The organism is Methanoculleus sp. UBA430, assembly GCF_002506585.1.
In the GTDB taxonomy this organism is placed as follows: Archaea; Halobacteriota; Methanomicrobia; order Methanomicrobiales; family Methanoculleaceae; genus Methanoculleus.
This window is the reverse complement of sequence record NZ_DAXW01000009.1, coordinates 409406-467076: the sequence shown is the minus strand read 5'-3', so window position 1 is coordinate 467076 and position 57671 is coordinate 409406. Positions and strand designations below refer to the sequence as shown.

General features: G+C 61.6%; 45 protein-coding genes (1 of these 45 cut by a window edge). 21 read left to right on the top strand and 24 right to left on the bottom strand.

All coding sequences use genetic code 11. The annotated features are described in order from the left end of the window. Window positions 1-990: the 5' portion of an NAD(P)/FAD-dependent oxidoreductase gene (locus tag BRA49_RS08410; protein ID WP_292385131.1), read on the bottom strand. 243 nt of this gene lie to the left of the window's left edge; the window shows 990 of its 1233 coding nt (coding positions 1-990); the start codon lies at window positions 988-990; its stop codon lies off the left edge, out of view. Between the two features lie 114 nt (window positions 991-1104). On the opposite strand from BRA49_RS08410, the gene BRA49_RS08405 reads away from it, so the two are divergent. Beyond that, the gene (locus tag BRA49_RS08405) at window positions 1105-2271 is read left to right on the top strand and encodes a tubulin/FtsZ family protein (RefSeq protein ID WP_292385129.1); all 1167 of its coding nucleotides are present in this window, start codon (window positions 1105-1107) and stop codon (window positions 2269-2271) included. Window positions 2272-2280: 9 nt separating this feature from the next. Beyond that, window positions 2281-3384: a hypothetical protein gene (locus BRA49_RS08400; protein ID WP_292385127.1), complete on the top strand. Its 1104-nt coding sequence runs from the start codon at window positions 2281-2283 to the stop codon at window positions 3382-3384. A 468-nt stretch (window positions 3385-3852) separates the two neighbouring features. Here the strand turns inward: BRA49_RS08400 and BRA49_RS08395 are convergent, their stop codons facing one another. The 3 genes from BRA49_RS08395 to tuf are packed head-to-tail and all read right to left on the bottom strand — an operon-like array spanning window position 3853 to window position 7164. Continuing rightward, entirely contained in the window at window positions 3853-5535 is a 1683-nt protein-coding gene (locus BRA49_RS08395; protein ID WP_292385125.1) for a flippase activity-associated protein Agl23, read from the bottom strand. Window positions 5536-5547: 12 nt separating this feature from the next. Beyond that, window positions 5548-5856, bottom strand: coding sequence for a 30S ribosomal protein S10 (gene rpsJ / locus BRA49_RS08390; RefSeq protein WP_011843573.1), 309 nt, complete (start codon window positions 5854-5856; stop codon window positions 5548-5550). Window positions 5857-5886: 30 nt separating this feature from the next. Next, window positions 5887-7164 carry a translation elongation factor EF-1 subunit alpha gene (gene tuf / locus BRA49_RS08385; protein ID WP_292385123.1) on the bottom strand — a complete coding sequence of 426 codons (1278 nt, stop codon included), beginning with the start codon at window positions 7162-7164 and terminating at the stop codon, window positions 5887-5889. A 177-nt stretch (window positions 7165-7341) separates the two neighbouring features. On the opposite strand from tuf, the gene BRA49_RS08380 reads away from it, so the two are divergent. Beyond that, on the top strand, window positions 7342-7644 hold the full coding sequence (locus tag BRA49_RS08380; RefSeq protein ID WP_292385120.1) for a hypothetical protein: 303 nt from the start codon (window positions 7342-7344) through the stop codon (window positions 7642-7644). Window positions 7645-7767: 123 nt separating this feature from the next. Here the strand turns inward: BRA49_RS08380 and BRA49_RS08375 are convergent, their stop codons facing one another. The 3 genes from BRA49_RS08375 to BRA49_RS08365 all read right to left on the bottom strand — a co-directional run bounded on the left by BRA49_RS08375 (window position 7768) and on the right by BRA49_RS08365 (window position 19337). Next, the gene (locus BRA49_RS08375) at window positions 7768-11100 is read right to left on the bottom strand and encodes a PEGA domain-containing protein (RefSeq protein ID WP_292385118.1); all 3333 of its coding nucleotides are present in this window, start codon (window positions 11098-11100) and stop codon (window positions 7768-7770) included. A 97-nt stretch (window positions 11101-11197) separates the two neighbouring features. After that, window positions 11198-18292: a PQQ-binding-like beta-propeller repeat protein gene (locus tag BRA49_RS08370; RefSeq protein ID WP_292385116.1), complete on the bottom strand. Its 7095-nt coding sequence runs from the start codon at window positions 18290-18292 to the stop codon at window positions 11198-11200. Window positions 18293-18521: 229 nt separating this feature from the next. Next, window positions 18522-19337, bottom strand: a complete 816-nt coding sequence (locus tag BRA49_RS08365) for a nitroreductase (RefSeq protein ID WP_292385114.1) — start codon at window positions 19335-19337, stop codon at window positions 18522-18524. 554 nt (window positions 19338-19891) lie between these two features. Between BRA49_RS08365 and BRA49_RS08360 the strand changes: the two genes are divergently transcribed. The 9 genes from BRA49_RS08360 to BRA49_RS08320 all read left to right on the top strand — a co-directional run bounded on the left by BRA49_RS08360 (window position 19892) and on the right by BRA49_RS08320 (window position 28601). After that, window positions 19892-20890, top strand: coding sequence for an AAA family ATPase (locus BRA49_RS08360; protein ID WP_292385112.1), 999 nt, complete (start codon window positions 19892-19894; stop codon window positions 20888-20890). A gap of 2 nt (window positions 20891-20892) precedes the next feature. Further along, complete coding sequence (locus tag BRA49_RS08355) at window positions 20893-21780, top strand: DUF58 domain-containing protein (protein ID WP_292385110.1); 888 nt, start codon at window positions 20893-20895, stop codon at window positions 21778-21780. After that, window positions 21781-22710: a vWA domain-containing protein gene (locus BRA49_RS08350; protein ID WP_292385108.1), complete on the top strand. Its 930-nt coding sequence runs from the start codon at window positions 21781-21783 to the stop codon at window positions 22708-22710. Further along, on the top strand, window positions 22707-24167 hold the full coding sequence (locus tag BRA49_RS08345; protein WP_292385107.1) for a hypothetical protein: 1461 nt from the start codon (window positions 22707-22709) through the stop codon (window positions 24165-24167). The genes BRA49_RS08350 and BRA49_RS08345 overlap by 4 nt, the downstream gene beginning before the upstream one ends. Window positions 24168-24304: 137 nt before the next feature. Beyond that, complete coding sequence (locus BRA49_RS08340; RefSeq protein ID WP_292385106.1) at window positions 24305-25009, top strand: ABC transporter substrate-binding protein; 705 nt, start codon at window positions 24305-24307, stop codon at window positions 25007-25009. A gap of 2 nt (window positions 25010-25011) precedes the next feature. Further along, entirely contained in the window at window positions 25012-25806 is a 795-nt protein-coding gene (locus BRA49_RS08335; RefSeq protein ID WP_292385105.1) for a hypothetical protein, read from the top strand. Further along, the gene (locus BRA49_RS08330; RefSeq protein ID WP_292385103.1) at window positions 25803-26357 is read left to right on the top strand and encodes an ECF transporter S component; all 555 of its coding nucleotides are present in this window, start codon (window positions 25803-25805) and stop codon (window positions 26355-26357) included. Before BRA49_RS08335 ends, BRA49_RS08330 begins: the two co-directional genes overlap by 4 nt. Beyond that, a complete protein-coding gene (locus BRA49_RS08325) occupies window positions 26347-27789 on the top strand; it encodes an ABC transporter ATP-binding protein (RefSeq protein ID WP_292385102.1) in 1443 nt (480 codons plus the stop codon). The genes BRA49_RS08330 and BRA49_RS08325 overlap by 11 nt, the downstream gene beginning before the upstream one ends. Continuing rightward, window positions 27786-28601 (top strand): energy-coupling factor transporter transmembrane component T family protein, encoded by an 816-nt coding sequence (locus BRA49_RS08320; RefSeq protein ID WP_292385100.1) that lies wholly within the window; start codon window positions 27786-27788, stop codon window positions 28599-28601. Before BRA49_RS08325 ends, BRA49_RS08320 begins: the two co-directional genes overlap by 4 nt. Before the next feature lie 11 nt (window positions 28602-28612). On the opposite strand, the gene BRA49_RS08315 is transcribed toward BRA49_RS08320, so the two are convergent. Genes BRA49_RS08315 through BRA49_RS08305 form a run of 3 tightly spaced genes read right to left on the bottom strand, consistent with a single transcriptional unit; the run spans window position 28613 to window position 30679 of the window. Continuing rightward, on the bottom strand, window positions 28613-29500 hold the full coding sequence (locus tag BRA49_RS08315; protein WP_292385259.1) for a 4Fe-4S binding protein: 888 nt from the start codon (window positions 29498-29500) through the stop codon (window positions 28613-28615). A gap of 37 nt (window positions 29501-29537) precedes the next feature. Next, window positions 29538-30248 (bottom strand): adenosylcobinamide-GDP ribazoletransferase, encoded by a 711-nt coding sequence (gene cobS, locus BRA49_RS08310; RefSeq protein ID WP_292385099.1) that lies wholly within the window; start codon window positions 30246-30248, stop codon window positions 29538-29540. After that, window positions 30245-30679: a phosphatidylglycerophosphatase A gene (locus tag BRA49_RS08305; RefSeq protein ID WP_292385097.1), complete on the bottom strand. Its 435-nt coding sequence runs from the start codon at window positions 30677-30679 to the stop codon at window positions 30245-30247. Before BRA49_RS08305 ends, cobS begins: the two co-directional genes overlap by 4 nt. Before the next feature lie 525 nt (window positions 30680-31204). Between BRA49_RS08305 and cobT the strand changes: the two genes are divergently transcribed. The 5 genes from cobT (at window position 31205) to BRA49_RS08280 (ending at window position 35135) form a co-directional block, all read left to right on the top strand. Then, window positions 31205-32221 (top strand): nicotinate mononucleotide-dependent phosphoribosyltransferase CobT, encoded by a 1017-nt coding sequence (cobT, locus tag BRA49_RS08300; protein ID WP_292385095.1) that lies wholly within the window; start codon window positions 31205-31207, stop codon window positions 32219-32221. 37 nt (window positions 32222-32258) lie between these two features. Beyond that, window positions 32259-32813 carry a GMP synthase subunit A gene (locus BRA49_RS08295; protein ID WP_292385093.1) on the top strand — a complete coding sequence of 185 codons (555 nt, stop codon included), beginning with the start codon at window positions 32259-32261 and terminating at the stop codon, window positions 32811-32813. Then, window positions 32801-33343, top strand: coding sequence for a YkgJ family cysteine cluster protein (locus BRA49_RS08290; protein ID WP_292385092.1), 543 nt, complete (start codon window positions 32801-32803; stop codon window positions 33341-33343). The genes BRA49_RS08295 and BRA49_RS08290 overlap by 13 nt, the downstream gene beginning before the upstream one ends. Next, a complete protein-coding gene (locus BRA49_RS08285) occupies window positions 33336-34532 on the top strand; it encodes a TraB/GumN family protein (protein WP_292385091.1) in 1197 nt (398 codons plus the stop codon). Before BRA49_RS08290 ends, BRA49_RS08285 begins: the two co-directional genes overlap by 8 nt. Window positions 34533-34607: 75 nt before the next feature. After that, complete coding sequence (locus BRA49_RS08280) at window positions 34608-35135, top strand: nitroreductase family protein (protein ID WP_292385090.1); 528 nt, start codon at window positions 34608-34610, stop codon at window positions 35133-35135. 164 nt (window positions 35136-35299) lie between these two features. Here BRA49_RS08280 and BRA49_RS08275 read toward each other — a convergent pair whose 3' ends face one another. Beyond that, a complete protein-coding gene (locus BRA49_RS08275) occupies window positions 35300-35857 on the bottom strand; it encodes a DUF2115 domain-containing protein (protein ID WP_292385089.1) in 558 nt (185 codons plus the stop codon). Window positions 35858-36002: 145 nt separating this feature from the next. Here BRA49_RS08275 and BRA49_RS08270 point away from each other — a divergent pair, with 145 nt between their 5' ends. Together BRA49_RS08270 and BRA49_RS08265 are read left to right on the top strand one after the other, a co-directional pair. Next, complete coding sequence (locus BRA49_RS08270; RefSeq protein ID WP_292385088.1) at window positions 36003-37196, top strand: ammonium transporter; 1194 nt, start codon at window positions 36003-36005, stop codon at window positions 37194-37196. Window positions 37197-37206: 10 nt separating this feature from the next. Further along, entirely contained in the window at window positions 37207-37545 is a 339-nt protein-coding gene (locus BRA49_RS08265) for a P-II family nitrogen regulator (protein WP_292385087.1), read from the top strand. 34 nt (window positions 37546-37579) lie between these two features. Here BRA49_RS08265 and BRA49_RS08260 read toward each other — a convergent pair whose 3' ends face one another. Next, complete coding sequence (locus BRA49_RS08260; RefSeq protein WP_292385085.1) at window positions 37580-38542, bottom strand: TIGR03557 family F420-dependent LLM class oxidoreductase; 963 nt, start codon at window positions 38540-38542, stop codon at window positions 37580-37582. A 154-nt stretch (window positions 38543-38696) separates the two neighbouring features. On the opposite strand from BRA49_RS08260, the gene hxlA reads away from it, so the two are divergent. After that, on the top strand, window positions 38697-39986 hold the full coding sequence (gene hxlA / locus BRA49_RS08255) for a 3-hexulose-6-phosphate synthase (protein ID WP_292385084.1): 1290 nt from the start codon (window positions 38697-38699) through the stop codon (window positions 39984-39986). A gap of 64 nt (window positions 39987-40050) precedes the next feature. On the opposite strand, the gene BRA49_RS08250 is transcribed toward hxlA, so the two are convergent. The 10 genes from BRA49_RS08250 to BRA49_RS08205 all read right to left on the bottom strand — a co-directional run bounded on the left by BRA49_RS08250 (window position 40051) and on the right by BRA49_RS08205 (window position 52366). Next, complete coding sequence (locus BRA49_RS08250) at window positions 40051-40482, bottom strand: ACT domain-containing protein (RefSeq protein WP_292385083.1); 432 nt, start codon at window positions 40480-40482, stop codon at window positions 40051-40053. After that, complete coding sequence (locus BRA49_RS08245; RefSeq protein ID WP_292385081.1) at window positions 40482-41783, bottom strand: phenylacetate--CoA ligase family protein; 1302 nt, start codon at window positions 41781-41783, stop codon at window positions 40482-40484. The genes BRA49_RS08250 and BRA49_RS08245 overlap by 1 nt, the downstream gene beginning before the upstream one ends. After that, the gene (locus BRA49_RS08240) at window positions 41783-43072 is read right to left on the bottom strand and encodes a phenylacetate--CoA ligase family protein (protein WP_292385080.1); all 1290 of its coding nucleotides are present in this window, start codon (window positions 43070-43072) and stop codon (window positions 41783-41785) included. The genes BRA49_RS08245 and BRA49_RS08240 overlap by 1 nt, the downstream gene beginning before the upstream one ends. A 105-nt stretch (window positions 43073-43177) precedes the next feature. Continuing rightward, window positions 43178-44215, bottom strand: coding sequence for a tungstate ABC transporter substrate-binding protein WtpA (gene wtpA / locus BRA49_RS08235; protein WP_292385078.1), 1038 nt, complete (start codon window positions 44213-44215; stop codon window positions 43178-43180). Then, a complete protein-coding gene (locus BRA49_RS08230; RefSeq protein WP_292385075.1) occupies window positions 44212-44787 on the bottom strand; it encodes a molybdopterin-dependent oxidoreductase in 576 nt (191 codons plus the stop codon). The genes wtpA and BRA49_RS08230 overlap by 4 nt, the downstream gene beginning before the upstream one ends. Then, window positions 44784-45641 carry an argininosuccinate synthase gene (locus BRA49_RS08225; RefSeq protein ID WP_292385074.1) on the bottom strand — a complete coding sequence of 286 codons (858 nt, stop codon included), beginning with the start codon at window positions 45639-45641 and terminating at the stop codon, window positions 44784-44786. The genes BRA49_RS08230 and BRA49_RS08225 overlap by 4 nt, the downstream gene beginning before the upstream one ends. A gap of 16 nt (window positions 45642-45657) precedes the next feature. After that, entirely contained in the window at window positions 45658-45936 is a 279-nt protein-coding gene (locus tag BRA49_RS08220) for a hypothetical protein (protein WP_292385073.1), read from the bottom strand. Continuing rightward, window positions 45933-48539: a PEGA domain-containing protein gene (locus BRA49_RS08215; RefSeq protein WP_292385071.1), complete on the bottom strand. Its 2607-nt coding sequence runs from the start codon at window positions 48537-48539 to the stop codon at window positions 45933-45935. Before BRA49_RS08215 ends, BRA49_RS08220 begins: the two co-directional genes overlap by 4 nt. 31 nt (window positions 48540-48570) lie before the next feature. Beyond that, entirely contained in the window at window positions 48571-49659 is a 1089-nt protein-coding gene (locus tag BRA49_RS08210; RefSeq protein ID WP_292385070.1) for a hypothetical protein, read from the bottom strand. 13 nt (window positions 49660-49672) lie between these two features. Beyond that, window positions 49673-52366 carry a hypothetical protein gene (locus BRA49_RS08205; RefSeq protein WP_292385069.1) on the bottom strand — a complete coding sequence of 898 codons (2694 nt, stop codon included), beginning with the start codon at window positions 52364-52366 and terminating at the stop codon, window positions 49673-49675. A gap of 281 nt (window positions 52367-52647) precedes the next feature. Here BRA49_RS08205 and cas1 point away from each other — a divergent pair, with 281 nt between their 5' ends. Further along, window positions 52648-53583, top strand: a complete 936-nt coding sequence (cas1, locus tag BRA49_RS08200) for a CRISPR-associated endonuclease Cas1 (RefSeq protein WP_292385067.1) — start codon at window positions 52648-52650, stop codon at window positions 53581-53583. Here cas1 and BRA49_RS08195 read toward each other — a convergent pair. Further along, a complete protein-coding gene (locus BRA49_RS08195) occupies window positions 53549-53851 on the bottom strand; it encodes an acylphosphatase (RefSeq protein WP_292385066.1) in 303 nt (100 codons plus the stop codon). The genes cas1 and BRA49_RS08195 overlap by 35 nt on opposite strands. Beyond that, window positions 53848-57414, bottom strand: a complete 3567-nt coding sequence (locus BRA49_RS08190; RefSeq protein ID WP_292385064.1) for a hypothetical protein — start codon at window positions 57412-57414, stop codon at window positions 53848-53850. The genes BRA49_RS08195 and BRA49_RS08190 overlap by 4 nt, the downstream gene beginning before the upstream one ends. Between the last annotated feature and the right edge of the window lie 257 nt (window positions 57415-57671).

The following is a 57671-nucleotide window of genomic DNA, read 5'->3' as shown; positions in this document are numbered from 1 at the left end:
GTCCGTGAGCATCGACTGCTCAAAGCCTTCCGGGAGCCGGCCGGCGAAGTAGGATGCAAGGTAGACGATATGTTCGCCGTACCACGAGAGCGGGGCGAAGTTGGTGTGCGAGACCACCGCACCGTACGGGGCCGCATCCTTCATGTTCAGCCAGTATATGCCGTTGGTCACGTCGCGGTCGAGCGCGAGGGTCATACAGGCGGCGCCCTGGTAGGGCACCGGGGCGATATCAAGGCCGGCGAGGTCCGCGGTCACCTGCGGCGGGAGTGTCGATACGACTGCGTCGTAGGCCTCACCTTTGACAAGCCAACCATCACCCTCCCGCCGGATCTCCTTAACAGGGGAGTCGAGCATGATCGAGGCGCCCTGTCCCGTCGCCTCTTCCTCGAGCCGTGCTATGAAGTGCTGGAACCCTCCTTTCAGATAGCCCAGGCGCTCGCCCCCGGCACCCCGGTCCGACCGGATCGCGATACGGGATATGAGCCAGGCTGCAGAGACTTCGTCACGGCGCTCCCCGAATTTGCTTTTCAAGAGCGGCTCGAAGAACGAGGTATAGATGCCGGGGCCGAGGTTGTCGAGGATGAAATCCTTTGCGGTGATCTCGTCGAGCGCTGCCACGTCAAGCCGCCGGGAGCGCAGGGTCAGCAGGCCGAGACGGGCCTTCTCGAGGAGCGTGAGATGGGGATAACGCAGGATCTCGGTCAGGGTGGTGAGCGGGTGGATGACCCCGTCAACGTAGTAGCCGGTAGATCCGTGAAGCCACTCCAGCCGATCGGTCATCTGCAATTTATCGAAGAGGCCGAGCAGGCTGGTATCACCGGCAAAGCAATGGTGATAGTACTCCTCAATCCAGTAATCGCCGATTCGGTACGAACCGAGACAGCCCCCCGGGATGGGCCTTTGCTCAAAGAGATCCACCTGGTGTGTTCCGGCAAGTTCGAGAGCCGAGACCAGACCGGATAGACCTCCCCCCACAACGCAGATCTTCATTACTTACCACAACGTGTGAAAATTATAAGAACACTTTTGGGTTATAAAGTATACAACGTCTTTATACATAAACGTCGATATTATTGATTAGGCAATATGAGGGTGTGAAGCTGAATGAGGGTCTTCTTCATAGGATTCGGACAGGCTGGGGGCAAAATCGTTGATATGTTCATTGAACAGGATAAACGGATGCAGACCCAGAATTTCAGGGGCATCGCGGTAAACACGGCACGCACCGACCTGATGGGGCTTAAAAATATTGAATTAAAGGACCGGCTCCTGATCGGGCAGACGGTGGTCAAAGGCCACGGTGTCGGGACCGATAACGTAACCGGTGCACGAGTGACTGCCGATGAGATTGACGCGATCATCAACGCCATCGACTCGAGGGGGACGCACGATGTCGATGCATTTGTCATCATCGCCGGTCTTGGCGGCGGGACCGGCTCCGGTGGCTCGCCGGTCCTGGCCCGGCACTTGAAGCGCATCTACCGGGAACCGGTCTACGCGATTGGCATCCTGCCAGCCCCTGAGGAAGGCCGTCTCTATTCGTATAATGCAGCCCGTTCCCTGAGCACCCTGGTGAATGAGGCGGACAACACTTTCATTTTTGACAACAGCGCCTGGAAGAATGAGGGCGAGAGCGTCAAAGATGCCTACAACCGGTTGAACGACGAGATTGTCCGGAGGTTCGGCGTGCTCTTCCGCGCAGGCGAGGTCGGCAAGGCGGGCGTCGGTGAGATGGTCGTGGACTCGAGCGAGGTCATCAACACCCTGCGCGGCGGCGGCATCAGCACCGTTGGATACGCCATCAGCGAGAAGGTCAGCCCTCGCACGAAGCAGTCGCAGGGGTTCCTCTCCGGCCTGATGCGGAAGAAGGAGAAGACCGAGGAGGTGCTGACCGGGGAGGACAAGTCGGCAAAGATCATCGCCCTCGTCAGGCGTGCCATGCTCGGGCGCCTCACCCTGCCGTGCGACTACTCGACGGCGGAGCGGGGGCTTGTTCTCCTTGCGGGCCCCCCGGATGAGATGGACAGGAAGGGCGTAGAAAAGTCGAAGAGCTGGGTGGAGGAGAACATCGCCGGGGTCGAGGTGCGTGGTGGGGATTACCCGGTGCAGAGCGATTATATCGCCGCGGTGGTGGTCCTTGCGACGATAGGGAACGCTCCCCGGATAACCGACCTCCTCGAGATCGCAAAGGCGACGAAGGAAGATGTCCTGAAATCAAAGGAAAAGCGTTCAACCATGTTTGATGACGGCATAGAGCCACTGTTTGAGTGAGGAGACGCAATGAAAGCAAACATCAGATGGATCATGTTCCTGCTGGCACTGGTCTGTGTCGTGCAGGTGGCATCGGCGGCGGCAGGTTTCGATATCAAGACAGAGACTATCAACCCGGCGAGCGGCGCTCTTGAGCCCGGCCAGCAGGTGACCGCGCGTTACGTGTTCACCTATGAGATGGCCACAACCGGTACTGGTACCGGGGGTACCGATGAGACGTTCGAGTTCAGCACCGGCCTATCGAATCCTTCCTGGGACTTCAAGATCTACCGTGACGGCGTTGCCATCTATACCACCAAGAGGGCCGGGTACTATCCGGTCCTGACGGAGTATGAGGTCAACTACGGTGAAGACGATACTCAACTGGACGTCCAGTTGCGCGGCAGCGTGCCCTCGGGGGCGGCCGGAAAGATCGAGGTCATCAAGATCCAGCACATGCAGGGTGACACCGTGAGGGACACGCACTCGGTAACCCGCGATGTAGTGAGCAAGGCGCAGGTTGAGGGTTCGCTCTCTGCTCAGCAGAATAACCTCAAGGCCCTGAAGGCCGACATCGATGACAAAGCCTCAAAGGGTGTGGACGTCTCTGCCGCACAGGCCAAGTACAACGTTGCGAGCCAGGCGCTCACCAGCGCTGCGTCTGCAAGTCCGTCGCAGGCATCAAGTTACATCACCACAGCCACGAAGAATATGGACGAGGCGAAGTCGCTCCTCGATAAGGCATGGGCCGAGAAGGAAGTCGCCACTACCGCCGCGACGATCGAGTCCCTCGATGGGATGATCACCTACTTCGTCGAGAACCGTTCCATGGGCGCCGACCCGCAGGTGGTCGCCATCATGACCAAGCGCGAGAGCGCCGTCCAGTTCTACTCCCAGGCGCAGGACAACCTGAACGCCGCAAACTACCCGCTGGCGCGCTCGAAGGCGGCTGACAGCCAGAATAAGGCGAATGAAGCGCTGACCGATGCAAACAATCTTCGGGAGAAGATCGGTGAAGGGTTTAACCTCGGTGGAAACCTCCTGGTCTACATCGGTGCCGGGATTGTCATCGTCCTGATCGTCGTGGGTGTTGTTCTCTACCGTAAAAAGTCTGGCTGGGACGAACTCGGATAACCCGGTCAACTCTCTTTTCGCACCCGGATTTTTTTGCCCGGATCCTGCTCCCTGTATCTGACCTCTCCGGGATTCCGAGGGCGGTCAATCTCCCGGGTCCCTCTACGCCGGTTTCTTCTTCGTCCTGGCTATATCTATGACTCCAGGGGTTTCCGTGCGGTTCAGCAGGTCGGGATATCTGCAAATTGAAACGCCTCCTTCTGAGAGGGACAGCACCCTGTCTTCGTGGGTAGCGACAGTATGGAATAGCGCCGTCTTCTCACACGAACTGTGACGGGGCCGGAGGGCACGCGCACGTCCGGGATTCGACGCAGGCGGGTGTGAAGCATGGGCGAAGGTGAACGTGGAGTATCAACAGGGTGGGGAACCGAGCCCCGGCGTCGGTATCGGACCGCTACCCGCTCCGGACCGCCGGTACACGTTTTGGTAAAAAACAGTAAATTTTCGGGCCAGCGCCCGGGCGGAGTCTCATGCAGTTGTCGCCGTAGGGACCCTCGAGAAGACCTCGATGTTCCTGCTCCCTACCTTCCCGTCTCGCAGGAAGTAGTACTCGAGCAGCCTGTCTTTGTTCTCGTCGTACGAGAACCAGTAGTTCAGCCGGTAGGTCTCCTTCACGTAGCCGTCGAGGGTCGGGTAGGTGTCGCCGTCATGGGTGATCACGAGATCGAAGTCCCCTCCGTATATCGTCGCCTCGCTCACCTTCTGGCTGTAGTAAGCGAGCTTCGAAGCGTTCTCACCCCGGTAGTACCAGGGCAGTGGCCAGTAGTTGTCAGTTGCGACCGCTACCCTGTCCGAGGCATCGATCTTTGCAAAGACCTCCCGCAGGTCTTCGGAGTTCTGCACCTGTACGATGGGTTCGTTGATGTCTGCGGGGGTGAACGCTACATGGAACATCATGACGACCAGGAAGACGCTTGCCGCGGCGGCGATGACTGCCTTCTTCGTCGTCATCGCATAGACCGCGACGAAGATCATGGGCAGGAGCTGGTGGAGGATCAGCCACGGCACCTTCTCGCCGATATAGGCGTAGGCTGCCATCGTGAGGAGCATCCAGAAGATGGCAAACCGCGCAAACTCTCGCTGCCGATCGATCTGCCGGATCTCTCCCTTGCCCGAGAGGATCTCGCGAAGCCGGTCCTTCCATCCCGGCGCCTGCCGGGCAGGATGGGCTTCAACTGCCGGGGGCTCTTCGTCTCCTTTTTCAGCCCCTTCTATCGCTTCGAGGCTCTCTCTGTGATCTCCCCTCTTCTCTTTCCAGCGGGAGACGGCGCCGGGGATGTCAATGAATTGCAGAACCCCGACGATGGCGAGGATCAGGATCGGCAATTCGTAGAGGATGAAGAGCAGAATGTAGAAATACGGCGGCCCTCCGAGGCGCTGCATCTGGTGCATGGCGGTCCAGTGCTCGATGGCCCGGAGCCACCAGGTCATGATCATCTCCGGGTGGGCGCCGAGCGACGAGTAGAAGGTCGCCATGATCCCGAAGACAATGAGAGCGCCGAGCGCGAGATCCCGTATCCAGTGTCTCGGGAGCTGCACCTTTCTCGTCCAGACCAGGTAGAGGAGGTACACCCCGAAGATCAGGATGACGATCGGCATGTTCTCCATCGTGGATATCCCGAGACCGATCACCGTCCCGGCAAGGAGCGCATACCGCATCTGGTGCCGCTCGAAGTAGTAAAGGAGGGCGACCAGGAGCACCATCGTGAAGAAGATGATGAAGGGATCGTCCCGGAGGAACCGCGAGAAGTAGACCATGTTCGGCGATACGGCAAGGAAGAGCGCCGCTACCAGGGTCTGCTTCTTGTCGAGGTACCCGAGCTTGTAGATCGGATAGAGCAGCGGGACGAGCAAGGTCCCGAGCAGCGCCGGGACGAGCCTTCCTACGAGGTCGGAGTCGCCGAGGAGTGCAAACATCCCGGCCGTGACATAATAGCGCAACGGCCCGTGATACATGGGGTCGTAGAGGTAGGTTCCCTCGGTCAGAATCTTATAGGAGAACCACGCGTGAATAGCCTCGTCGTGGTGAAAGAGTTTTAGGTCCAGGGAGTAAAAACGAAGAATAATTGTGGCCAGAAGTATGAGGAGAAAAAGCCCCTCGAATGAGAGTAGTCGTTCACGGAACTCTGCCGCGAACACGGCGGCCTTCACGCCGCTCTCACCTCAACTCTCCAGCACAATCTCAATGCCGATGTCTTTTGGAACCTGAATACGCATCAACTGGCGCAGTGCACGTTCATCGGCATCGATGTCGATGAGTCTCTTGTGCACCCGCATCTGCCAGCGATCCCAGGTTGCGGTACCTTCGCCGTCAGGGCTCTTCCTGGTGGGCACCACGAGTTTCTTCGTGGGCAGCGGGATCGGACCTGCCAGATTGACGCCGGTACGCTCTGCTATCTCTTTGATCCTATCACAGACCATCTCGATTTTTTCAAAGTCAGTTCCTGAAAGACGTATTCTGGCCTTCTGCATATCTACCACCAAAAAATTATGGGTACCTTCTTATCTCATCTGCTTGGGCGTGATGTTGATGCACACGCCTGCCGCAATGGTGGATCCCATATCACGGACAGCGAACCGTCCGAGCTGCGGGATCTCCTTGACCTTCTCGATGACCATGGCCTGGGTTGGCTTGATCTTGACGATCGCGGCATCGCCGGTCTTGAGGAACGTGGGGTTCTCCTCCTTGACCTGACCGGTGCGGGGGTCGAGTTTCTTCTGGAGTTCCATGAAGGTGCACGCGATCTGGGCGGTGTGGCAGTGGAAGACCGGGGTGTAGCCGACGGTCAAGGCGCTCGGGTGGTGAAGCACGACGACCTGCGCGATGAACTCGTCTGCAACGGTCGGCGGCACGTCGGCGGGACCGCAGACGTCGCCGCGGCGGATGTCGCCCTTGCCGATACCACGGACGTTGAACCCGACGTTGTCGCCAGGAAGCGCCTGCGGGATCTCCTCGTGGTGCATCTCGATGGACTTGACCTCACCCTCTTTGTTCGCGGGCATGAAGCTGACTTTCATTCCCTTCTTCATGATACCGGTCTCGACACGGCCGACGGGCACGGTCCCGATTCCGGAGATGGAGTAGACGTCCTGGATGGGGAGACGCATGGGCAGGGTCGTGGGCTTCTCGGGCTCGGTGAGCGCGTTGAGTGCGGCAAGTACCGTCTGGCCCTTGTACCAGGGGGTGTTCGCGCTGGGCTTGGCGATGTTGTCGCCGACGAACGCGCTCATCGGGATGAAACTGATGGCGTCGGGCTTGTAGCCGACCATCTTGAGCAGCTGGGAGAGTTGTTCCTTGACCTCGTTGTAGCGCTTCTCGTCGTACTTGACGGCATCCATCTTGTTGATGCCGATGATCAGCTGGTTGATGCCGAGCGTACGGGACAGGAAGACGTGCTCCTTGGTCTGCTCCATCACGCCGTCGGGTGCGGCGACGACCAGCAGTGCGGCGTCTGCCTGGGATGCGCCCGTGATCATGTTCTTGACGAAGTCACGGTGTCCGGGGCAGTCCACGACGGTGAAGTAGAACTTGTCGGTGTCGAACCGCTTGTGGGCGATATCGATGGTGATACCACGTTCACGCTCTTCCTTGAGGCTGTCCATGACCCAGGCGAACTCGAACGAGCCCTTACCCTTGGATTCGGCCTCCTTCCTGAACGACTCGATGATGTGGGGCGCTACCGCTCCGGTCTCAAAGAGCAACCGACCGACGGTCGTAGACTTCCCGTGGTCGATGTGTCCGATTACTGCTAAATTCATGTGGGGCTTTTCAACTGCCATAGATTGTATCCTCCACTCAAATAGGTCTGTCAGCTCGAACAGCCTGCTTATGCGAGTAACTTATACGTATGACGTTCTCCATATAAAGTATTTCTATGCGCGTCAATAGCGTGCATTGCGCAAAAACCCCGGGTAATCGACAGAATCTTATTCTCCGGAAATCTACGTTCTTCGTATATGAAGACACTTGAATTTCACCGCGACGATGCAAAGGACCGGGTGACGGTTGCATGCGCAGATCGTGAGGTGTCGATCTACTCTCACTGCAGTTACTGCCGGCACTGCGCGGGTGTCCGGGTGGGCAGACGGACGATCCCGACGCCGCAACGCCAGGCTCTCTCCGGTGTGCGGCAGGGCGGAACCCCGGACGAGAACCTGATGAATGCCGCCCTCATATTCAACACCCTCGTCCGGGACGGTACCGCGATCGAGTGCGAGGATGATAAGGGCGAAGGGTTCTCTTCGATGTACAGGCGCTAAGGTGCCTATTTTTCATGGGAGATGGCCTGCCTGCGGATCTCGGCCGCGCCCTCTCTCAACCGGACCCTCCGGGGTGCTGCCTATTCTATGGATTGCAGAGGGAAAAGAGGGTGCGCGTTCCGTTCAAACTAGGTTGAACGCGCACCCGGTCACTTCATAGGGCTGGATGGTGACATCATCTGCCGTCCGGAACGTGGCGTTCCCGACGACCTTTACCACATACGTCCCGATCGGCATATACCGGAAGGTGTGGGGAGTAACCTCGCCGGTATTCTGGTTGTGGAGGTAGATCTCTCCTCCCGCAGGCTCACTGGTTACGTTCAGGCTGCCGTAGGGGTAGGATCCAAGGCGGAACATAAACTGCTTATCGATCTCGGCGTTGTTATCGTCGGTGAGCAGGATCTCCTCTTCTGCAGGCAGGTACCCGGAGCGAGTGACGGAGATGACGTGCCGTCCGTCTGAGACGTTCCTGATGAGGTAGGGAGTACAGAGACCGGTTCTGAAGCCGTCTATCAGGATCTCGGCTCCCGCCGGGTTCGACTCCACCAGCAGTCCGCAGAAGGCGTAGTCACGGGATGCGATCTTGATCGTTCCTCCATCCTCTGTGACTGTGATCTGGTGGGAGAGGTACCGGTCGCCGTCGCTGATCGTGATAAACGAGTTCGCTCCAGCCACTGCGACGGTCTTGGGCAGCCGGAATACCGGCCCCCTGCCGTTGAGAGTCAACCCTTTGCCCGAGTAATCATCCGAAGAGAGCGAGACCTTCCGAACGATGGCCTGCTCATGTGCGTCAATCTGAACGGGTGTGATGCAGTCCCTCTCCACCCAGATCGTCTTTGTCGGGGTGTTGAACGCCTGGCCTTCCTTGACCACCTTCACCGTATGGCTCCCTTCCCGGATGCCCTGGACAATATGAGGTGTCGTGTATTTCGTCTTCTTGCCGTCGATGGTGATCGCGGCCCCCGAAGGCCGGGACATGACGTATATCCCGCCGTTCCGGTCGTATCCGGGCTCTATCTGCAGTTCATCGAACTTCAGGCGGTTGGCGGCCCGGACGCCGTCATGGTTGAGATCTGCGAATACCGCCGTGTCGTCCGGGATCGTGATACCTGTTTCATATGAAGTAAACTGCTCCAGTTCCAGCCGGAGAGTGTGGTTTCCCGGATCTGCGGGACTGATGGTGGCCGGGGTGACCTTTCCGAGGTACACGCCGTCGAGGATTATCCGCGCGCCGGCGGGGTTTGAACCGATAGTGAGGGTTGCCGGTAGCGGTGTGGCCACCCCGTAGACCCCGAACGTTTCAGGGTATGCCGTCACCGTTCCATTTGTGAGGTCGATCGCAGTGTTGACCTGCCGCCAGATCGATCCAGCGGCATCGTAGCGGTACCATGTCGCATTCCCGGTCGTCTGGAGGCGTGCCGCCATGGAGAATGGGATTGCCGCCGTAGCATCCTCGGGGGTGATGCGGTACACCTGCTCCATTGCCATACCCGGGACCGGGAGGAGATCCTGCACCGCCCGGATCGTAACCGATGTTACTGCGGCACCCGTGGCGTTGGTTACCCGGTTCCCTGCCGGGAATGTTAGCACCAGGTTCCTGTCTCCTGTGGAGTAGTGCAGCTCTTCCTCCAGCGCCCCCGTGGCGGAGTACGGCAGCACAAACGACCCGATCTCCTCTTCCGGAGTCGTCCGGGCGTCGGAGGAGATCTCTATGCCCGACGATGACTCCTCCCCTCCATACTGGATGACCAGGATAGCATTTCGGTTCTGGAGGTGGTCGCCAGCGACGCCGACCGGGTAACTCTGCACCTTCACGACGTTCTCCAATTCCTTGATGAAGGGATGGACGTTCAGGGCCGCGGTCCAGACCCCGGTCGGTCCTTCCTGCAGGGGGTTGAGCCAGTCCCAGGTGTTCAGCACCACCCGGTTTCCTATGCCGCCCTGGTTGGGTTCGGCCGTGCTCACGATGTAGAGCCGGGCTGCCGATGCCCGATCGCGTTCGAAGGTCCCGTCAAACTTGATGCTGGTGGCAGCATCCTCTTCGGTCGTCCCCTCCCAGAGGTCTGCGAGGACGTCATCGCACCCTTCCCCGATCCAGTAGTCGATCCGGGGTTGGGCGGGGTCGCCGACAACAAGCACCAGGAGGGCGGCAGGTACACGGCAGGTGACCTTCGACTCTCCATTTGCATACATCGTCAGTGTGTGTTCGCCGGCGGTGAGCATCTCCGGCGGGACCGCCAGGGTGAACGTCCCGGCCATCGGCGCCGAGCCGGTCCCCTGCCGGTCCCAGGATACGGCCGCGGGCGTGACCGGCTTGCCGTCAAACTTGAACGCCGGCTCGATCTCGGTTCCGGCGCCCGTCTTCATCTCTGTTGCGTTGCACACGTAGACGTACAGGAGGCCGCGGTCGATCCTGGCACCTTCGGGAACGGCGACTGGAATCCGTATGGTCGACGATGAGCCGGTGATCAGGGGTTCTGCCGGCCCGGATGCGGTGAAGGCGTGGAGGGTGCCGTTGATGGATCCGGTGGTTGATGCGTTCAGCGTGCTGCCCGTGATACCGGAGGTACCGGATGATCCGGCGCTTCCGCCGCTGCTACTACCGCCTCCGCTCCCGGACCCGCCCGTATCGCCGCCTTTCTTGGTGCCCTGGACCGAGTAGCCGCTTATACCCGTTTCCGAGAAGCCGGTGAGGTCGTTCGACCACGAGATCCCCCTGCCCTGGTTGGACTGGTTGCACCAGCCGTATGCGTTGAAGGCCGCAAACGTATCCAGGTTCTCGAAGGAGTACTCGATCTTTGCGCACCCGCCGTCGGTCAGCCCGTCAAGGAAACTGTTCGGGCCGATCGCGCCGACGCCGAGGTCGACGAACATGATGTGGAACCGGTCTTCCGGGTTGTTTTTGCTCATGTCCTGGCCGTAATAGATCGGGTAGTTCTCCTTGCATGGTTTCCAGATCTGCGGCGCGTAGATGAAGTCTTCCCTGGTGAAGACTCGGTCGGTGAAGTCTTCGCTGTACGTGATCTCCTCCATGGTCGGAGGCTGGTTCAGTACCGGGGTCGGCGTCCACTGGTAGCCGCTTGCCCTGACATGGACCTTGAAGTCGTCGGGAACCTCTCCCTGCACCGCTACCATGAGGATGAGGTCGTCAAAGAACCCTCGTCCTCCCGTGTCGGAGAAGTAGAATGTGCCCGATTGGGTGCTGGTCTCCGTCACTTGCCCGTAGGGCTCGGACGGATCGGTCGTAATGTGGAGGGCGTTGAGTCCTCCGCCGTCGAACTTGATGTACTTCTCCCCGCCGTTTGCCATCGTGATGTCGATGTGCTTGTAGTCGGGGAGGGTGATCCCTCCAAAGTCGGCTGCCGCGGCAGGTGCGGCGATGAGCGCGACGAGGAGAGCGAAGACGATGATCGTCTCCCGCCACCCTGCCTGGCGCATGTGTGGGTTGTTTTTCATCACAACTGTCTCCTGTGGTCCCGGCCTTCCCGGCCGGGTTCATGTGGTCTGTCTATGCTCGATTCTTGCCGGTGAAGTGCCGGAGAAAAAAGGGTGTTCAGGTTCTCCTCACGAAGAGGAGGAACCCGAAGGCCAGAATCGCCGCCCAGACCGGGAGCGGGGACGCCTGCGGCGTGGGGGCGCTTCCGGCCGTCTGAGCCGCTGCTTCTGCCTGGGCCGGTGATCCCGTTGCGGTGGGCTGCGGGGTCACGTCGCCGGTCGCGCCGGGGGCCTCCCCGGTCGCCGCGATCGCAAAGAGGCCAAACCCGTTGGTGTCGGCGGAGAAGATGGCGTTGCCATTCTCCTCACCGAGCGCCTCGACCGGGACTGCCTGCCACGCGCCGTCGGCGTACCGGAACAAGGTCACCTGCTCTGCCGTGTGGCCCTGCGCTGTGAGCCAGGTGGCCGGGACGGCGAACCGGATCTTAACACCGCTGAAGTCATCAGCCGACGCCCGGTAGAGGGTCGTCTGGACATACTGGTAGACCGTGCCCGCTGGAGGTTCGGCTGCCTGCGGGAGCGAGCCTTTGGCGACGGTCACCATGAGGTCCTTGACCTCGGCGTTCGCGGTGAGGGTGACCGCCGAGATTGCCGTCGCGTCCATCGAGAGGGTGGTGCTCTCGCCGGGCTTGAGGTTGCTTGCCGCACCGACCGCGGTCGCGGTGCCGCTACTGCCTCCGGATGAGGAAGAGGCCTGGGTGGGCTGGGATGCTGCCGTGGCTGCGGCCAGCCCGAAGATCGAGAGGCCGTTCGGCGAGACTGCCTCAAAGACTATGTTCCCGTCGGCATCGGTGCCGACGAGCGTCGTCGCGAGCACTTCCTTGGTGCCGTCCTCGGCGGACCGGATGATCCGGATTGCGTCAACGCCGCCGTGGGCGGTGACCCAGGCGGGGCTGACCGCCATCCGGATGGTGGCGCCGGCGATGTCCTGGCCGTTCTCGAGGTTCGTCCTCACGATGTTCAGCGTGTAGGCGACGTCGCCGAGGTTCAGTCCGTCCGCAGTTGCGGCGAGCTGGAAGGCGCTCTGCGCGTCGGCGGAGACGTTCTGCGAGACGGTCGTCGTGAGGCCGGCTCCCTGCGGGATGCCGGTCAGGTTCGCCGAGACGGAGGCGCTGACCGTGCCGACCGAACCGAGCTCGGTGACGACCGGGTTCGTGTCGAGCCTGATGTTCGCGATCGTCCCGTTCACGGTGCCGCTCTCATTGGTGGGAGCGCCCTCGGTCTCGATGGTGAGGGTAAAGTTGCCCTCAGCGATCCGAATGGTGTTTCCGGCGACGGTTGCGTTGGCCGCGGTGGTGTTGATGCTGACCTGCGGCCTGCCGTCGTTGCCCGTGGTCACGTTGCAGCCGGGGATGTCCAGCGGGGTGTTCTGGGTCTGGTCGCCCTGCGGCGGGGTCACGGTGACGGTGGCGGTGCCCGTCGCGTTGCTGTACGCGGCGGTGACGGTCGTCGTGCCGACCTTGCGGGCGGTGAAGAGGCCGGTCTCGCTCAGGCTACCCACCGACGTGTTCGACGAGCTCCAGGCGAACGAGACGTCCGGGACCTCGGTGCCCTGGGCATCGTAGGCGACCGCGGAGAACTGCTGCGTCTCGCCGTTGGTCAGGTTCGCCGAGGCGGGCTCGACCGCGATCGAGGCGATGCCGGGCGTGATCGCGGAGGCGTTAACTCTCATCTCGATCTGGTCGAGGTAGAATCCGACGCCCTGGTTGGAGTATCCGGCCGGGTTACTGTAAAGTGTCTCTACCGCAAAGGTGTGACTCCTGGCCTCGTAGCCGGAAATGTCGACGGCGTAGGTTATCCACCTGTTCATGTTTGTAGCCACTGCTACCTCTTCACCGTCGATGAACGCTTTGATCCAGCAGCCTGCAGTCTTGACTCCATATAGTTGGAACCGCATCTGCGCAGCACCTTCGGGGAAGGTAAGAACCTTCTCGGCAGATGCATTGGCGGTTATCTTCGGGGTGCCGATACTGTACGACCCCTCGTAGACGACATCGTCCCGGAGCCCTGCGTTTGAGAGGGTCCAGCCGTCGGTCGACTCGCAGGAGTCGATCCAGACCGTCTCGAGAACGGTCCTGTTCACGAATACGTCGGCCGTGTCCCGAAGGGTGTAGCACTGTCCCGTGATCGTTGTGTTTCCGGCGTACACTGCGGTGAACAGGCCGCCGCCCGTGATGGGGCCGACCTTCTCGTCGCTGCTGCTCCACGCGAACCCGGCACCCGTCATGACGCGGCCGTTCTGGTCGTAGACCGTGCCGGTGAACTGCTGCTGGGTCTCACCGATCATGACGACTGAAGACGGACTGACCTCCATCGTCGTCGGGATCGGAATGCTGTCGTAAGGCTCGCCGAAGTAGGCTCCGGCCGGCAGGACGAGGGGGTAGTTGTCCACATTATTAGTGTACAAGGCGATACCCGCATCGCCGATGCCGTTATCGTTCATATCGTCGATGGGGTACGAGGCTCCCCAGTAGTTGCCGATCGGCCCGGTATACGTAACACCGTTGTAGGTGTAAGTCACCGGATCGGGAGAACTCCAGGTGTTCGCCTGCCCGGAGGGGTAATCCAAAGTGTTCGAATTATTTACGACGGTATTTGCGAACAGCGTGTTGGACGGACCGGACTGCATACGGATTCCATAGGTATTGCCCGTGACGATGTTGTGGTCAAAACGGCTGTTCTCGACGCCGTCCAGGAATAACCCATAATTGTTACTCGCGATGACGTTTCCGGTAACGGTAATGTTACTGGGTGCCGAACTCTGGACTGTTGTTTGTATAGCGAGCCCCTGCGCGCTGTCCCTGCAGGTATTGTTGCTGATGACGCTGTCGCATATCGATGCACACATCAAAGCAATAGAGAGCGTTGTACTGCCGTTGATGACGTTGCCGTCAACGAGTATGTTGTTCGCACCTTGGACATAGATACCTGTTTTAGAAACGGCGATGATGTTGTCGGTTAAAGTGCACCCTGAGTAATAACGACAGTTTATGCCGCTTGTGCCACTGATGCCGAATCCGGATACCGTCGAGTTATCGGCCAAAACTGTGACGCCGTATGTCGATGTTGGGGCGATCTTTGTCTTCTCCGGTCCGTTCTCCGACCTGAGAGTCAGGGGCTTCGTGACGGTGACGGACTCGCTGTACATCCCGTCCCCGACGACGATCGTGTCGCCGTCGAACGCGGCGTCCACGGCCGCCTGGATAGAGGTGAAGTTCGCTCCGCCCGAATCATCGACGGACCAGGTCCGGGGCGACTGCGGGAGCACGGTCACGGGCGCCGTGGCATTGGCGGCGCCGATGGCCGCGGTGACGTTCGCGCGGCCGTAGGTGAGCGAGGTGAAGTAGCCGGTCTCGTTCACCGTGCCGACCGAGGTGTCGGAACAGGTCCAGGTGAAGACGAGGCCATCGATGGTGGTGTTGTACTGGTTGACGGCCGTTGCGTTGAACTGGAGCCCCTCGCCCACCGTCAGGGAGGCGGGCGACGGCAGGATCGTGATCGCCGTCAGCATCGCCGGGTTCAGCACCGTGACGGTTGCGTTCCCGCTCACCGTCCCGTTGGCGGCGGTGACGGTCGTCGTGCCCGCAATAAGGGCGCTGAAGTTGCCGGTCTCGTCGACCGTGCCGACGGTTGTGTTCGAACTGGTCCAGGTGCAGAGGACTCCGTCCATCGGTTCGCTGTACTGGTCGAGGGGAGTGGCGGCGAACGTCCAGTTGTCACCGACGAATACGCTTTTTTCGGCCGGAGAGACTGTTATCGCTTTCACGACCGGCACCGGCGGGATGACGGTGATATTCGCCGTCCCGGTCGTGCTGCCGTAGGTGGCGGAGAGGTTCGTCGTACCCGCCTCAAGGGCAGTGAAGAAGCCGGTGGCGTTCACCGTGCCGACGGTCTCGTTCGAACTCGACCAATCGAGGACGAGGTTCGCGAGCACGGTTCCCGAGGTATCCGTGGCCAGGGCGAGGAACTGCTGCACGAGGCCGCGGGAGAGTTCGATATCTGCCGGATCGATCGTAATGGACGAGATCGCCGGAGCATCGGTCGAGCCGATGGCATGCACCTGGGTGCCGCTCGACCCGATGTAGATGGTGCCGTCCGCACCGATGGAGGGCGCGTCGAAGAAGCGCGGGCTGACCGGGTTGAGGAACTTCCACTTCAGGGTGCCGTCGGATCGGATCGCGTAGAGATACCGGTCGTTCCGGTCGCTCGAGGCGATATAGACGGTGCCTGCGGCATCGATTGCCGGGGCCGTCGTGAGGGTGCCGGTGGTGGTATAGAACCACTTTAGGGTGCCGTCGGGATTGACGGCGTTGATCGTTTTACTGGCTGAACCCGCATAGATCGTGCCGTCGGGCCCGATTGCCGGGGTCGTAACGGCGCCGCCGGTGGCGTAGGACCACTTCGGGGTGCCGTCGGGATTGATTGCATAGAGGCTGCCGTCGGCGGAGCCGGTATAGATCGTGCCGTCGGCACCGATCGCCGGGGCCGTGTTGACCGCACCGCCGGTGGTGTAGGACCACTTCAGGCTGCCGTCGGGGTTGATGGCATAGAGGTTCGTGTCGGCCGAACCGACGTAGATCGTGCCGTCGGCGCCGATTGCCGGGGCCGAGCTGACCGCGCCGCCGGTGGCGTACGACCATTTCTCGGTGCCGTCGGGGTTGACGGCGTAGAGTTTCATGTCGCCGGAGCCGGCATAGATTGTGCCGTCGGCACCGATCGCCGGGGCCGAGGAGACGGCACTGCCGGTCGTGAACGTCCACTTCAGGGTGCCGTCCGGATTCACGGCGTAGATCTTCGCGTCCTTGTTGCCGAAGTAGACAGTGCCCTCGTTGTCGATCGCCGCCGCCGTGTAGATCTGGTTAGGCACGGTGTAGGACCACTTCAGCGTGCCGTTCGAATTAATGGCATAGAACACCCTGTTTCTCGAACCGGCGTAGACCGTGCCGTCGGCGCCGAGGACCGGCTGGACGTAGAAGGCACTGCTGGCCTTGTGCGACCAGAGTTGCACCGGGAACTCGGGGCCCGTGTACGGGCTCAGCCCGGTGTGCCGCAGGTCATGCCCGTACATCGGCCATGCCGAGCCGGCAGGAGTGTCGGCATCTGTGCCGATGACCGAGTAGCCGCTCATCGCCTTGTCGGAGGTGAGGGCGTTCCCCCAGGCGATCATGTCGTCGCCATTGTTCGAGTTCTTGCAGTAGGCGTAGACGTTGAAGGCCGCGAACGACTCCAGGTTCTCGAAGGCGTAGGTGATCCTGACCGCACCCCGGTTCTCAAGGGTTTCGTTCGGCCGGAGGACGCCTGCATTGAGATCGATGAACATGATCCGGAAGGTGTTCTCCGTGTTGGTCATGTCCTGGCCTGCGTAGATGGGGTAGTCAGCCTCGTTGCCGGTCGGCTTCCAGATCTGGGGGCCGTAGATGAAGTCTTCCTTCGTAAAGACCTCGTCGAGAGAACTGGCCTGGTAGATCACGTTGTCGAGAGACGGGGGCTGGTTGCTTGCCGGGTTCGGCGTCCAGGTGTACCCGTCCGCCGTGATACGGAGCCTGAAGTCGTCGGGGATCGTCCCGTTGACGGCGACCATCAGGATGATCTCGTCCTCGTAACCCTTCCCGCCGGAGTCGGTGGCATAGAATGTGCCGGTCTGGCTATCGGTCACCGTCACCTGGCCAAAGTTCACGGCCGGGTCAGTGGAGATGTGAAGGGCATTGAGACCGCGGCCGATCCCCTCGAACCTGATGTTGTAGGTGTTGTTGTCGAATGCGTTGTACTTCGCGCCGAGGTCGTTTGCAACCTTCACGAAGATGTTGTTGTACCCGGGCAGAACGGACGGCCCGGCCGGTTCGGTAACGGTGATGTAGCCGGTCTTGACCTCGCTGTCCGATCCGCCTGCATTGGCAACCGTCAGGTTCACCGAGTAGGTGCCGGCCGCGGTGTAGGTGTGGGTCGGGTTCTGTTCGGTAGAATCGACGACGCCGTCGTTCTCAAAGTCCCAGGCCCAGGAGGCGACCGTGCCCGTGGAGACGTCGGTGAAGAGGACGTCGAGTGGGGCTTCCCCGCTGGTGACGTTAGCCGTGAAGTCCGCGGTGGGGGCGTCAGGGAGCGGCTGGCCTATGACGGCGTATCCGGACGACCCGCTGGCGCTCAGGCGGTTGGTCCAGCGGATACCCTGGCCCTGGTTCGAGGAGACCGTGTAGGCGTAGGCATCGAAAGCTGCGAATGTCGGCAGGTTCTCGAAGGAGTACTCGACCTTGATCGCCCCATTGTCGGTGACGGACTGTCCCGCGAAACTCGGCTGGCTGAGTGCGTTCGCACCGAGGATGCCTGCATTCAGGTCGATGAACAGGATTGAGAAGGTGTTAGTGGTATCCGTCATGTCCTGCCCGTCGAAGATCGGGTAGTTCGTTGCGGCGCAGGGCCTCCAGATCTGCGGCTCGTAGAGGAAGTCGTCCTTGGTGAACGTCTCGTTCAGGGCTTCCGGAACGTAGGTGACGTCATCGAACGTCGGGTAGGTGCCCGTGAGCACCGGCGTCCACTGGTAGCCGCTCGCCTTGATGGTGACCCGGAAACTGTCGGGAATCGTGCCGTTGACGGCGAGCATCAGGATGCCGTCGTCGTCCCAGCCGCGGCCGCCGGTGTCGGTGAGGTAGAAGACGCCCGCCTGGTCGCTGCTGAACGTGACCTGGCCCGAAGATTCAGCCGGATCGGTCGTAATGTGAAGAGCGTTCATGCCCTGGGTGCCGCTCTGGCCCGGGCTGAAGAAGTGATAGGTGTTGTTGCCGTAGTCGTTGAACCGGGCGTTCCCGCCATTGGAGATCTGCAGCAGCACATTGCTGTTCGACGGTATCACCGTGCCGGCGCCGAGGTTGGCGATGTCCTCATCGATGTAGACATACTCCGGCAACTGTTCGGTTGGTTCCGGTGTCACCTCTTCCGCGACCGTTTCGGTCGGCGTTGGTTCGGGTGTGCCGTTCTCCTCTGCACCGATGCTCGGCGGTATCTCGTCGGGAACCCCGGCGGTCGGTTCGGTCGTGTTCGACGGCAGGTCGGTGCCCCCCAGCGCCACCGCCGGTACGGCGATGAGCGCGAAGAGCAGCAGCAGGACGGCTATCCGCCCCTGCCATGGGCTGTCTTGAATACGTTTATCCCCTGTCATAATATCTTCCTTTTAAAGCAAGGATTCTCGAAGAAGTTCCTGCGGAACCGGCACCAGAGGTGCCCGCATCGGCATAACCGATCTCTGAGAATGAGTAAAATCTCAACGGTGCAGTATAAGACTGTTGCCAAATCGGGATAATTTAATCAAATTCAGTTAACATTTTTTAGCCATTATTATATCTATCGCATGGGGATTGCTCGAAAAAAGGTTAGGTCTGGTGGATCAATTAGATCTTCACCGTGTAGCCGCTGCTGCCTGTGCCGGAGACCGCGTTGGTCCAGGAGATCCCCTGCTCCTGGTTCGAGTCCAGGCACCACGCATAGGCATCGAAGGCGCCGAACCCGGTGAAGTTGCCGATCTCGTAGTCTACCTGCGCCATGCCGCAACCTTCAAGGGTGCTGTTGAGTCCGAGCACGCCCACGTTCAGGTCGATGAACATGATCTGGAAGGTGTTCTCCGTGTCAGCCATATTCTGGCCGTAGAAGATCGGGTAATTCGAGACGTTGCATGGTTTATAGATCTGCGGGCCGTAGGCGAAGTCATCCTGCCAGAAGGTCTCTTGCAGTGCCCCTGCCTGGTAAGCGTATGAGGTCGGCGCCGAGTCGGTGGCTTCCCACTGATAGCCGCTTGCGTTGATTTCGATCGAGAAGTCGCTGCTCAGGGTGGCGTTGGTCGCGAACATCAGGATGATATCGTCGTCGTAGCCCCGACCGCCCGTGTCGGATACATAGAACGACCCGGTGGCGGAGGTCGAGTCTGTCACCTGTCCGTTGGGGGAGCCTGTGTTCGTCGTGATGTGAAGGGCGTTGAGGCCGCCGCCGTCGAACTTCATGTAGTAGGTGTTGTTCGGACCGCCATACTCAGTGCTGTCGAGGTTATACTTCACCCCGGCGTCGTTTGCCACCGAGGCAAAACTGTGCCAGTTCGGCAATACGGCCAACGCCGATACGGGCATCACGCAGAGCACCATCATCACGACGAGACCTGCAGCGATCAGGCGTGAGGCTCTCCTCGCGGAACGTGTTGTTTCTACTGTTTTCATACTTTCACCTCTAAGTCCTGCCGCAAACTCGGGGTTTGCGACTTTCTAAGATTCGTTGATTACCTCTTGCGGATAATCAACTACGGGCTCTTAATCACATCCTGATAAATAAATATTGTTATTTAATAGTGGGGTTAATCATAGTATATTGACTTATTTTCCTCATATTGTCGGACCGTGTAGCCCGGAACTCCCCGTATTCCTTCCGCAGTCTTTCCGGAACTCGTCGCACCTGATGAAGTCTCACTTTGCCTGCCCTGTTTTGGTTGTAACGTAGGGCCGAAATGAGCTTTGTAGGTATGCTTCACACACCCGAGATGTACCCGGATCGGGTGTCATCGCGCCATCTGGTACTTGCCGATAAATACGCCTGTCACCGTCGGAAAACTTGTGACGTCCTCAAAACTGGTAGACCTCGAAGTGAATATTTTTGGGGTACGGCCGCAGGAGCCCTCCTGTATTCGGAGCGGGTGTCGTTAACCTACCTTAATTAACTCGCCCCCAACTGACAACCGTCAAATAGCCTCCCCGCCCACATTTTTCCAGGAAACAGCATGGCAGGCACGGATACGGAGATTTCAGCGCTCAACAGCCGGGCACGGGAGCACGCAGCCGCTCTCGATGCGGTTCGCTCCGGCATGGAGACAGTGATCATCGGACAGCAGGCGGTTATCGACCAGGTGCTCGCGGCGGTGCTTGCCGGCGGCCACGCCCTCCTCGAAGGGGTCCCGGGGATAGCAAAGACGCTCACGATCAGCACCCTCGCGCACTGCCTCGACTGCACCTTCGCCCGGATTCAGTTCACCCCTGACCTCCTTCCTGCCGATATCACCGGGACCCGGATCTACGACCGGCATACGGCCGCGTTCCGGACGATCCAGGGGCCGATCTTCCACCAGATCATCCTTGCCGATGAGATCAACCGTGCTCCCCCGAAGGTGCAGTCCGCTCTCCTCGAAGCGATGCAGGAGCGGCAGGTCACCATCCAGGGCGAGACCTACCCGTTGCCGCGCCCGTTCTTCGTCCTCGCCACTCAGAACCCACTCGAATCCGAGGGCACCTATCCGCTTCCCGAGGCGCAACTCGACCGGTTCATGCTCAAAATCCAGATGGACTACCCGACCCTCGACGAGGAGGTCGCCATCCTCGACCGGTTCACGGCGGGGGACCAGCCCGGCTCCCCGGTGCCGGTGCTCGACGCCGCCGGTCTCGCCGCCCTCCGGTCGTTCGTGCGGTCGGTCTACGCCGATCCGGGCGTCAAACGCTATGCTGCGCAACTGGTCGACGCTACCCGGCACCCGGCGGAGTACGGCCTCGATCTCGGCCCCATGATCGCTTCGGGGGCATCCCCGCGGGCATCGCTCGCCCTGCTCCTCTGCGGCAAGGCGCACGCGGTGCTCGCCGGGCGGGGCTACGTCGTCCCCGACGACATCCGGGCCCTGGCCCCCGCTGTCCTCAGACACCGGGTCCTCCTTACCTTCGAGGCGGAGGCAGACGATCTCACCTCAGAAGAGATCGTCCGGAAGATTCTGGCGGTTGTGGAGGTGCCCTGACGGTGAGCGACGCCGGGGAGCGGGCGGATCTCATCAGGCAGATCCGGCGGATCGAGTTAAAGACCGCCGCACTGGCCGACGGCTCCTGCCTCGGCTCCAGGCGATCGCCGCTCAAGGGGAGCGGGATGGCGCTTGCAAACCTCCGCGAGTACCTCCCCGGCGACGACGCCCGGGCGATCGACTGGAAGGCCTCAGCGCGGATGGACCGGCTCGTCGTCAGGGAGTTCGAGGAGGAACGGAGCCGGACCTACTACCTCGTCCTGGACCGGTCGGGGTCGGCAACGTTCGGGTCCTCGATCAGCAAGGACCGCCGGATCCTCGAGGTTGCCGCGAGCCTCATCTTTGCCGCCCACCGGCAGAACGGGCGGGTGGGCCTCTGCATCGTCACCGACCGCGTCGAGATGTTCATCCCGGCCCGGCCGGGCAAAAGCCAGGTAATCAGGCTCGTGCAGGCCCTCGTCTCCCACCGGCCGGAGGGAAGAGGCACCGATCTTGCCGCCGCGTTCCGGTATCTCTGCACGAGGGTCCGGCGCAGGTCTTCGGTCATCGTCCTCTCCGACTTCGACGACCCGGAGTTTGCCCGGGACCTCTCGCTCCTGCGGCGGCGGCACGAAGCGACTGCCGTCAGGGTCACCGATCCCGCGGAGGACTCTCTCCCGGACGTCGGACAGGTCTTCCTCGAAGACCCGGAGACCGGCGAGCAGGTGCTCGTGGATACGTCGGACCCTGCCTTCCGCAGCGCCTACGCCGATGCCCTGGCCGCAGCGGACCGGCGGATCGAGGGCGATCTGCTCTCGTGCCGGGTCCCCGGGATCCGCATATCCACCGATGAGCCCTACGACCTGCCCCTGCGCCGCTTCTACGCGCACCCGCGTTACCGGGGTGATTAGATGACCGGGTTTGCAGAGCCGCTCTGGCTCATTGGCCTCGCCGCGATCCCGGTCCTCTGCCTTCTCTACCGGCGTGCGGTCAGGGAACGGTCCTACGCGGCACTCACCTTCTCCCGGGTCGCGGTCGCCGCAAAGATCCGGAGCTCCGGCAGGCTCCCGCGTCCGCACGCCCTCTTCGCCCTTGCCCTCCTCGCCCTCGCCCTCATCCTGGTCGGCCTTGCCGACCCGCACATCCCGCTCGAGGGGACGGACGAGGGCGTCAGCGTGGTGCTGGTGCTCGATACCTCCGGGAGCATGCAGGCAACCGACTACCACCCCACCCGCCTCGAGGCCGCCAAGGCCGCCGCGGAGATCCTCCTCTCCCGGCTCAACCCGGACGATTACGCGGGGATCGTCGTCTTCGAGTCCGGGGCGACGAGCGCCGCCTACCTCTCTCCCGACCGCGACCGGGTGATTGAGAGGCTCCACGGGATCCGGGGACGGGACGGCCAGACGGCTCTCGGCGACGGCCTCGCCCTCGGCGTCGACATGGCCGATTCCATCCCCAACCGGCACCGGGTGGTGATCCTCCTCTCCGACGGCGCCGGCAACGCCGGCACCTTCTCCGCAGTGGAGGCTGCCGCGTATGCCCGCGAGCGGAGCGTGCCGGTCTACACCGTGGGGATCGGCTCGGCAACCCCGCCGGCAAGCACCCAGGAATACGCCGCGCTCGACGAGGAGACGCTCCGGGCAATCGCCCGCACGACGGGAGGGGAGTACTATGCGGCGGCCGATGAAGGGACACTTGTAGCGATCTACGCCGGGCTGACCGACGAGATCCCGCGTGAGCCGAAAGATACGAGCATCTGTTTGGTCTTCTTCGCCGGAGCGATCGGGGTTCTCCTGCTGGAGATGTACCTCCGCTACGGCCGGGGGAGGATCCTGCCGTGAGGAGAGTTCTCCTTCTCGCCCTCCTGGTTACCCTCGGCTGCGTGGCGACCGCCGCGGCTGCCGGTATCACCTTCTCGACCGGGCAGTCCGACTACACCGTGCTGGTCGGAGAAGAGGCTCTCTTTCCCATCGCCGTCGAGAACACGCTCGGCACCGATACCACGGGGGTGCTCGTCCGGGACGTGCGGTTCGTCCCGGAGGGCGGCGAGGGGAGCAGTCCGGCGAGAGAATCCCGGTCCCGGGCGATCACCATCTTCCGGGATACGACGGAGATTTCCGCCAGCGTCGGAACGGCGGCGGTACCCGGCACATTCTTCTTCGATATCGCGTTCGAGTACGGGAACGCCCCGCGCACCCGCATCAGTCTCCCGGAGATCCGGGTCCACGTCGTCAGTTCGACTGCAGAAGAGACGGATCAGCAGAACCCGCAGGTGAGCTCCGTCTCGTCGGTCTCGACAGAGGCAGGATCCGGCGGGCCGGAGGGTGGGTCCTCGCCCTCGTCCACGAAACGGCCCGGAGAGATGATGCAGGATATGGGGTCGCTCCGGGAGCAGGCGGCATGGGAGCAGGACCGCATGCAGGCGCTGCGGTCCGCACTGCTTGCCGGGCTTGAGGACGACCCGGTTGTCCGGGAGATCCACGCCGTCCTCACCTCGCACGGGTATACCCGGGCAGCGACGACGGTCAACCCCACGGGTGAAGGCACGGGAACGTTCTCGTTCGAGTACCGCGGAGGCGCCGGGGATGCGATACGTGCCGGGGGTGCGGTGGAGAACGGCTCCGCAACGTATGCGGCGTATGCCTCAGAGAGATCGCTCGTGGTGCCGGGTGCGGTCGTGGCAAACGAGATCTACCGACAGTATGCCGGTGAGCTCGCCGATGCCGGGTTCTTCCCGGTTACGTCTTCAATGAATGCAACGGTGGGCGCCTCCTCTGTCGGCATAGGGTTTATCGACGGCCAGAACCGGACGGCGAGGATCGTCGCCACCCTCTCCGGCGGAGAGGTGCGGGACGTGATGCTCGAGAAGCCGTCCGACTTCGCCTGGCTTGCGGGTGCCGGCGCGCTCTGTATCGTTCTCCTGATCGGCTACCTCGTCCGGCGAGGAGGACCGGGAGTGCCGGCTCCGGCGGTCTCCCCGGTTCCCCCCGACCCCCGTGGCGACGCCCTCCGTCTCCTTGAGGCGGCACGCGAAGAGTTCGGCCGCGGCGACCGGAAAGAGGCGTACGGAACGGCCGGCAGGGCGTTGCGGTCGTACGTCTCATCCGCATACGGGGCCGGCACGGAACTTGCGGACGGTGATGTCCTGCGCGTACTCAAAGAATGCGGCCATGAGATCACGGTCGCCTCTTCCGTCCTTAACCAGTGCGAAGCCGTCTCCTACGCCGGGTCCCCACCTCGGAATGAAGAGTTTCAGGCAGTCTTCCGGACAATTGAGGCCTTTATCCGGCAGAACTAATTTAGCGGCGCTGCCGATGAAAATTAACCGGAAGTCATTATATCTCATGCGGTTAATTGAACAAAGTTGATTGGTGCCGGGTTTCAGCACCTTTTTCATCTCTATTTTCCCAGTCTATTCAGGATAAAAGGCATACCATGACCCTGCTTCTTGCCCTTGACGATACGGACAACCATCAATCCCGGGGGACGGGCAGCCTGGCCCGTGCGGTCGCCGATGCGATCAAGAGACACTACCCCGTATGGGGTGTCACCCGGCACCAGCTCTATGTCCACCCCTCGATCCCGTACACGTCCCACAACAGCTGCGCCGTCATCCACATCGATGCCGACGGCGGTGAGCCGCTCAAGACCGCTCTCTCCATCGCCGAGGAGACGATGCTCGACGACTTCGTGGAGGGGAGCGACCCCGGACTCGCCGGGGCGACCCTCGACCAGGTGGCTCCTGCCCTGATAGCATTCGGCCGCGATGCCCAGCAGATGGTGCTCACCCAGGAACGTGCCCGGACACTGGCAAGGAACCTCGGCATATGGTTAAAAGGCCTTGGCGGCACGGAAGATGGCGTGATTGGCTCGATGGCTGGTCTCGGGCTTGCAGCGACATACAACGACGGCAGATTCCTCCAGAAGGGCACCATCCGCAGCCACACCGGCCCGACACCGGTGCATGTCCTCCTCGGAGCAGGGATCGACGAGATCATGACGCTTGACGGCAGGAGGGTCACCGAAGGGACCATCATCCTCAAAGAAGGCAAAGCTGCCAAAGCCTGCCCCATCAACGGCAGAGCCGTCCTCTTTGTAGACGAGCGGGATGGGGAACTGGTTGCGATAAAAAGGAACTGAATATGGAGTTCGGGAGAAGAGTCGTACTGGCGGTCGTCGTGCTCGCGGCGGTCGTCGCTGCATCGTTCCTGATCGATACGGCCGTCTCGCAGGCCTATGCCCCGGAGGGTGGTTCAGCTGACTCTCTCCTGCAAACCGCAGCCATCGATCGCTACGATCTCCGGTACGGCCCGCAGTCCTGGCGGCCCTATGCCACACCGATCGCGATCGGTCCGGGTGACCTCCCCTCCGGGAGCTGGTACCTCGCCTTCGTCGACCTGGGTGTGGTGCCCGTCGGCGGGAATCCGGCCCTCGCGCGTACCGGTTCGGTCAGGGTCGATTACCGGTTCACGGATCTCGCCGGAACGGCATCGTTGGGTGCCTACGGTCTCCACGTCGGGGACGGCAGGGCATGGACGAACCGGCAGTCCGGCTACGGCACCTCCGGCTACTACGTCTCCGGGACCGCTGCACCCGGCGACTCGCCCCGGTGGGCAACTCCTCTTCCGGAAGGCGACCGGTATGTCGTCGAGGTGGCAGGATCTCCGCGCCCGGTCGACGAGGATGCGGCACGGAATACCCGCACCCTCTGGTTCGAGCGGATCAACTCGGGCCTGGACGGGCTCCATATCACCACCGATCTCGCGGCCCGGAAAGGGCAGGTGACCGAGACCACCGATCTCGACGGCTCGTTCTACGTCACGTATACCGGCGGCAACAGGGTCGGGGGCCTCTTCCTGATGGTCGCCGTCGACCGGCCGCAGCCGGAAACCTTCGGGCTCGCGCTCGAATCAACGTTCGTGGAGGATAATCGATGAAACGCCCTTCTTACTTCAGCCTGTACGAGATCGCCCTGCTCTCGCTCTTCGGAGCTCTCGTCTTCGTCCTGCGGGCGGCGATCGTGGTCCCGATTCACACCCCCGGTAGTTCGGGAGTCTTCTGGGTTCTGCCGCTCGTCGTCGGCGCCGCCCTCGTGCGGAAACCGGGGGCCGGAACGTATGCCGGACTGGTATCCGGACTTCTCGCCTCGTTCTTCGGCATCGAACCGCTCCATGTCTTCGACATCTTCAAGTACACCGCAATGGGGATCACGATCGACCTCGTCTCCATAGCGTTCGGCTACCGTCTCGACAACCCCCTCGTCGGCTTTATCGCCGGCGCTGCGGGGAACGTGGTGAAGATGGTGGTGAACTACGCCGTGCACCTGCTCCTCGGCGTCCAGGGCGTCTTCATCCTCCTCGGCATCGGGTTCTCGTCGGCCACGCATATCATCTTCGGGGGCATCGGGGGTGTCATCGCCGCTCTGATCGTCGGACGGCTCTACAGGGCGGGCGTTGTGCATCAGGACGATGTGCCGGATGAGGGCTGACCCGGCGATCGAGTTCAGGTCGGTCTCGTTCCGGCACCCGGCCTCCCGGTCGGCCCGACCACGGGAGGTGCTCGCCGGGATCGACTGCGTCATCAGAGAGGGCGAGCGCGTGCTGCTGACCGGTCCGAGCGGTTCGGGGAAGACGACATTTCTCCGGTGCTGCAACGGCCTGATCCCGCACGCCCGACCCGGCGTCTTCAAGGGCGACGTCTTTGTCCGGGGACGGAACACGCGTGACTGCACGATCGGCGACCTTGCCACCACCGTCGGTATGGTCTTCCAGAACCCGGACCACCAGATCTTCTCAAACGACGTGGTGAGCGAGATAGCGTTCGGCCCCGAACAGCTCGGCTGGCCCCCATCGCGGATCGACCGGGCGGTCAACGGGATCCTGGAGCAGTTCCGGCTTGACCGGCTCTGCGACCGGCAGACGACCGAACTCTCCTGGGGAGAGCGCCAGCGCCTGGCGATCGCTTCCGTCGTTGTTCTGCACCCTGCAATCCTCATCCTCGACGAGCCGTTCTCCGGGCTCGATGCCGCGAGTGCGGCCGGGCTCCTCGACCTCCTCGATACGTTAAACAGGGAGTCCGGCATGACGATCATCCTCTCCGAACACCGGACAGAGTTCGTTGCGCGGTGGGCATCCCGCCGGATATCCCTTGTCGGCGGGTCAATCATCGAACCTCCCGCACCGGATGCTCTCCCGCGGGATCGTCGTCCCCGCCGGATGGCAGGACCTCCCCGTGCCGGTATCGTCGCCCTGGAGAACGTTACGTTCCGGCACCCGGGCAGAATGGCCCCGGCAATGGACGGCGTCTCCCTCACCATCTACCCCGGCGAGGCGACGGTGCTCGCCGGTCCGAACGGTTCGGGGAAGAGCACATTGTTGAGACTCTTAAACGGCCTTCTGCGGCCGGAGTCCGGGCGGATCGTCGTGGACGGAAGAGAGATCCGGGAGAGCACCGTCGCCGAGATCGCCCGCACCGTCGGCCTGGTCTGCCAGCATGCCGACTACCAGCTCTTCGGGGAGACCATCGCCGAGGAGCTCGCCTTCGCCCCCGCAAACCTCGGCACTCCTCCGGGCGTGATAACGCAGCGGATCGGGCGGGTGCGCGAGGACCTCGGCATCGGGCACCTGGGGCTTACCGCCTCCCCCCTTGCCCTCTCGGTCGGAGAGAAGCAGCGCGTCAGCATCGCGTCCGTCCTGACGATGGATACGCCCGTCCTGGCGCTCGACGAACCGACGCTCGGACTCGATCCCGTCGCCAAGCAGAAGCTGGCCGGGCTCATCGATACGCTCTGCTCCGGGGAAAAGGCGGTCGTCATCGCGACGCACGATGCGGAGTTCTCCGCCGCAGTCGCGGACAGGGTCGTCAGGCTCGAGCGCGGCCGTATCGTGGACGACTGGGTGGTGCAGGAGGAGCGGACATGACCGGCGGGGACGGACGGCACGGCCGGAGGCATGCTCACCGGGCGGTGGGCTACATCCCGGGCGTGTCGTTCCTTCACAGGATGGACCCGAGGACCAAACTCCTGACCGTGCTTGCGGTAAGCATCGCCGCGTTCGCCACCACGTCACCTGTCCGCACTGCATTCCTCTTTGCCTTCGTTGCCGGCCTTGCGGCTGCTGCAGGACTCGTAAGACCGTTTTCTCGGGCGCTCCTCCTTCTCCTGCCGCTCCTCGTCTTCATCGTCGCGGTCGATATCTTCTTTCCTGAGGAGACCTGGGGGCATGTGTACCTTTCGGCTCAGATCGGCCCGCTCTCATCGGTGATAACCTCCGGCGGGCTGCTCTATGCCGCGGCAAAGGGGATCAGGGTCCTTGCCATCGGCGGGATCTCGTTCCTCTTCGTGATGACCACCTCATACACCGATTTCGTCGCCAGCCTTCGCATCAGCCGGCTGCCTCCCCAGATCGCTTTCTCCCTCGGGTACGCGCTGAAGTCGATGACGGCACTCTACGACGACCTCAGGAATATCATGGACGCCCAGCGTTCCCGGGCGCTTGAGTTCGATCGGGGGACGCTCATCAAAAACAGGAGAAAATTGATGGCGCTCGGTGTACCGATGACGGTATCGGTCCTGAACCGGGCCCGGTACGTGACCGAAGCGATGCAGAGCAGGGGATTCGCCTCAGCATCGAGGCCCACCTGCTATCGCCCTCCCCATCCCGGGAGAAACGACCTCCTTCTGCTCGTCGTGCTTATGCTCTCGTTGTCGGGTATAGCGATGGTGCCGATATAGGTGGCTAACTCTTACCGGCCTGCTTCAGCCGCCTCTTCCTTCGGCCCGAACTCTTTCCTGATCCCCTCCGCGAACGTATCAAACCCGATCTGGTCCATCTGGTCGGCGAGATGCCGGTCGCTCCAGGCGTTGCGGTAGACCCAGTAGACGATGCGGTCGATCACCTCGACGACCTCCTCTTCGGTCTCGACGGTGACGAGTTCCCTTCCTGCGGCGGGGGAGGCGCCGCGCCGGCCGCCGACGGTGATCTGGTAGTGATTATACTCCGTCTTCAGGAGGTGATAGGGGCAGGAGTGGACGCATATGCCGCACTGGACGCACTTACTCTCATCAAGAACCGATACCCCGTTCTTCAGAGTTATGGCGCACTGCTTGCAGTACTCCACGCAGGTGCCGCACCCCGTGCAGAGCCCGGGTGTGCGCAGCGGCCGGATCCTGCCGATGATCCCGATGTCGTTTAAGAGCGGGCTGTTGCACATGTGAGTGCAGCCGGATATGGCGATGCGGAGCCGTATCGGGAGTTCCTTCCCGAAGACCCGCTCATCGACCTTCCGGGCGAGATCGATCGTCTCGCAGTTGGCATACTTGCACCGCTCCGTGCCCGGGCAGGCCATGATGTTCACCACTTCGTTATGCTCCGCCCCGATGGGTGTTCCGTTCTTCTCGAGGACTTTTGCGATCTTCGCGAGGTTCTCGGGGTTCACGTGCGGGATCTCCACCGTCTGGCGCATGGTGAGGTGGAGAGAGCTGTCTCCATACTTCTTACTGATCGATGCCAGTTGCCGGACCTGGTCTACAGAGAGGACCCCCGCCGGGATCCGCAACCGTATCGTCGCATAATCTGCGTTCCGCTCGGTGATGACCCCTCCCCGGGAGTAGAGGGCGTAGTCTTGCATCATTCTACAGTAGTAGTTGCCGCCGGGGTTAAAAAGGTGGTTACAGGAGGGCAAGGATGAGGATGACGCCCGCACGGGTGATCTCGTTTGTGGCACCGACGACATCGCCGTTGACGCCGCCAAAGAGGTGCCGGGAGAGGGAGAGCATCAGTGCAACGATAATGACCGTGACCGAGAGTGCGAGTGCGACACTCACTCCGGGAATCGGCAGCAAGAAGAGGGGCAGCGCGAGCAGGGTGGCCGGGACGAGGAACCAGGGCCGTGCAAACCCGTGGAGGTAGGAGTGGATCCCCTCCCGGAACGGTACGCCGAGCGTGGTGAGATAGGACATAGCGACCTTCGCGCAGACCTCGGCGGTGAGGATTGCCGCCGGGAGATATGCAACCGTCTGGAGCCCGGCAAACGCTATGAGCGTGACGACGATCCCTGTCGCGAGGGCGCCGGCCCCGGTGGTCCGGTCGGTCATGGCCGCGACCCTCTTCTCCCGGCTCCCGTGGGCCATGAGCCCGTCGCCGAAGTCCAGCAAGCCGTCGAAGTGGTTGCACCCGGAGAGGACGAGCACCGCTGCGACGGCGACCGCCGCACCCACTACCGGCGATGCTATAAGGGAGACGATGCCGGCCGCTATCCCGCCGATCACGTACCCGGCAAGCGGGTAGAGGTAGGAGCGGCGGGCGAACTGCTCGAACTCGACCGGTCTCCCGAGGGGGAGCGGGGTGCAGAACTGCAGGAGGGCAATGACGGACTTCACATTGACTCACTATAGAGGCGTGACGTGCATCCCGCGATCAGTCCGGCGACGGCATCGTCGAGGAACGGCCCGAGTCTTCCCAGGATTCCCGGCTTCTTCTGGTCATAGCGGGTGAACTCGAACCGTGCGTAGGTCCCCCCGATCACCTCGGCGATGGCCATCCCGATGATCTCGTCGGAGAGCAGGAAGACCGGGTCGTCGGCGATCTCGGAGTTCTTCCGCTTTACGTAAAGTTCGTCCTCGAGCAGGACGGCGGAAAGAAGGAGCGACGATATGTTGGGGTCCTCCAGCGCCTTCCCGATCTTCTCATTCAGTCGATTCGCAGCCTCGTCCGCACTGATCCCGTGCGGTACATACAGTTCCATTGCGGATGCGACGATATCGCTCCTCGTGATACCCTTCTCTTCCAGCCTGCGCTCTACCTCGAACATTGTTCTAGTATTGAGGCTCGCGGGTATTTTGGCTTTGGTATAGCGATGGGCGCTCGCACCGCAGGTGCGAGCGGCCGGAGCTCGAGAAAACGCGAAGCGTTTTCGAGTTGCGATGGGCGGAACGGCCTGAGTTTGAGTACCTGCGGTCCGGAACGGCCTGAGTTTGAGTACCTGCGATGGGCGGAACGGCCGGAGCTTGAGCACCGCCAGGTGCGAGTGACGACACTCCGCAGGACATCCTGCAATACCGGGGTCAGGGGAGCGAAGGTGATATGTGACGTTCAGGCAGCAAAAGGACGTATGTACCTGGTATGTGTGACTGGTGACCCGTTGTCCGGGGAGCAACGTATAGCAGCATATGGTTTGCTCAAGTCTGCACCTGAGCCGTGCGTGGACTATGGATGCGTTGATGATGACCCGTTGCAGTTCTGCACCGCCTTCGCAGTTACCTACAGGCCCCTTTTGCTCTCTGCCATGCCCCCGGACCGCAACCTCTTCCATCCTGCGGCACCAACCTACAACGTAATGTCTCACCCCTTCCTCTCCGAAGATCCGGGTATCCGGCCCCGTCGTCCGATGCTGGCGCTCGTTCTCGGCAATACCATGCTCTCCACCGTCCCCGGCATCTCCGGCGCCGGGCCGACCCCTGAAAAGACCCTGCTCACGCCGGTTCTGGACGCGGAACTCGTCACGACCGGCGCGATCACGAGCATACCGGCCCGGCCGAACACCCCCACCGGGTGCCCGACGCCGGCGTCCATCACCCGGTCCATGATGGAACTGACGGGCCTCGCGCCCGTCCTCATCAACGCCGGGCTTGCCCATACCCCCACGGTCCCCTGTCTGGACGCCTACGGGAGCCCCGGCGGCGATCCGCGGATGGAGGACGCGGTGCCGCAGGCGGCGCTCCTCTTTGAGCGGGGGGAGATGATCGGCAGACTTCTTTCGCAGTACAGCGACCTCCTGATGCTTGGCGAGTGCGTTCCCGGCGGGACGACGACCGCCCTCTGCGTCCTCCGGGCGCTCGGCTACGACGCCTCGGTCAGCAGTGCCTTCATCAAGAACCCGCTGGGCCTGAAGGACGCTGTCTGCAGAGATGTGCTCGCCAGGATAGATGCCACCGGCGCACGAGAGCCCCTGGATATCCTCCGCGCCGCGGGCGACCCCATGATGCCGGTCGCGGCGGGGATCGCGAGCGCGTATTCCGGCGAGATCCTCTTCGCCGGCGGGACCCAGATGCTTGCTGTCGCGGCTACCTTGAAAGCGCTCGGGAAACGGGTGCCGCATCTCGCGACGACTGTGTATGTCAGGGACGATCCCTCCGCCGGGTTCGTCCGGTCGGTCGCCGACGTCGGCACTGTCGCGTACTTCGTCGACCCGAACTTCGCCGAGATCGGACATGTCGGGCTCGCCCGTTACTGTATCGGTGAGGTCAAGGAGGGGATGGGCGCCGGCGGGGCCCTGACGCTTGCCTATCTGATGGGCCACGAACCGGAAGAGATCACCAGAAAAGTCTTCGATTTTGTCAGGAAGTATGCTTGAGGGAAGGACTATACCTTTTTACATCCATCTATAAGCAATGCTTCCACTTTATGTGGTCAACAATCATGGACAGTTCAACCACCTGATCTTGAGGGCACTCCGGGACATGGACATTGAGGCCACGATGATCTCCAATGAGACCTCGCCGGCCGAGGTCTCCCGGGGCTGCCGGGGCATCATCCTCGGCGGCGGCCCGACCCTGGACCGTGCCGGTGCCGCTCCTGCGTACCTCGATCTCGATCTTCCCGTTCTCGGCATCTGTCTTGGGCTGCACATCATGGCGACAGCCCGGGGGGGTGCAGTCCGCCGGGGGGCAAGCGGCGGATTCGGTGCGGTCGAGGTCGATATCCTCGAACGGGACAGCCTGCTTCAGGGCTACCCGGACCGGATGCAGGTCTGGGCGTCGCACGCAGACGAGGTCTCGGTGGTTCCCGCTGGCTTCGTCCGGCTTGCAGAATCGGTAATCTGCGGCGTAGAGGCGATGGCGTCTCCCGATGAACGCCTCTATGGTGTCCAGTGGCACCCGGAGGTCAGCCATACCGTCAACGGACGGGTCATCTTCGAGAACTTTGACCGGATATGTTCGGAGTAGACGACGTTGCGGGCCGGGTCGGGTCCATCGGGTTTTCCTGCCAGCGGTGCGGGGCCTGCTGCCGACGGATCGCGGAGGATTCGAACCTGGTTATCGTGAGCCCTGCTGAGATCCGGGTAATCATGGCGGCTACCGGGATGGCATGGGATGAGGTTGCCGAGCCCTATCCCGACTTCATCGATGCCGGCAATGGCGGCGAGTATACGCTTGCGTGGTGCATCCGGCGCACTGCCGATGCCTGTATCTTTCTTTGCGACGGACGGTGCTCCATCTACGCCCATCGCCCCTGGATCTGCCGTACATATCCGTTTATGCTCGTCGATGACGGACTGCTGGTCTCCGAGTGCCCCGGCCTCGGGAAACCCATCTCTCTCCGCGACGCGCAGGCTCTCGGCGCCGACCTCTGCAGGCGGCAGGCTGCCGAGGCAGCAGAGGAGGCTGGTCTCCGGATAGTTTACGAGCGTTCGACGGTGTCGCCAGGAACGCGCGCAGTTATCGACAGCGAAGGTATGAAGGTGGTCCATGACTGAGATTCGTCTTGTCGGAACCGCCCACGTCTCGCAGAAGAGCGTTGAGGATGTCCGATCAGCTATTGAGGAGTTCGGGCCCGATATCGTCGGCGTCGAACTCGACAGGGGCCGGTATACAGCGCTCACGGAGGAAGTGGCCGAGCCCTCTGTTGCGGATGTCCTGAAAGGCGGAAACTTCGGTCAGCTCCTTGTTCAGTGGGTGCTCACCTACATCCAGCAGCGGATCGGTGCCGAGACCGGCGTGAAACCCGGTACCGAGATGCTGACCGCAATCGATGAGGCCAAAGCGCACCAGAAACCCGTAGCGTTCATCGACCGGGATATCCGGATCACGCTTGCCCGGTTCTGGGGGAATATGGGGATCTGGGAGAAGTTCAAGTTCATCGGGGCTCTGCTCTACTCGCTGGTGAACGTCGAGGGTGAGGAGATCGATGTGGACACGCTCACGAATCAGGACGTGGTGAGTGCCGCGATGGAGGAGTTCCGAAAGTTCTCTCCTCGGGGTGCCCAGGCTTTGATCGACGAACGGGACGCGTACCTTGCTCACCAGGTCCTGATGCTCGGGGGCCGGTACGAGCGGGTGCTCGCGGTCGTCGGTGCCGGGCATATCCGGGGGGTCCAGCGCTACCTTGATGCGCCGGAGACGCTGCCGCCGCTACCGGCCCTGACCGCCGAGTCAAAGGGCCTGCCGTGGGGGAAGATCCTCGGTGCGGCAGTCACCGGCCTCTTCCTCCTCCTCTTCGCCGCGATAGCCTTCTCCGGCGTGGGCCTGGACATCCTGCTCGCCGCCTTTGTCTACTGGATCCTGATCACCGGCGCGTTAAGCGCCGTGTTCACACTGCTCGCAGGCGGGCACCCCCTCTCGGCCGCAACGGCGTTTGCCGTCTCCTGGATGACGTCGCTCAACCCGCTGCTTGCGGCGGGATGGTTCGCCGCCGCCGTCGAGGCAAAGATACGGAAGCCCACCGCCGGAGAACTTCGTCAGATCATCGCGGCGGAGACCTTCTCGGAGATGCGGAAGATCCCTCTCTTCCGGGTGGTGCTGGTCGCTGCTCTTGCCAATGTCGGGTGCACGATTGGGGTCATTGCCTACTTCCTCTTCATCTTTCCCGTTCTCGGGATCGATCCGACGGTGGTCATCACCGACGGTTTCTCGAATATGCTGCAGATGATACAGGGCCTCTTCTAGGGCCGCTCCCCCGATGAGGCATCCCTATCTCCTTTTCCCCAAGGTATTTAGGCCAGGAGTGCCCACCATCGTTGCATGAGTCCGATTGGTGGAACGGTTAACCTCGGTGTCACTGTCATACGGAGCAGGCACAGCGTGCGGAAGTACAAGGACACTCCCATCGAGGAGAAGATCATCAAGGACGCCCTTGACTGCGCGCGCCTTGCCCCGACGGCGAGAAACGAGCAGCCCTGGCTCTTTGGGACCATCCAGAATCGCGAGACGCTGCGGGCAATCGCGGACCTGGCCGAGAACGGCAGGTTCATCGCCGATGCACCCATCTGCTTCGCTGTCTTTGGAAAGAGGGACGCGAAGTACTACCTTGAGGATTGCTGTGCCGCGACGATGCAGCTCCTCCTCGCGCTCCAGGCCTGGGGGATCGGGTCCTGCTGGGTTGCGGGGGAGAAGAAAGATTACGCCGAGGACGTCCGGAAACTCCTCAACGTCCCTGAAGAGTACACGCTCGTCTCTCTTATCCCCGCGGGATACCCCGAAGAGATCAAGATCACGCAGAAGAAGATCCTCGACGAGGTCACATTCTTCGAGCGATACGAGGAAGAGTAGGTGGATAACACCCGAACTATTTTTGTACCGTCGTTTCCCGGCTGAAAATGCAGGGCCCTTCTCTTGACGACGGGGCTCACGCAATATCCGCGGAGTACGGGGCTGCACGGGCTCTGCTGCTGCGTGATGTCTGCAGTGCAGACGGACTCGAGGTCTGATCTCTCCTATACATCGCTCTGTTTTGCCGGGCAGTAGGGGCAGAGCGCGTTCTCGACGTCGTCGGCCTTCTCACGGACGGGGCAGAGGTATTCCCCGTTCCTGACCTCGACCGTAAACCCGCCGGGAAAGGGCGTGCCCACCGGGTGGGCGGGGCGGTCGAGGACAAACATGTTGAAGGCAGCAAGGAGGAAGTAGAGGACCTCGAGGTGCTGCTCCTCCTCGTCCACGGCAAGGCATGTCTCCTCGACCATCTTGCAGAAGTCCTGGAACTCTCCGGGAAGCGGTTCATCCGGTACATCCGCGCCGCCACGGCGCATGGTGGTGATGAGGGCATGCTGCGTCTCAAAGATCATCTCCATCATGCGCGGGTAGAGGCGCTGTCGGTATCCTGTGGGGACGGCCTGGAGGTCTTTCTCCACCCTCCCTCGCATCGCCTGGAGGTCGAAGAGCGAGTAGCCGGAGACCTCGCGGTAGAGGGCAGCCGCAAGCTCCCGTCGCGTCGTTGCCGACCGCAGGCGGGCGCAGACCTGGCGGGCGCCTTCAGGCCCCCGGATGGTGTTCATAGCATCACTCAGGTAATCTTCGACCGTAGAGGGTATCAGTCCTCGCCCGATATGCGCCACATATGGAAAACTTTATTAATGTAGGAAGGCAACTTCCTTCCGATGAACATCATGAACAACCAGTTGATAATCCGGGGGCCGGGGTATGATTGACACCGGCGCTACGGCGTTTGTTCTCATCTGTACGGCTATGGTCATGCTGATGACCCCGGGAGTGGGGCTCTTCTACGGCGGGCTCGTCCGGCGCAAGAACCTCATCTCCATGATCGCACTCTCGTTCATCGCGTTCGCTCTCGTCAGCATCCAGTGGGTCGTCTGCGGCTACAGCCTCTCGTTCGGGACCGATCTCCAGGGGCTGGTCGGAGGCCTCGAGTACGCCTTCCTGCAAGGCATCGGTGTGGACGGCGACGGCATTCCCGACCTGCTCTTTGTGGTTTTCCAGATGGTCTTTGCAGGCCTCACGCTTGCAATCGTGACGTCCGGGGTTGCGGAACGGATCAAGATCAGTTCGTTCCTCGTCTTCGGCCTGCTCTGGACGACGCTGGTCTACGACCCGCTTGCTCACTGGGCCTGGGGTGGCGGATGGGCGGCGCAACTCGGCGCGCTTGACTTCGCCGGCGGCACGGTTGTCCACATCAGCTCCGGGTTCTCCGCGCTCGCGCTCGCGCTCGTCATCGGGAAGCGTCTCGGCTTCGGCGGCCACGGCATGGAGCCGAACAACATCCCGCTGGCTCTCCTCGGGGGGGCGCTCCTCTGGTTCGGGTGGTTCGGGTTCAACGCCGGCAGCGCTCTTGCCGCAGACGGCCTTGCGGCAAATGCATTTATCGTGACGAACATCTCGGCCGCTGCGGGGGCCCTTGCCTGGCTTTGCGCTGCCTGGGTTCGGGGCAGGCCCGGATCGATCGGGATGATCAGCGGGGCCATCGCCGGGCTTGTCGCCATCACCCCGGCGGCCGGGTTCGTCGATCCCATGGCCGCCATCGTGATCGGTGCCGGCGCAGGCCTCTTCTGCTACGGCGCCCTGGTCTTCCGCGTCCAGAAAGGTCTTGACGAGAGCCTCGATGCCTGGGCGATCCACGGCATGGGTGGCATCTTCGGCGCTCTCGCAACCGGGGTCTTTGCGGTCGCGGCAATCGGCGGCGTGAGCGGCATGATCGATGGTAACCCGGTTCAGTTCCTCATCCAGGTGGTAGATGTGGGCGTGGTCGTGGCCTACTCATTCGGCGTGACCTACGCCATCGCGAGGGTCGTCGACGCGGTGTTGGGGCTGCGGGTCACCGAGGAGGAAGAATATGTCGGACTGGACATCGCCCAGCACGGCGAGTCCGTGCGGGTGTGAGGTGATCCGGATGAAGATGGTCTGCGCAGTCATCAGGCCGGAGATGTTCGACTCCGTGAAAGCAGCGCTCGAGGCGGACGGCATCTACGGCATGACCGTGGGCGAGGTCATGGGACGGGGGGCACAGCGGGGCATCGCCCTCAAGTTCAGGGGGAAGGTGATGCCGGTCGAGCTCATCCCGAAGGTGAAGATCGAAATGGTCGTCAGCGATGCCGATGTCGAGAAGGTCATCGGTATCATCCGGGCGAACGGCCGGACCGGGAAGCCGGGCGACGGCAGGATATTTGTCCTGCCGGTCGAGACCATCTGTCGGGTACGGACGGATCTAGAGGATCCAACCGATCCATAACCCCCTTTTAACCGGTCTCCCTCTCCGCTGGCCGCTACTTCGTGAACTGCGGCAGGATCTCCTTTGCGGCAGACTCCATGAACTCACGCTGCTGCTGCCCGATCTGGTGGATGCAGACGTGATCGAATCCCTTTTTCACGCTCTCCTCGATCTTCCTGACATAGGGCTCCGGATCGGGGCCGCAGACGACGTGCTTTGCGACGTCCTCCGGCGTCGCCATCTTCGCCACCTGTTCGTAGTGAACGGGGGTGGGAAGAAGCCTGTTGAGTTCCCCGGTGTTTGCCGCGATCGGCCACTGCTCGTAGGCGGTCGTCCGCCCCTCTTCCTCGGTCTCTGCCCAGCAGACCGATATCTCGATGTATGCCGGCTTATCGCCGCCCCCGGAGTCCCGGAAGATGATGAGGTTCTCCTCTGCATTGGTGCCCGGGTTGATGAACCCGTCACCGGCCCGCCCGGCCAGAGAAGCGCTGATCGGGCCTTCGGACGCGATGTAGATGGGAGGGAGTTCATCAGGGAGCGAGAATATCTGAGCGTTCTCCAGGGTGTAGAAGGAGCCGTAGTGATCCTGCATACCTCCCTTCCAGAGCAGTCTGATCACCTCGATCGCCTCTTCAAGCATCTCTATCCGGATGGGGGCCGCGGGCCAGGGGTCGCCGAAGACATGCTCGTTGAGGTTCTCGCCCGACCCGAGGCCCAGACTGAACCGTCCGGGCATCATGCTTGCCGCGGTTGCGGCAGCCTGGGCGATGATCCCCGGGTGTGTCCGGATCGTCGGGCAGGTGACTCCGGTCACCAGGTGGAGGTCCGCCGTCACCTGCGAGATGCCGCCAAGTACTCCCCAGACGAACGGGCTCTGCCCCTGTTGGTTTGTCCAGGGGTGGTAGTGATCCGATATCATGGCAAACCTAAAGCCGGCATCTTCTGCCTGGCGGGCGTAGCAGACCAGGTCGAGGGGCCCATGCTCTTCGCTCGCCAGTTTATATCCAATTTCGACCATCCTTCAATCACATCCGTGCCGCCGATACGGCCGCCCCGTCCCCCTCTTCCCGGGGGCAGGGACAACGTGGGCGCCGGCTACCTCGTTCATCTCATGGCATATAGGTTTCCCCGGCCCGGCCCTGATAAATAGAATCCTTGTCATACTATACTGCATGGCAACGCCTACTCTCCAGGTGGCGCTCGATCTCCTCGAGCTCGATCGTGCGGTAGAGATCGCGGATGAGGCGGTTCGTGGTGGTGCGGACTGGATTGAGGCCGGAACGCCCCTGATCAAAAGCGAGGGGATGCAGGCCGTGCGGACGCTCCGCGAGCGCTTCCCCGACCATGAGATCGTCGCGGACATGAAGATCGCCGATACCGGGGCCATCGAGGTAGAGATGGCGGCGAAGTCCGGTGCCGCAATCGTCTGCATCCTCGCCGATGCCGACGATACCGTCATAACCGAGGCGGTCCGCTCCGGGCGCAAATACGGCGTCCGGATCATGGCCGACCTCATCAACGTCAGTGATCCCGTCTCCCGGTCGCGGGAACTTGCGGCGCTCGGCGTCGACTACATCAACGCCCACGTGGGCATCGATCAGCAAATGATCGGGAGGTCGTCGCTCGACCTCCTTCATCGCCTTGCAGGGGAGGTGAACATCCCTATCGCCGTCGCGGGGGGGCTGGACGCAGAGACCGCATCCGAGGCGGTCGTCGCCGGGGCCTCGATCGTCATCGTTGGCGGGAACATCATCAAGGCAGCCGACGTGACCGGGGCGGCGCGGCGGGTCAGGGATGCAATCGACCGGCCCGAGATCCGGCCGCGGGAGGAGGAGAGCCAGGACGCCGTCATTCGCCGCTTGCTCGAAGCGGTCTCGGCGCCGAACGTCACCGACGCCATGCACCGGAAGGGGGCGATGGCGGGCATCGTCTCCATCTGCGGCCGGGTGAAAGCGGTCGGCAGAGCGGTGACGGTTCGGACCGTCGCCGGGGACTGGGCAAAACCCGTCGAGGCGATCGACGTCTCCGGACCGGGCGACGTCCTCGTCATCAGCAACGATGGGAGGAAGGATGTCTCGCCCTGGGGGGAACTTGCCACTCACTCCGCGATGAACCGTGGGGTTAGCGGCGTCGTTATCGACGGAGCAGCCCGGGACGTCGACGACATCCGGGAGCTCGGCCTCCCGGTCTTCGCCACGGCGACCGTTCCGAACGCCGGGGACCCCAAGGGTCTAGGGGAGATCAACACCGAGATCGCCTGTTGCGGGCAGGAGGTGCGGCCGGGCGACTGGATCGTCGCCGACGAGAGCGGTGTCGTGGTGGTCCCCCGGGAGCGGGCCTACGAGATCGCGCGCCGGGCGATGGAGGTCAAAAAGACCGAAGAGCGGATCCGCGAGGAGATCCGGCGCGGGAAGACACTCTCTGAGGTCTCGGAACTCCTGAAATGGGAGAAGCGGCACTGATTGTAGGCGGCCCCGCCTAAAGGCGAGGCCGGCACGAGGGTCCGGGATTGCCCCGGGGCCCCGGTTACTGTGAGAGGGATGTCTTGAGGAGTTCTCCGCCGTGGCCAAGGAGCTGCCGGACGGCGTCCTCGATCTGGTCCACGCGCAGGATCAGGACCGCCGCGTCCTTCCCTGAGTATGCGTAGGCGTACTCGATGTTGATCCCCGCATCCCCGAGGACCGATGCGATATCCGAGAGACCGCCGGGCTCGTCACGCATCTTCACGCCGATGACGTCGGTGAACGAGACCCTGAACCCGAGATCTGTCAGCGTCCGGTGGGCGTCCTCCGGCCGGTCGACGAGTGCGCGAACGACACCGAACCCGTCCGCTTCAGCAATACTGAATGCAAAGATGTTGATCTTCGCATCCCGGAGCGCACCGGCGATCGCCGCGAGGCGCCCGGGGCGGTTCTCCGAAAAGATTGAGATCTGTTTGACGATATACGACTTCTCCATTACAATGACCTCCTGTCAACAACCTTCTTCGACTTGCCTTCAAACCGCGGCAGGGAGCCCGGTTCGACCAGTTCTGCGTCCACGCTCACGTTCAGGGAACCGCGCAGGCGGTGCTCCACCTTCCTCTTGATCACCATCAGTTCGGTGATCTTGTCGGAGAATGCCTCTTCGCTCACCTCCACTCGTACGAGCATGGAATCAAGCGCACCCTTCCGGTCGACGACGATCTGGAAGTGCCTCCCGACCTCCGGGATCTCGAGCAGCGCATGTTCCACCTGCGACGGAAAAACGTTGATACCGCGAACGATCAGCATATCATCCACTCGTCCCCGGATCCGGCCGATGCGCGGATGAGTCCGGCCGCAGGCACAGGCATCTTCTTCGAGAGCCGTCAGGTCTCCTATCCGGTACCGGACCATGGGCAGCGCCTCTTTCTGCAGCATGGTGATGGTCAGCTCGCCCTGTTCCCCGGGTTCGAGCACCTCGCCGGTCGCGGGGTCCACGATCTCGACGAGCGCGAGGTCACCCCATATGTGGATCCCCTGCTGCTCGGCGCACTCGGTGAACATGGGCCCGGAGAGCTCGCTCGTCCCGTAGATGTCGTAGGCACGGATTCCGAGCCACTCCTCGATCCGGGTCCGCATCTGTTCCGACCAGGGTTCGGCGCCGAGGAAGCCGATACGAAGTTCGGTATCATTCTTGATCGAGACGCCCATCTTCTCCGCCACCTCGCCCATGTGAAGGAGGTAGGAGGGGGTGCAGGCGATGGCAGTGACGTGGAGGTCCTGCATCAATTCGACCTGCCGCTCGGTGTTCCCGACACTTGTGGGAAGAACGGTTGCACCGACCCTCTCGGCGCCGTAGTGGGCGCCGAGGCCGCCGGTGAAGAGGCCGTAGCCGTAACTCACCTGCATAACGTCCCCCCGCCCGAGGCCGCAGGAAGAGAACCCCCGTGCCAGTGACTCGCTCCAGTTCTCGATGTCGTGCTCCGTGTAGCCGACGACCGTCGGTTTCCCCGTTGTCCCGGAAGAGACATGATACCGGACGAGTTCGTCCCGCCCGGCGGAGAAGATCTTGTCCGGGTAGCCGTCTCGCAGGTCCCGTTTATACATGAACGGGAGTTTCGCGACATCCTCAAGCGTCCTGATGTCATCGGGATGAACCTGCTGCTCTTTCATCCGGCGCCGGTAGAAGTCGTTGAAACTGTAGAGCCGGTACACCAGGGACTTCACGAGTTTGAACTGGAGCCTTCGTAATTCGTCGGGCGGCATCTCTTCCGCTCGCGGGTTCCAGGGTGCCATCAGATTGCCCCCCGCCGGTCGATGACCCGTTTTGCCTTCCCCTCGAACCGGGGCAGCGACCCCGGCTCCACCAGTTTCACCGCGGTCCTAAGGCCGAGCGTGTTGTGGAGCTCGCCGGCGATCTTCTTCTGCGTGCGGGCGAGGTCCTGGAGTTCACCGGAGAACCCCGCTCTGCTCATCTCTACTTCGATCGTCATCTCATCCAGATGTTTGACGCGATCGATATATACCATGAACTGCTCTCCGACCTCGGGGAGGGACCGGAGCACATGCTCGATCTGTGAAGGGAAGACGTTGATCCCCCGGATAACCAGCATGTCGTCGCTACGGCCCGTGAGTCGTGCAATCTTTACCCCGCGCCCGCAGGCACACTCCTCGTCCATCAGCCGGGTCACGTCGCCGGTGCGGTAGCGGACGAGCGGGAGCCCCTCCTTGACGAGCGGCGTGATGACGAGTTCACCCCGCTCGCCGGGACCGAGCCTCTCCCCCGTCTTCGGGTCGATGATCTCTGTAAGGTAGCAGTCGTGCCAGATATGAAGCCCGTTGTGTTCGGGGCACTCAAACGCCACTCCGGGACCATACATCTCCGAGAGGCCATAACTGTCGAAAGCCTTCACCCCGAGCCGCCGTTCGAGTTCGGTGCGCATGCTCTCCGACCAGGGTTCTGCCCCGAAGATCCCGGTCTTAAGGGTATCCAGCGTCTTTCCCATCGACTCGGCCACTTCGGCGAGATGGAGGGCATAACTCGGGGTGCAGTGGATCGCAGTCACCCCGAAGTCCTCGATCATCTCGATCTGGCGGCGGGTATTCCCGGTTGCGCTCGGGATCACGGTTGCCCCGATCTTCTCGGCGCCGTAGTGAAACCCGAGCCCCCCGGTGAAGAGACCGTAGTTGACCGCGTTCTGGAAGATGTCGTCCTCTCCAAGGCCGATCATCGTCATGTTCCGTGCGATCAGTTCCGACCAGTTATCCAGGTCCTGCCGGGTATAGCCGACGACGGTCGGTTTCCCCGTCGTGCCTGAGGTGGTGTGGATCCGGACTATCTCCTTCATGGGGACCGCAAAGAGGCCGAACGGGTACCCGGCCTGGAGCTCCTTTTTGTAAGTGAAAGGGAGTTTCTCCACGTCGTCGAGCGTCCTGATCTCGTCTGGAGAGACGCCCGCTTCCTTGAACTTTCTCTGGTATAGTCCAACATTTTCTGCCTGATGCAGCGTCCATCTCAGCCGCTTGAGCTGAAGGTCCGCGAGTTCTCCAGGCCGAATAGTCTCCATCGCTCTGTTCCAGAACATAATACTATCCCATCGGTGGTTGCCCGGCGGTACGGGTCCGCAGTCAGCGGATCACCGCCGGGCATACGTTACCACTACATGGGCGGCCGATGGGGAAAAGGTTTGTCAATCCGTGGCATGGTACGCTGTAGCAGCACCAGAACCTGTTCCTAACGGCCGGGGCCAGCTGGCGCCCCCTTCGCGGAACGCATCGAGAGCAAACTCCACAAACATCTGTGCTTCTTTGGGGTGGGGCGCACTCTCGGGCACGGTGACGGCGTAGACGATCGGCTGCCCGACCCGCTCGCTCCCGATAGACCGGAATCTCTGGAACCCGAGGGTCACGTGCACCTTCCGGTAGTCTTTTGCATGCGCTGCGGAACCGAGGTTGATCTCGGGGGGGAGGTCGATCCACCGGAGCCCGTGCTCCTCGGCGACGCTCCTGTACTCGAAGGCGTAGTCAATCCCGCCGGCGTCAAGGAGCGAGAGAAGATAGATGCTCCCGTCCCGGATAGCGACCTTCTCGTCCGCCGGCCTCATCCGTTCCGGCAGGGTGATCGTCGTCACTCCGTCCGCGCGGGTGGGTGCGAGTGCCGGGTCGAAGGAACCGCCGATGATGGCGCTAAAGAGTCCGGGTTCGTTGTAATGCTCTTCGGCAAGCGCCGTCACCATGAGCGCCCGGTAGCCGCAGGCGTCGAGCATGGGGTTTGAGAACCCCGCCCGCACGTCCGGGCGGGCAAGTACCCGGTACCAGTTCTCTGCCGTGATCTCATCGGCCCCCGCGCTCCGGTCGGTGTAGGCGATCACGATCTCGTTTGCCGCAAAGGGAACGTACCAGTCGGTGTAGTTCTCCTTCCCCTCGCCCATCGGGATGTACATCATGTCCGGGATGAGCGAGGCGTCCGCGACCGCGACGACATCGATTGCCCGACCGAGGTCCGTCACCTGCCGAATTGCCTGGATGCTCCCGTGCCCTTCGAGCCGGACATCGATATCCGGGTGCCGGTCTTCAAAGGCGGCTTCCACCTCCTCAAGCGGATAAAGAAGGCTCCCGGCCGGCACCACCGTGAGGACGGTGCGTTCCTGGCCGGAATCGGTGCAGCCTGCGGATGCCGCGAAGACAGCGAGGATGAGGAGAGCGAGGGTCACTGCCGGCCGGGTCATCCTCTCTTGACCTCGACCCGGTCGACCCATTTCACCCAGGAACTACCTTCGGTGATGGTTCCCGGCTCATCGGTGCCGATCACGATCCTGAGCGGCCCACCGTCCTCGTCGGGGATTGCGGCCCCGTTGAACTCATAGGCGAGAACCAGAGTAATGGCGGGCGAGGGTTTCTCCTTGAGGTCCTGGTCGAAGGTCACAAAACCTTTCCCGGCCATCTGCTCGTCGTCAAAGACCCAGTAGTAACCGTCAGGCGCTGAAATTCCGACCCGATCGCCTTCTTCAAACCCGCCGACACGATCGAGCAGCGTTGCAAGGGACACGCCCCTGACCCTGTACGGCCCGTACTTGATCCCGACCGTGGAGACCGCATGGCCATACCCTTCCCATGCGGGAAGCGCCTTGATCTCGGAGAAAGAGAGCACTTCCTCTTGGGTGCCGTCAGAAACGGTGAGGTTCCAGGATATATCTTCCCCTGCGGCTTTGGTGGGACCGGTTGTCCCGGTGCACCCGCAGGCGCTTGCAACGCAGACGAGGATGAAGACGGCCAGAAGCCGGACGAAACGAGCCTTCATCTCCGCATTCTCCATACGTAACTCGCAACACCAAGCCCGGCCAGAAGTCCGAAGAGCGGATCCGGGCTCGGGGGAGCCTGTGCAGATGCCTGGGCCTCTGTCGTTTCAACCGCGGCGGATCCCTGGAGCGACTTGACCGGGACGTCCTTGGCTCCGGTATAGCCACCCTCGTAGACCCGGACCTCGCTGAGCCACTTCACGGTGTAGCCTGAGGTCGAGGGGTAGAGATTGTCGAAGAGGTGGAGGCGTTCGGGCGGGAAGTAATCGCGCATATCCTGGTTCCCGAAGACGTGCTTGCCCTCGGGGTTGGTGGAGTTGTCGGCAAAGATAACCAGGCGCATGGCGGCATGATAGTCGGGCGGGTACCCAACGCCCTGGCGCTCGCCGACATCTGCATCCTCGCCGTTGTACCAGCAGATGCCGATCGGTCCCTGGCGCGGTTCGGGTTCGTAGACGTTCTGGTATCCAAACTCGATGTGGTAGCCGTCGACTGCCCTGACCATCACCTCGTCGCCGGGCTCTATCCCGCCGACCAGGTCACAGAGGTCGGCAAGGTCCGTCCCCTTCACCGCTCCGCGGTCCTTGAAGTTGGTGGTCTCGTTCCGGTCCCACTGAGTCTCTTTGTCATCGGCGAAGACTGGCCCCTGGTGGTAGTAGTGGGTCACGCCGTCCCCGAGGACCGGGAGGTTTGCCTCCATCCAGTGATAATCGACCGTCGTCTCGTTTAAGACTGTCTGCCCGTCGGCTGCGATCTTTACGACGTGCAGTTCAGTCGTCGGTGCTGCCGAGGCGGCAGCGACGAGCATGCTCACGCAGAGGAGCGCGAGCAACATCCGTGTCACTTTTCTTTGCATACTCTTCATCTCCAAATTATGGATAGCATCGCCGCGCCGCGGAGGGCCGCGAGAACCCCGCACCACCCGGGCGGCTGCTTCTCTGGCGGGGGAGTATTTGCGGGAGGCTGACGACGTCGAAGACGGTCCCTCCCGGATAGATCCCTACCTCACCGTCCTCTTCCGCGACCGTCACCATCTCGCGATCGATCGAGTCGGGGCTGACGGCAGCCCGGACGTAGGCGAGGTTCTGCTCACGGCCGGCCTGGTACTCTCTTGCTTCTCTTCCGTGAGCGCGTAAAACGCATCTGCTCACCGGTATTCCTCCTTCAGGGCCACCACGCACCGGGTTGTCTCCCCCGGTTTCACCAGCACGTCCTCGACTGTCCTCGAATCATCGTCTGAGACGGCCCTGACCTCGTAGGTGCCGATGCTCATGCCGTTGAAGGTGTACGGCGTCTTCTCCCCCGTGTACCGGCCATACAGGTAGATCTTCGCGTCCGGAACCATGCTCTCGACGAGGAGATTCCCGTGGGTATACTCCCGGAGCGCGCAGGTGATGGCGCCGCCGGTCTCGGCCCCCTCGGGTATCCTGATGACCTCTTCGGCGGGGAGGTAGCCGGGCATCGAGACCAGAATACGGTGCTGGCCGGAGGAGAGGCCTCCTATCCGGCACGGGGTGCGCTTTGCGGTGGGGAAGCCGTCGACAAAGACCTGGGCCCCGGCGGGGCTGGAACTGATGCTGATCGAGACGGTATCCCCACTCCGGGGCTCGATCCGATACGTTTCGCCGGCTCCGATGCCGGAGGGAACGGCGTAGGATAGGAACATTCCGTTCCGGGAGACGGTGATCCAGGACTTCGCGCCTTCGATCACGGCGTCGGCCGGGATGGTGGCGGCAGGGTAGAACCCGTTCATCGTAAACCGTTCACCCCGGTAGGCCTCCGAGTCGACCCGAATTTTCTTCCTGCCTGGGATGGTCACGCCGTCGAGGAAGACCGGGGCAACTGCGTCCGGGTGGACCCAGGCCTGAACAGTCTCAAACCGATAATCAGACTCCTCTCCGTTACTACTCTGATCGCCCTTCTCGACCATGACGTTGTGAAGTCCCTCGCGGAGACCATAGACAACACGGGGCGTCTGCGACGCGAGCCTCCTGTTGTCGACAATGATCGTCATGCCCGGAGGGTACGATTCGATGTAGAGCCCACCGGAGTGATTCGTCATGATCCGGGTGCCGACCGGCGTCGGTGCGGGGAGCAGAGGGGTGCCGGTCGGCACGGGGGTTATAGCACCTTCGCCGGGGGCAGGGGTGCTCTCCGGCCCCGGTGGGGCTATCGTACTCTCTCCCATTCCGAAGAACAAGAGCAGCCCGTTCATGAAAGTGAGGATGGTTTCGATGAAAGCCTCAATAGGGTTATTCGGCGCCGGGTGCCCGGCTACAGGTTCACCGCGGCCTGTTGTGGTGTTCGCTCTGGTTTCACCGCCTGCCGGGGAAAGGAGCAGATCAAGGGTGGTATGCCCACCCTCCTCGACGGTGACGGTCCTGGTTGCATTCCGGTAGCCCGGCATCATGAGATAGATCGTATGCTCGCCGACCGGGACCGCTTCCAGGGTTGCATTGGTTCGGGATCCTGTCTCTTTTTCGTCAAGGTAGATGCTCGCGTTCGTTGGAACCGAGGATACGGTGATTCTTCCATTTCCGGTGGTGGCTTTGCTGGTAGTACTGTTTTCAAAGACCAGATCGAGGAGGCTGCACTCGTCCCCCTCGACGGTGACGGTCCGGGTGATATTCCAGTACCCCGGCAGCATGAGTTTGATCGTATGCTCGCCAGCCGGGACATCTTCCAGGGTCGCATCTGTCCAGAACCCTGTGGCGTTCCCGTCGAGGTAGATACTCGCGTTCATCGGGACCGAGGTGATGGCGATGCTCCCGTTCCTGGAGCCACCGCCACCACTGCTGCTATCGCCGCCTGATCCGGTCTCCGGAATCAGGTTGAACTCAACCTCGGCAACGGCGTTCGCCACGACATTGACCCATATATCATCGGGCTGGACGAACCCCTCCTTCTCGACCCGGACTGAGTGGCTCCCGGCCTCGATTTCGGAGAGGGTGCAGGGGGTCGTATCGCCGGTCTCTTCGTCATCGATGAGGACGGCAGCCCCGGAGGGTGTCGAATTTACGTGTATGCTCCCGGTGGGCTCTTCCTCGCTATAAATTTTGATGTCTTTGACGTTCTGCACCGAGACGCCGGCTGCCGAAGGATAGATCCCGGAATAGTAGTACCAGTATTCTTCGGCCCAGGACTCATGCATATCCCAGTTGCCCCAGACGTGCATGCCGTCTGCGTTGGTCGTCTCCCCCAGGAAGTAGAGGCGCATCCCTTCGGTGAAATCCTGATTCACGTAACCCGTATCGTTTCCGTGGTACCAGGCAAGGCAGAACAGCCCCTGCCTCGCGTTGGGGTTGTAGATGTACTCCGCAGGCCACTCTTTCGGCAACCCGTCCGATGCGACGAACCTTACCATATCTTCAGGTTCCGCACCGCCGACGAGATCAAGCAGGTTCGCAACGTTGGTGCCCATGAACTCCCCATGGTCCTTGTAAGCCAGGTTGACGTCCTCGGTCGGGTTCCACGGGTCGTATGTCTCACCCGGGTGGGCCTCATTCCAGGCATCCTCAAAGATCGGGCCCTGTGTGTAATACGTTGTCTCTCCATCGCCGATCACCGGGAGATTCTCTTTCATCCACTGCCAGTCCACTGTCGTCTGGTTGAGGACCGTCACACCGTCAGCAGCAAGTTTTGTGACGGTCACCTCCGTCGTGGTCATGCCGGCCGAAACGGGTACGACAAGAAGGATACAGAGCGAGAGGATAATTAGGTGCGGGGCACAGCCCCGCCGGTGCGCTGGTATCATGTTTTGCTCCTCAAGATTCGTAAAAAAAGGGCTACTTCCTCCTCATGAGGAGGAATGCCGCCAGTGCCGCAATCAGCACGACTGCGAGGGCCAGCGCCCAGGTCGGGAACGCAGGTCCAGGTTCCGCGGCTGGAGCCCTTGTTTCTTCTGCTCCTGCGGCCACGGTCTCCGGGACGGTCCATGCCAGGGCGTAGATGCTGAAGTGATCGACCTGTGCTGTGACCGTCCGCGTGGCGGGGTCCACCGTGGCGGCAATCTCCTGCCACTCGCCGGCCTCGGGGCTGTACCACATCACCTTCGGCGTGGCGCCTTCACCGATCCCTGCCCACTCTTCCGAGGAGAGGGTATAGGTGAGGGTGGCCGGCGGGTCGAATGTGGCCCCTGCCGGGCCGCACACGAGTGCGATAGCGATGTTAGTTCCCGGGGGGGCCGGGGGGATTTCGGCTGGGGGAGCCTCCGCGCAGGTCACCTCACCGAGCGGGTTGCCGTCTCCGTCGCGAGCGACGGTCCCCTCCGGTATCGTCACGGCACCGGCCTTGTCTTCTGTCGTGACCGTCACCGGCTCAAGCACCACACCGGCCGCGGAAGTGGTGAGGGGCGCGTTCCCGGTGAAGACCTCCGGGATGAGGGGAGCATCCGGGTCATAGGTTATCTCTGATCCGGGGTCTTTGGGGGAGGGCCCTCCGCTGCTGGGACCGCCATCTCCACCGCCGCCATTGCCGGGCGTGGAGGTCGGCGTGGGCGTGCTCTCCCCGGCGGCTGCGCTCAGGTTAAGGGCTGTCACCGCTCCGGATGTGAAGGTCGCGGTCTCCTGTGCGGCAACCCCGTTGACGTAGAACGTGATCGTCGCTCCCGCCTGGTCTGAGGTTGCCATCACGGCAAGGCGGCCCACGATGTTTCGGTCGGAACCGCCATATCGTCCGGCATCTACCGTCTGAACCGAACCGCACTCGACGCCTCCGATCGTTGCGGTGATCACGGTCCCGGCCGGTGCGGGAGATCCGGTAATCGTCACGCCTCCGTAGAATACGTGAGGGAAAACGGGGAGGGTATCCCCGGCACCCGCCGCACTGGCGACGAGGCCGAGGATGAGGATCAGAACGGCGCAATACCGCATCATCGCCCGTTCACCTTCAGGCGCCGATGGCAGCAAGCGTATCCGCCTCAGTCATGTAGACCCAGTAGCCCCGCATGGGCTCCATCGTGCGCTCGTCGCTGTGAGAATCACGGTCACTGCGGATGATCGAGACATCATACTGCTGAGCCTCCGCATCGAAGCCGATCAGGGTCGTCCAGTGGTTCCCGAGCGAGAGCAGGGTGCTTGCCGCGGACGTGGGTTGGGTGTCCGAGAAGCCGATCGCGTTCCAGCCTCTGCCGAGGTTCTTCGCGGGCGGGAGGTCGGGCCCGCCGGGGGCGAAGGTCAGGGGGACGGTGCAGGCCTCGTCCGCGTAGATCCAGATGCCGTCAAGCGGCCGGAAGGAGTCGGCCGAAACCACTATCTGCCACTTCTGCTCCAGACCGTCGTAGATCAGGATTGATTGGTCGGCGGTATCGACTGTATCGAATACGGCGAAGGTGTTCTTGCCGTCGGCAAGCTGCTTCGGTGTCGAGACAAAGTTCCAGCCCTCTTCAAGGGAGATCGTCGCGTCGCCCGTGGGCACCACGACGATCGGCTCACCGGTCAGTATGATCTCGTCGATGCTGCCGACCATCTGGCCTTTAGTCAGGGCGGAGCCGACGAGTCTGAGCGGCCAGGGTGCTTTGTCGCCGTCTTTTGACAACGGTGCGCCGTCGATCTCGTCTGCGACGACGATGTTGTTGTTCCGCTTGATGAACGAACTGTTGAAGACGGCGGAGAAGTCGTCACCGGTGCCTTTCACACCGTCCGGACCGTAGTCGATGACGGTTACGTTGTAGCCCGCGTCTGCGAGGTCGTCGTTGAAGCAATTTGTTCCATAATCATGACTGTTCATGTCGTCGACATAGCCGCAGAGGAGCCAGAGCGGCATCCTGGACCAAACGTTGCTTTCGTTATCGGTCCACGTCGCATCGTGTCCGGCCATAGCGCAGGCTTTACCGGACTCAAAGTATGACCGGGTGATGGTCTGGGTGATGGCGCCCGTCAGGGTGAGGTTCCAGTCCGCCCGCGGGATTTTGATCATGATGGTCGCGATCTTCTGGTTGGAGACGCCGGCCGCCGAGGGGTACTGGATGCCGCCGGACGAGTAGTAGTGCCAGTAATCCTGGGCGAGGCACGCCCGCATATCGTCGGCGCCAAAGACGCCGTCAGTGGTGTTGAAGAAGAGGCGCATGCCGCCGCTGTAGCCGGGCACGTAGCCATCCCGCTCTGTCCACCAGGCGACGATCGCCTCGCCCTGCCGTTCGAGCGGAGCATACAGGTTGGTATAGTTGAGTTTCGCCTTGTAGCCGTCAGAGGCGGCAAGCTGGACCTCCCATCCCTCGGGAACCCCGCCCACGAGGTCACAGAGATCCTTGATTGCAGTTCCCTTCACGACTTCATCGACTTTGCCCAGATTTTTGTCTTCTGCAGGATTCCAGATGTCGTTCGGATCGAAGGTGGGACCCTGGAACTTGAGCCGGACGCCGTTTTCACCGCCATAAACCGTGAAGTCCTTCTCCATCTGCTGGTAGGTGACCGTCGTCTCGTTCTCGATGGTCTTGCCGTCGGCAGCGTACTTCACAACGCGGATCTCGGTGGTTCCCCCTTTTGAAGGCGGTGGGGTTGACCCTGCCTCTACACCGATCTGAATCGCCACGACACCCTTTGCGCTGAGATCGCTTCCGACGTCCGATCCGACCAGCCGCAACGGCCACCGGTCGTCATTAGAGGCCAGCACGGCACCTTCGCATTTGTTGCCGAGAATGAATCCGTCGCCGTCGATCCCAACCGAGCTGTTGAAGATTGTCTGACTACCGTCAATGCTGGTCAGGGTGATGTCATACCCTGCCTCTGCGAGGTCGCTGTTGAATGCGGAGGAGGACTTTCCGTACTTCTCATCATCAATCGCACCGATGATGTAGTGGAGCGGCATCCCTTCCCAGGTGTTGCTCTTGTGATCGGGGCCGGTTGCCTTGTGGGATGGCATGCCCGTCAGTGTCGCCTCAAAGTCGCTCCTGGTCAGGACGACGCTTCGGGCGCCGATAAGTGCGAGCGTCCAGTCGTCTTCGTCGAGGTCGACGGTTGCATTGATGATGGCGGTTGCGCTGTCAAGGTCTGAGTCTGCTCCATAGCAGAAGGTGACTTTATCGTTGTCATTCAACTGCAGAACGTTTAGACCATCGTCGGATTTGCTGAACCCATCTCTGAGGACATCATTGACGTAACAGGACCACTCTTCGCCGTCATTCAGATAACTGTCGACATCGTCGAGAAGGAAGATGCCCTTGGCGCTGTATTTCTTGTCGGTCACGTTGTAGACCCAGCCTTCTGACTCCGCGACTGCATGCAGCACACCGAGCGGGGTCGGGTTCATGACTGCATAACTCTTCCCGGAGTTGGACGCTTCCTGCGGGAACGCTCCCATTGGAAGTGTCACAGTTCCATCAAAGAGGGATACGGGTCCTCCGGTTGACACTTGAAACTGCATCGGCGATGTAACAGGGGTTTCGGTCGGTTCTTCCGTCGGCATCACCGTTGGCTCTTCTGTTGGTGTAGCGGTCGGCTCCTCCGTCGGCGTCACCGTCGGTGTCTCTGTCTCAGTCACTTCGGGAGTCCCCGCAGTATCCACGGTGCTCTCCCCGGGGCTCACGTTCCCGCCAGGGAGCGTCTCCCCTGCTGCCGGCAGCACCAGCAGCGAGCATACCATCAGCACGAATAGAACGTACTGAATTGTTTTCTTCCTTCCGTTCATTAAATCAGCCCTTTTTAGTTCATACCCTTTCCCAGAGTCCCTCCGGGAAAAGTAACGTTTTAAACTAGGATATGGGCATGTAAATACGTTACAGTTAATTAACTTCATTAAGTTAACTCAATATGATTATCCGCTTCCAGGACCCATCGTCACGTGCCGTAAGGATCTCGCTATATCCCGCGAATCGATGCATTAATCACCAAAAACCGCTCAATATTCATCTCCAGAGTGATTGGATGACGGCGACGGAACCCTGGCTCCCCGTCTTCGGCTACGGAGGGCACATCAAAGCGACGAGACAGGAACTGGTCATCGCACAGGGGAGCACCACCCGGCGCTACCCTCTTGCGGCAGTGAAGCACCTCCTGGTCGTCGGTGGCCATACCCTGCACACCTCGGCGGTGACAAACCTTCTCAAAACCGGCGCTGTCATCACCTTCTTCGATATCGACGGCACGCCCGTCGGGTGCCTCACACCCTACGGTTATCAACCGGACGAGGCGGTGCGCCTCGCCCAGGAACGGGCAGCCCCTCACCGGTTCGCACAGCCGCTCGCAACGGCCGGCCTCCAGTCAAGGCTTCTTCTCCTCGAGGAACTCTACGGCCACGCCGGACAGGATGTCTTCTACGCCGGAGAACTCGACTTCCTTCACCAGGCCAGGGAGGAACTGGGGGTCTCGGTCACCATGGAGGAACTGCGGAGACTCTCCCGCCTGACCGTCGATATGTATTATGAGATCCTCTCCCGCACACTCCCGCCGGAACTCGGGTTTCGGCGCAGGACGATTCGCCCTTACCTCGACCCTGTCAACGCCATGTTCTCACTCGGGTATGCGATGCTCTACGGCAATTGCTGCGTCTCCCTGGTCGGTGCCCACCTCAACCCCGACCTCGGCATGCTCCACGAAGGGGCCGGGAGCCTCGTCTACGACCTTATTGAATCGCAGAAAGCGACGATGGTGGACCGCACCGTCCTCCGGTTTGCCAGGGACGAGGTCTCGGAGGGGGATTATGAATGCGGTGAAAAAAGATGCTACCTTGACGGGAACTTTTCGGCCCGGCTGGTCGCGGCGCTCCGCGACTCCATCGACCAGTCGCGCATTGATGCGCAGGTGCATATCCTGCGGGACGCCCTCCTCACAAACGCCGAATTTCACGTGCTGTACTGGTGAGCGCCCGCTGGATGGTGAACTCCGGGTAGCCGGCAAAGGGGATCTCCTTCTGGGAGAGGTCCCGGATGACGACCCGGGGGCATCCGTAGAGCATGGAGACAAACTTATCAAGGATGACGGGTTCGCCGGTTGCGGTGATGAGCACCCTTCCGTCGGGAAGGTTCATCGCCTCACCGCCGACACCGAGGTTCGTGGCGATCCTTTTGATGCAGGCACGAAACCCGACACCCTGGACCCTTCCCGAGATCCTGATCTCGATCGTCTTCACAGCCAGTGCTCCTGCACAAGCCGCATGGACATATCCAGCTCGTCATAGACCTCGTCCCGGACCGTTGAGTCGCGGATGTTGAGAGCCTCGCTCACAGCCATATCGAGAACCTCCCTCGACCGGTCTTCGTAGCGCTCCGCGTAGATCCGGCATGCCATATCGCCGAGCGCAAAGGCCCGCCGCGAGAGCGGCCGGATGATCCGGGCTTCTTCGAGGGCGCAGAGGAGCATCCGATCCGCAAGTTCATGCTGCCCTGCGTTCCTCGCGAGGAGGTAGAACTCGGTGTAGTAGGTCGCCCTCCTTGCCCGATCCGGTGCCGCCCGTATCGCCCGGTCGAGCGTGACCATGTCCTTTGTGGTGTAATCGCCGCTCCGGATCTTGTCGCGGCAGTCGAGGATCCTGCCGTAGACCGTGTTCTTCCAGGATTGGGGCATCGCCTGTTCGAGCTGGACCATCAGGCCGTACCGGATTCGATCGTCGTCGATCGTGGAGACGGCATCGATAGCCCGCTGCCGGACGGCCGGCTTCCCGCTCTTCCGGTACAATGAGAAGAGCATCTGGGCCATCCGCTGCTGCGTCATAGCGGTGATGAACGGGATCTGGATGTGCTTGGCCGTGCTCTCCATGCCGTCGAGCAGTTCGTCGATCTCCCTGTCGTCGCCGTAGTTCTCGGCAAACTGTGCCACGTCAAAGAGCATCGAGAGCCGGATGTAGGGAGAGGGGATGCTCACCACAGTATGGCACATGGCCGAGAGGATCTCTTTCCTCTGTGCGGGCTCGGTGACCATGTCAAAGACCGCAGCAAGAGCATCCACATACTCGACCGGATCCTCGATCCTGCCAACCTGCCCGATAGCCCAGTCGACATCCTCCTCCTGCCGGTTTACGGTGTTGAGGCTTCTTGCAGCGTAGATCAGGTTCTTTCTGGCAAATGCATCCCGCTCCGGCCCGACGTAATCAAGCATCTCCTGCGCTTCGGCGAGATAACTCCTGGCTGTGCTATGGTCGATCCCGGCCATAAGTCCGGCAAGGTCGGAGAGCATGATCACGCGGATCGACGGCTCGGAGATAGTGCCGATGGTCTCGTGGAGCTGCCTGATAATCTCCTCGGCCCGTTCTTCGTTGCCGAGGACCGAGTAGGCGCTCACGATCCGGTACATCCCGGAGTAGCGTGCATAGACATCGCCGGTATGCTCGAAGAGACGGTACATCAACTCGAGTACCGGCGGTGCCGCCGGCGCTCCCTCGATGCCCTCGAGCAGGTAAGCCATCACCTCATAGGGGTCGGCCGAGTCGAACTCCTTTGTGTAACTGGTGAAGAAGTTGAGGATCCGCTGGATCATGGCGGTTCGTTCGTACTCACCCCCAATCTCCAGGGTGAAGAGACTCATCGGGACAGCAAAGATCGGGCTTGCGTGAACCTGCGAGTACTCGAGCATGATGTCGACATAACTTGCTATCTTGATCGAGACCTCCTCGCGCGGGGTGCTGTTCTGGAGGAGGGTGAGCGCAATCTCGAACGGCTCCATCATGCCATCGAAGATCCTGACCTTTCCCCGGGTGAGCTGGTCCGCCGCCTGCAGGCTCCCGACCCGGACGTAACCCTCGATGAGAGGATCGACCAGCTGCCGCTGCAGGGATGGATCGGTGATCTGGGAGAGGATCTGGGTCGCTTCATCCAGCGCCTGAAGCGAGAGCTGCTCGATCCCGTACATGATCAGGCCGTGGATAACCTTTCCCATCGCGAAGAGACAGTAATCCCGCTCCAGCAGGGATGTGGAAAGAACCCGCATCCCATGAAGGAGGTCAAGATCCCCGTCTTCGACGGCGAGTACGGCTGCCTGGTCCACAATGCCGCCCATCGACTCGGCCCGTGCCTGCTGATCCATGATCTCGCAGGTCAGCGCGGTTGCATGCCGGAGGAGATCCCGATCCTTCCGGACGACGCCTATCCGCGCCATCTCGACGGCGATGGTTGAAATGGCCTGCTCGCGCAGAGCCTGCTCTCCGATCTGGTTCACCAGGTCCACGAGGGCCGACGGGTCGTTCTGGCGGACGAACCCACGCTCAATCAGGATAGTGTTGCACTCAAGGAGCAGGATATCCTGTGTGCGGTGCGATCTAACAATCTCCTTTATGGCTGGTATGTGCCTGACGACCTCGTCAAAGTCGTACTCCTTACAGAAGTCGGTCACCGCCTGGTGTACCAGCGAGTCGGCGATATCGATATCCAGTGCGGTGAGGATATTCCCACGGACGAGACCGATCTCGTCGCGACGGATCCCCTCCTTGATCAGGCGGACACTGGTATCGAAAAATTGGGCATTGATCCTCTGGGTGCTATTGCTGACCTTCTTCATGACCTCAATTGCGTGATAGAAATCGCCCATCCGGGAGAGTGCGTCAGTGATCTGCCGGTAGAGGTGTGCTGCCTTCGCGGCGTCGCAGGACTCATCTATCAACGGCGTGATGTCGAGGAGGATCGTCGGGTTCCCGGTCTTCTCGACGACCGCAATCCCGGAGAGGACGATCTCCTCGATCGGGAGTTGTGTCTCCACAAGGCCCCGGGCATTGAACTCAAACGCCTTCTCGAGGAACCAGCGTTCTCCGCTCCGCTCTGCCTTCTTCAGGAGTTCGAGGACGAGGGTCTGGCCTGCCCACGGCTTCTCGTCGTCGAGCCTGAGCAGTTTGGTGTAGACCTGTTTCTTGTCACGCTGGCGGTCGAGGAGTTGTTCGGTCAGGATTGCGAGGACTTCGATGAGCCGCTCTTCCGGGATGCCCGAGAGTGAGTCTATGATCTCTTCTATGTTGGAGATCTCCTTCTTCAACGACGACTTCCAGGTGGCATCTACGATCTCGGCGATCGAGTTGGTGCGCCGGATCTTCTGGTTGATCTCCGTGGCACTCAATAACCCGCTGATCACGAGATCGATATTGCCGGATTCGATGCCGGAACCGGCGATCGCCCTGGCCACGTCGGCATGGAGTTGTGATTGTCTTGATATGTCGCCGATCTCGGAGAGGATCTGGAGGGCATTTTGCATAATATCAATATTTCGGTGTTTCTGTCCATACTGGATGAAGAGCGGGACTATTTCGGAGAGGATCGCCGAGCGGTATTTGCGGATGCTGATCTTGTCGAAGGCTTCCCCGCCTTTCTCAATATAGTGGATGTCCCCGGTATCCACCCCGATCTCGACAAGATCGCGGGAGATGCCGGCGAGAAGATCGGACTGGTGGCTCTTGCGGTCGAGTTTGTCGACCAGGGTAAATATTGCGCGGAACCATCGTTCGTCCTTGTTCTGGCTGTAGAGTTCCGCGGCACGTCGGGCAAGGGTAAATACTTCTTCTTTTGTCGGAAGGGCAAGCTGGCTTAAGAGTTCCGGCTGGCTCTGTTCGAATGCCGTCTGTATCAGGGCGGCGTTCATCTGCTCATAGAGCGATTTTTTCTCTTTTCTCGTCTGAGTCTCAGATATGTCCAATACGACCTTTTCAACCTCACGCAGATCGCCCGAAGAGATCGCGGAGGTGATCTTCTGTTTTATCTGTGGCTTTCCATCCATTTTGATCAGCGCTCTCCAGTGGGTCCTGCATCATGCATATCCATTATCAGATATATAGATTGCCCCCCACTCACAAGAATCTATTTCAATGGAAATCAGTGGGATCCTCTAAAATATCAGGGATATGGTGGATGTCAAGGGTCTCTTGCAACCCTGAGAACGGATGGGTTATGGGGTTGATTCCATCCGTAAGAGGTCAGGGGCAGGCGAGGTGGTTACGCCTGCCCGACCACCCGCACCTACGGTGCTCCCGCTCC

Bases quoted from the DNA above. Each gene is read 5' to 3' on its own strand.
- BRA49_RS08325 (WP_292385102.1), top strand. From the start codon at position 26,347: ATGAGGGCTGACCCGGCGATCGAGTTCAGGTCGGTCTCGTTCCGGCAC.
- BRA49_RS08240 (WP_292385080.1), bottom strand. From the start codon at position 43,072: ATGTTCTGGAACAGAGCGATGGAGACTATTCGGCCTGGAGAACTCGCG.
- BRA49_RS08260 (WP_292385085.1), bottom strand. From the start codon at position 38,542: ATGGTCGAAATTGGATATAAACTGGCGAGCGAAGAGCATGGGCCCCTC.
- BRA49_RS08320 (WP_292385100.1), top strand. From the start codon at position 27,786: ATGACCGGCGGGGACGGACGGCACGGCCGGAGGCATGCTCACCGGGCG.
- BRA49_RS08230 (WP_292385075.1), bottom strand. From the start codon at position 44,787: ATGAAGGCTCGTTTCGTCCGGCTTCTGGCCGTCTTCATCCTCGTCTGC.
- BRA49_RS08215 (WP_292385071.1), bottom strand. From the start codon at position 48,539: ATGATACCAGCGCACCGGCGGGGCTGTGCCCCGCACCTAATTATCCTC.
- rpsJ (WP_011843573.1), bottom strand. From the start codon at position 5,856: ATGCAGAAGGCCAGAATACGTCTTTCAGGAACTGACTTTGAAAAAATC.
- BRA49_RS08370 (WP_292385116.1), bottom strand. From the start codon at position 18,292: ATGACAGGGGATAAACGTATTCAAGACAGCCCATGGCAGGGGCGGATA.
- BRA49_RS08335 (WP_292385105.1), top strand. From the start codon at position 25,012: ATGGAGTTCGGGAGAAGAGTCGTACTGGCGGTCGTCGTGCTCGCGGCG.
- BRA49_RS08225 (WP_292385074.1), bottom strand. From the start codon at position 45,641: ATGCAAAGAAAAGTGACACGGATGTTGCTCGCGCTCCTCTGCGTGAGC.
- BRA49_RS08340 (WP_292385106.1), top strand. From the start codon at position 24,305: ATGACCCTGCTTCTTGCCCTTGACGATACGGACAACCATCAATCCCGG.
- tuf (WP_292385123.1), bottom strand. From the start codon at position 7,164: ATGGCAGTTGAAAAGCCCCACATGAATTTAGCAGTAATCGGACACATC.
- BRA49_RS08205 (WP_292385069.1), bottom strand. From the start codon at position 52,366: ATGGTATGCTCGCTGCTGGTGCTGCCGGCAGCAGGGGAGACGCTCCCT.
- BRA49_RS08305 (WP_292385097.1), bottom strand. From the start codon at position 30,679: ATGTTCGAGGTAGAGCGCAGGCTGGAAGAGAAGGGTATCACGAGGAGC.
- BRA49_RS08290 (WP_292385092.1), top strand. From the start codon at position 32,801: ATGTTCGGAGTAGACGACGTTGCGGGCCGGGTCGGGTCCATCGGGTTT.
- hxlA (WP_292385084.1), top strand. From the start codon at position 38,697: ATGGCAACGCCTACTCTCCAGGTGGCGCTCGATCTCCTCGAGCTCGAT.
- BRA49_RS08380 (WP_292385120.1), top strand. From the start codon at position 7,342: ATGAAGACACTTGAATTTCACCGCGACGATGCAAAGGACCGGGTGACG.
- BRA49_RS08360 (WP_292385112.1), top strand. From the start codon at position 19,892: ATGGCAGGCACGGATACGGAGATTTCAGCGCTCAACAGCCGGGCACGG.
- BRA49_RS08210 (WP_292385070.1), bottom strand. From the start codon at position 49,659: ATGATGCGGTATTGCGCCGTTCTGATCCTCATCCTCGGCCTCGTCGCC.
- BRA49_RS08265 (WP_292385087.1), top strand. From the start codon at position 37,207: ATGAAGATGGTCTGCGCAGTCATCAGGCCGGAGATGTTCGACTCCGTG.
- BRA49_RS08330 (WP_292385103.1), top strand. From the start codon at position 25,803: ATGAAACGCCCTTCTTACTTCAGCCTGTACGAGATCGCCCTGCTCTCG.
- BRA49_RS08350 (WP_292385108.1), top strand. From the start codon at position 21,781: ATGACCGGGTTTGCAGAGCCGCTCTGGCTCATTGGCCTCGCCGCGATC.
- BRA49_RS08400 (WP_292385127.1), top strand. From the start codon at position 2,281: ATGAAAGCAAACATCAGATGGATCATGTTCCTGCTGGCACTGGTCTGT.
- BRA49_RS08365 (WP_292385114.1), bottom strand. From the start codon at position 19,337: ATGAAAACAGTAGAAACAACACGTTCCGCGAGGAGAGCCTCACGCCTG.
- BRA49_RS08275 (WP_292385089.1), bottom strand. From the start codon at position 35,857: ATGAACACCATCCGGGGGCCTGAAGGCGCCCGCCAGGTCTGCGCCCGC.
- BRA49_RS08190 (WP_292385064.1), bottom strand. From the start codon at position 57,414: ATGGATGGAAAGCCACAGATAAAACAGAAGATCACCTCCGCGATCTCT.
- cas1 (WP_292385067.1), top strand. From the start codon at position 52,648: ATGACGGCGACGGAACCCTGGCTCCCCGTCTTCGGCTACGGAGGGCAC.
- BRA49_RS08245 (WP_292385081.1), bottom strand. From the start codon at position 41,783: ATGGCACCCTGGAACCCGCGAGCGGAAGAGATGCCGCCCGACGAATTA.
- BRA49_RS08285 (WP_292385091.1), top strand. From the start codon at position 33,336: ATGACTGAGATTCGTCTTGTCGGAACCGCCCACGTCTCGCAGAAGAGC.
- wtpA (WP_292385078.1), bottom strand. From the start codon at position 44,215: ATGACCCGGCCGGCAGTGACCCTCGCTCTCCTCATCCTCGCTGTCTTC.
- BRA49_RS08295 (WP_292385093.1), top strand. From the start codon at position 32,259: ATGCTTCCACTTTATGTGGTCAACAATCATGGACAGTTCAACCACCTG.
- cobT (WP_292385095.1), top strand. From the start codon at position 31,205: ATGTCTCACCCCTTCCTCTCCGAAGATCCGGGTATCCGGCCCCGTCGT.
- BRA49_RS08250 (WP_292385083.1), bottom strand. From the start codon at position 40,482: ATGGAGAAGTCGTATATCGTCAAACAGATCTCAATCTTTTCGGAGAAC.
- BRA49_RS08375 (WP_292385118.1), bottom strand. From the start codon at position 11,100: ATGAAAAACAACCCACACATGCGCCAGGCAGGGTGGCGGGAGACGATC.
- BRA49_RS08405 (WP_292385129.1), top strand. From the start codon at position 1,105: ATGAGGGTCTTCTTCATAGGATTCGGACAGGCTGGGGGCAAAATCGTT.
- BRA49_RS08315 (WP_292385259.1), bottom strand. From the start codon at position 29,500: ATGATGCAAGACTACGCCCTCTACTCCCGGGGAGGGGTCATCACCGAG.
- BRA49_RS08270 (WP_292385088.1), top strand. From the start codon at position 36,003: ATGATTGACACCGGCGCTACGGCGTTTGTTCTCATCTGTACGGCTATG.
- BRA49_RS08280 (WP_292385090.1), top strand. From the start codon at position 34,608: ATGAGTCCGATTGGTGGAACGGTTAACCTCGGTGTCACTGTCATACGG.